The organism is Thermoanaerobacterium butyriciformans (assembly GCF_017874545.1).
Taxonomy (GTDB): domain Bacteria; phylum Bacillota; class Thermoanaerobacteria; order Thermoanaerobacterales; family Thermoanaerobacteraceae; genus Thermoanaerobacterium; species Thermoanaerobacterium butyriciformans.
Window position 1 is genome coordinate 1 of the sequence record NZ_JAGGLT010000019.1, and the last position, 57,671, is coordinate 57,671.

The following is a 57,671-nucleotide window of genomic DNA, read 5'->3' on the forward strand; positions in this document are numbered from 1 at the left end:
ACCACATCTCCTTGTTTTTCTAGATTTGAACATCCTGTAAGAGCCGAAATAAGTAGTATTGTCATTATCCATTTTTTTGATATCATAAATATCACCTTTTTATGGAATAAATATATGTGTATATATGCTAAATGTAATTTTCGATAAAACGCATTAAAATTGCTGCTACTTCAGCTCTGGTAATATAATCAAGCGGATTTAATTTACCTGATCCATTGCCTTTAATAATGCCAATAGACACGGCCCACTGTAGAGATGGTTTAGCCCAGTCAGAAATTATACTTGCATCTACAAATTCACTTAAATCATCTGATTTATTGACATCTATCCCTTTCCACTTTGCAAAATTGAACATCATTGCAGCAAATTGTTCTCTTGTAATTGGATCATTAGGACCGAATTTGCCATTGCCATATCCGACTGCAATACTATTTTTGTTTGCCCATGATATAGCATCTGACATCTCTGTCCCATTAATTACATCTGTAAAATTCACTGATGCACTTGTTTTGTGGCAACCAGCAAGTCTATAAAGTGCAGTTACAATCTCAGAACGCGCAGCTGTATTTGTTGGTTTAAATGTAGATTCCGTTACTCTATCTAAAAGCCCTCCATGTGTCGCAAATTCTACTGCTTCAAAATACCAACTGGAGTACGGTACATCTGTAAACTCACCTGAAGGTTCACTTTTCTGTATTTTTAAATATTGACTACCTGTCAATTTTTGAATTTCATCAGCTTTAGCCCACGTATTGCAATCACTGCTGGTAAAAGCATTCATACCATTATTAAGTTTAACACTGCCTAAAACAGCTTTCCCAGCACCTGCTCCAGCACCACCTGATGCTATTAAATAACCACCTTCACTAAAAACATTACCAGTTATAGCGGCTCTACCTCCTGTATAGCCACCGCCTCCTATTATATCGCCAAATCCATCAGTCATTGATAAGTCACCGTTAATTCCTACTCCACTAGACCCTCTATAAGCACTCCCACCGCTTGAGATAATCATTCCTCCATCTACCATTACATTGCTAGCTACACCTGCACCAGCATTGCCGTATAACACACTGCCTCCGACAGAATTGACTACACCGCTTTCTATCACAGCTAAACCTCCGCCACCTATGCCATCGCCAGCAGTCATATTATTATCGCTTCCCAGCTTTGAACCACCACCAATTATATTTATAATGTGTGATGAACTATCAGCATTAACACCAATTATAACTTTTGCGCCTGCCAAAACATTTAATCCAGAATATCCTATACCACCTTTAAGTTTGTTTATTCCTGATAACATTAAATTTGCAACCGCATCAGGATCAACAGTAAACGCAGAATTTTCTGCTGAATCAAATAGATCAATGTTGAGATTTTTCAGTACAACATATATAGTTCCACTTTTAATATCAACTGAATTTTTTGTTGTAGATCCTGTCAAAATATATTTCCCCGTATATGGAATCTCTTTGCTGCTATTTTGTGAATAACCTGTAGAAGTTATAACAATGTTTCCTTTGCTGATGTCTAAAGTAACAAAATTTTCACTTGCTGATGATATATTTGATAGCTGTGACAATAGCATTACAATTACCACAATTAAAGATACAATTCTACAAAATATAGATTTATTTATATGAATAATTTCTATCATCAAATCCGCTCCTTTTTGATTAAGAGTAGAATTTTTTAGATTAAACTATTTTAATATAATATAAGTAATAGAATAAAAAATCTCCATTGCCTTGACTTATGGAATATTATATCTCATTGTAATGTCCTCTGAATACCATTTACTATAAGAATTTACTGTAATTGTATTAAGCTGTTTTGTTGTTGGTGCCTGAATATAAGCATCATTAGTTTGAGAAGTTCCCCATTGATAGTATCCTGTTGTACTATAAATATACGAGTTTGTAAATATGGCATTTTTGAAATAACTACCAGTATTCGTATTTAAAGTACCGGTATTTATTTGAGCCATGGTAATTTCACGATAAATATTTATATTTGAATATGTGCTGTTTATTGGATTGTTATTAAAAGTAATTGTTTTTGTTCCAAGTACTTGACTGAAATTATCCCCATTATATATTGTTATTGTTACAGTATCATTTGTAGAAGTTGTAGTTACCACTACATCAAAATATAATTTAGTTATATTTGAAGGTATAGAATTTCCATTCCACCAGGACATATCATATTTCTGTGTTGAACTATTCCAAACACCTGTATTTGTACAAGGTACCCATGCACTTATATTTGGTGAATAAACTACGCCATAGTCTCCAACAATAGATGATGGATTAGTATTTACTGAAAAAAACATATATGCTCGATCATTGGTGCTCATCGAATCTATTGTTGGAAGTGTCACAAACGCTGTTGCTTCTCTATAGCCGGCTTCACTTTTTATTAACCAATATGTACCAGATTGATCTTTTGAATTAGTAATAGAACGATATGATCCAGTATATGACAGCGGTTGTACCATTGTTGAGTTATTAAATTTTATATTATTTGACACATTATAATACTTTTCATTGTTCTCTGCCACATCTTTTATGGTTTTATTTGCATATAAATTTAGGAAAACACCGTAATTTGTTTCAATCAATCCATCATCTCTTATTTTACCACTATTGTTCATTTTAGCTGGAGAATTTTCATTCAACAAAGAAAGTTGTCCTTCAACAAGTTGTTGGATTTGATTATCAGTAAAATTATTAGCATATGCCTGAAATAAAATACCCTTTAGGATACTCGGTGAAAGTTTTTTAATTTTTTCTCTACTTACACCTTTTTCTTCTAGAACTGATTCATAATCATTATTTATTTCTCTTAAAAAACTCTCCGTATAAGATTTACTGGTTTTAATGCCAGCATCACCAGCAAAACTATATTCTAAACCCATGTACGAAATTAAAACAATTAATAAAACGTAAGAGAATATTTTCTTTTTCAAAATTTTCCCTCCTTAATATTTTGTGGGATATTTAATGGTCTCTTCCATCACCTCCATTTTCTATATTTCCCCTTCTACTTATATAAAAGCTAAATTTTTCTAAAAATATTCCACATCATAAAAATTATTTTTACCATTTTTGCATATTATACTCTTAACCTCCCATGCCTCACCTCTATTATAAAATTTAAAATTATAAATTTTATTAATTATTCCTTAATTTTCTATTACAATCTTGTAACATAAAAAAAGCAACTGCCTTAATCGGCAATTGCGAATCATTTGATCACATTGCAAAAAGCTCTTTTACTTCTTCTTCACTCAACTTAGTTATAAAGGTCTCACCTGGGTTTATGACAGAATTTATGATCTCTTTTTTCTTCTCTTGCAGCTTTACAATTTTTTCTTCAATTGTACCCTGCGTTATAAGCTTTATGACTTGTACTGTATTAACCTGTCCAATCCTGTGAGCTCTGTCTGTTGCTTGATCTTCTATCGCTGGATTCCACCACGGGTCAAAGTGTATGACAGTATCTGCACCTACCAGGTTTAGTCCTGTTCCACCTGCTTTTAATGAAATCAAAAAGACATCCGAGTCGCCTTTGTTGAAGGCTTTGACTAATTCCCCTCTCTCTTTCGTTTTTGTATCTCCATCTAAATACAAGTATGAAATTTTTTCTCTCTTTAAATTGTCTTCTATAAGCTTAAGCGCTGTCGTAAATTGAGAAAAAATCAACGCCCTGTGTCCACTTTCTTTCAATTCTTGAATCAGTTCCATCAAAAGCTCCATCTTGCCACTGGTACCTTTGTAATTTTCTACAAACATTGATGGATGGCAGCATATCTGCCTTAACCTCGTTAAAGCAGTTATTATCTTTATCTGGCTTCTTTCGAAGCCTTTACTCCGTATCTCCTCTGCTATTTCAGTCTTTGCATTCTCCAGATACGCCATATAAAGCTCTTTTTGCTCTTTCGTAAGTTCAGCAAATGACGTGGTTTCTATCTTATTTGGTAACTCCTTCAAAACATCCTTTTTTAACCTTCGCAATATAAATGGTCTTATATGCTTGCTTAAGTCATTAAGCGCCTCTTCATTTTTGTATCTTACAATTGGCTTCTCATACTTCTCCACAAATTTTCTGTGAGACAAAAGGTATCCGGGCATTAAGAAGTCAAATATAGACCACAATTCAGTCAAAGAATTTTCTATGGGCGTACCAGTAAGCGCAAAATATCCTTTGGCTTTTATCCTTTTGACAGATTCTGCATTTTGGGACTTTGGATTTTTTATATGCTGCGCTTCATCCAAAATACAATAGCTAAATTCAATATTTTCATAGCTTTCTATATCCCTTCTGATCAAAGGATATGAAGTTATGACTACGTCAGATTCCTCTATGCTTTTAATAAGACTTCCTCTTTCACTTTTGCTGCCAGATACCACCAAAGTCTTAAGACTCGGTGCGAACCTTTGTATTTCACTTTCCCAATTGTAGATAAGAGTCGTAGGGCAGATGACTATTGCCGGTTCCTTATACTTTTCTTTTTCATCCAGCAAAAATGCTATAGTCTGTATCGTCTTTCCTAATCCCATGTCATCTGCCAGTATTCCACCAAAACCATACGATGACAATGTTTTAAGCCATTTAAACCCGACTTCTTGATATTTTCTCAGGACACCATTTAACTTCTTAGGCACTTCAAATTCAGTATCCATTGGATTTTTTATGGCTTTGACTAAACTATCTAACTTTTCATCCTTATCAATCTTTAATCTATCACTTTCAAGTTTTTCATCAATATAAAGGGCTTTGTATTTTGGAATCTTTACGATTTCTTTCTTTAAATCTTTGCTGCTTAAATTCAATGAATCGATGAAATTTGCTATTTTCACCAGTTCATCATCAATAGGCAAAAAAGATCCATCAGGCAGCTTGAAAAATTTCTTCTTCATTTTTATCGAATCAAATATCTTTGGAATGAGATCTCTATCTATATCGTCAATAGAAAAGCTAAATTCCAATAAATCATCGTCTTGAATCCTAATGCTGCTGCTATACGATCTTTTGTAGAATTTCATCCTTTTAAATGATTCAGAATAGTACACATCAGCATTTCTTTGAAGCACTGGCAAATAATTTGACACAAAGTTAAATATAGAGTCTTCATCGTCTAAGTATACCGATTTATCTTTTACCTTAAATTCACACTTTTCAAAGATATCCAATATGCGTTTTTCTGCAGCTTCGTCCCGAATTAAAATGCAGTCACGATTTATCTTCGTCTTTTCTTCATCGTACAGATTTATGTTATACTGGCCATAAGTAAAATTTATATCAGCAGTTATTCTTTCTCCTTTTTTATCAAGGTAAATCTTCGTAACAAGTGGTTCGTTATAAAATTCTGATTTTACATCGTCATCGATCACGACGTTCCCTGCTTTATCCATATTCGGAAGTATTACTTCTGCAAACTTCTGCTTATCCTTCTCAGTAAATACAACGCTATTTGTATTATTAGTAATGTACACATTGTAAAATGGCGCTAAAGCAAAACGCTGCTTATCAGAAACCTTGTATATTTTCCCATCATACACAAAAAAATTACCTCTGCTGTCTAACGCCTTTACTTTTTCAATTCCATCAATGGTAAGCCTAAGGTTTTTGTCGTTATTTCCTTTCTCAAGTTTAAAGCTGATAGGAAGATCATCAAAAACTACATCCACATCGTAATAGGTTTTCCCATCCAAAACTAAATTAAAGTGACTGTTCTTCATCACTTCGATAAATTTCTCCAAATTCGATGGCGTAAGCCTTAAATACTTTCCGGAAACAATCGAATCAACTCTGTAGTATGAATTTTCAGTATTGATTTTGTCAATCTCGTATATCTCCCTCAAAAACCTTATAAGCTTCATATCTTCTTCTTTAAAGGTATTTACGCTTGGATCAAACGAAAAACCTTTGCCAAATTCAACGACCATTCCTTCATCAATATCGTCAAAAAACTTCTTTATGCTTTTAACTACGTACAATTTGTCAATGCCCATTCTAAGGCTTAAAGATGTATTAAATTGATAAGATTCTAATGTAACCTCTATGTTGACAGGCTGCTTTAATTCGTCAGGTATGTATTCTCTTTTTTCAAATTCTTCGAACAAATCATAAGCAACCTTATTTTTTAGACTATCCTCTATCTCAGCTTGATTATTCTTTATATACATTAAAACTGCCGCAATATGTTTGCAATCGCCATCAAACCTTGCCTTTGCAGGGCATGTACAGCTTGTGTACAACTCACCATGATACTTTTGTATCATCACCCTATACAAAGATGTGCCCATCACAAAAGCTTGAAATACAGTGCCAGTTTTGTTGTAAGTAAAATTGTGTATTCTACCTGATAAATAGTACTCAAGACCTTTTCTATAGACACTATCATTTTCACACCTGTTTTTAATCTCAGCATCAGTTATCTGAATCATAACTACCATCCCAATCAATATAACTTTTGTTATAACAATTATAGACAAATAAATGTTTAAAACGACACTATATATAATTACAAATATATATTAAACTAAAATGTGATTTTTTACAATACATTACAATACTTTTAGTAAATAATAAGCAATACTATGTTATTTAATATAATGAGGTTTACCTATAAAGTCAACATATTTTTTGAAAATTTTTTAAATTCCTGTTGATACCCGAATATTATTTATGTTAATATATTACAGAGGATACTATGGATAACCACCATGTACGGCATGAAACACCCGAAAAACTTAAAGTAAAAATAAATGCTGTTTATAAATGAAAGGAATGAGAATTATCTATGAGAAATATGATTTTGACGAAAAGAATTATTGTATATTTGGTTTTTGAATTCATATTATCAATTATTGTTATTCCTATATTGATATTTTATGGACCATTCGCAAATATAAGAAATACTTTAGTTACATCTGCAATGACAACTTTTAGTCATAAATATATAGTTACATTATTCTTGCCTCAAAGTAAAATAGATGAAATCATGAAAAATTCTAATAATATCGCTACAGGAAGTAGCAATAAAAATATATTAAATTTTGCAAATTCTCATGATAACACAATTGAAGTATACGACATATCAAGCAATAGATTTAAAGGCAAAGTAATATTAATACACGATCCAACAAGGATACAAGTTGGTATATCAAGCAAATTGCCTAAAGAAGGTGAAACGGTAAGTACAATCGCTAAAGAAAATAATGCTGTCGTTGCAATTAATGCAGGCGGTTTTATCGGATACGTAAATGGAGCATGGACAGGCAGTGGTGGAATACCAGGCGGCATTATTATTCATAACGGGAAAATTTTATATGATAATGCATATAGTACAGATGGTAAAATAGATCTTATAGGATTTACCGATGATGGTAAATTACTTGTTGGTAAATACACCTTAGATGAAATAAAAAATGCTGGAATAAAAGAAGGAGTTAGTTTTAGACCTGCACTTATTATTAATGGAGAACCTATGATTAAAAAAGGCGATGGTGGATGGGGTTCAACATCAAGAACGGCTATAGGTCAAAGAAAAGATGGTACAGTAATATTCTTAGTAATTGATGGAACGTTTATCAGAGGTTTAACTGGTGCAACTTTAAAAGATGTTCAGAATATAATGCTAGATTATGGAGCAGTTAATGCCGCAAACCTTGATGGTGGTTCTTCAACAACACTCTATTATAAGGGAAAAGTAATAAATAATCCAATAAATCCACTTGGTGAAAGAATGGTTCCAACAATCTTTTATGCCAAGTAAGTAATTATTATGGTTAAAATAATTTTACGAAAAACAAAAGTTATAAACATCTGATACAATATGTAAGAGAGATGATTTACGCATTGCTAAACTTAACTATTACTTAGCTAAACAAGTGGTAATTGAATAGTTTAAACATTTTTTGTGTATAAAAAGTCCTGATTAGACCATGGATTTAATAAAACTTTAGCAATGCGGCCCACAAAAATAACTTTCAGTGATAAAATAAACTTATGATCTGTTAACAACAAATTAAAAATTACTAATGGTTATTAGCGTTAATAATTCTATTTATTAGTTTATCACATAATAAATAGAATTATTAATACCATATAATATTTACTCAAAAACATAGAAAAAAGTTTTACAGAGTAAATGATTGGAAACAAGAGCGACTTTTAGAGAATTATGTAATTGGAAAAGAGTAAATCATGACCATCCGTAAAACAGATGGTCATGATTCTAACAGATTTAAGATTAATCACTATGGAATATAGGTATGGGGATTAATTCCATCTTGAATAGCATATATAGCTGTCCATGTTTGAGTACCAGCGATACCATCTATAGACATTGTAGAACAACCATATTTATTTTTAACATATTGTTGAAATATCTTAACAGCTTGTGCAGTTTCTGGACCATATATTCCATCTACAGATATACTAATATTTGCTCCTCTAATTGCGTTTAAGTCGCTTTGTAATGCCGAAACTGCGCCAGGACCATTTGGATCAGCACTGTCAGTACAACCTTCTTCAAGAAATTCTGCATAGCCTAATGGTGTAGAAATTATTGTATATGGAGCTATATAACTTGCTTCAAAAGTACCGCTTGTAGTAAAAACAGTTTTAGAATTAAGCATTTTTGGGGCTGATGTTTGTGCAAAAGTTATTTGAGAAGCAAAAGCTTGAGATGTCAAAAGTATTACAAAGAGACACGCTACAACCGATAATACTTTTTTAAACATATTAATATCCTCCTTTGCTGACTCCAAACGGTCGTTTTTTGTCAATTTTAAAATATACCATGGTAAATGTTATAGCAAATTGATTTATTTGACATTATTATAGGTCTTAATCTAAGATTTGTGAAGTTTCTAAATTCGGAATATTTTTTGTTAGATTTTATTAAAATGGTTCCGGATTTCGGTACATCAAAATTTTAACATTTACAAAAATTTTATAATATATTCCCATCAATATCTATAATTCCGATTTTTATAGCAGCTCTAACTATTTCTAAATCATTATCTACCTTAAATAAATTGCTAAGTTTATTTAAATGTTTTCTCAACGTTCGATCTGATATGCCTATATCTGATGTTACTAATTTTCTTACCCCATTACGTACTAAAGATGATAAAATTAACTTGTCCACATCATCAAGTTTAGAACTTATTATTGGTAGATTTTTATTTCTATATGATAAATATTCTTCAATATAGATAGCTATATTTTTAAGAATAGCACTTTGGTCTTTAATGCTTGGAACATTAATCCGCGACACATCAAGATATGCGACTACTTCTCCACAATAATAATCAATTATTGGTATAGCAGTGCAATACCAATCTTTGAACAATTTACAATAGTGATCTTTACCGCATAATTCAATCTGATTTTTATATTTCATAGCCATACTAATCGCATTTGTGCCACAATCCTCAAGCCTTAAGCTACTACCTTCTGCAAAATGCAATGTGTTGAAATAATTATTAAGTTTATCATCGCAGATAAGTTTGATTATATAGCCGTTTTTATCACATAGAATAAAAAAGTATCCTTCCAAAAGAAGACATTTATACCTTAGACTTTTATCTACGAGACTATTAAGCAATGACAATAAAAAACTGTTTTCTTTTTTTATGTTTATTAGCTTTTCATCACTAATTGCTTTATTAAAAATTTTCTTATTTGGATTAACATTTATAAGTAATGATTCCCCATGTGATTCAGCAATTTCTTTTTTAATGGTCAATATATTACTCATAAATACCAACACCTTCATTAAAACTTTATTATTTATCCAATAACATTTCTTAATATATTTTCTACAAAAATATAGAAATTCCTTTTAATTTTAAAATTTTATAAAACTTTGAAAAACAAAAATAAAATGCACCCAAGATTTAGACAAAAGGTCTAATATCAAGGATGCATTTTTTATTGATAGAATTGAATAAGAAATATTACCTGAATATTTTGCGTATATAGTTAAATATCCCCGAACCCACAACATGTGTCAATTTTACAAAGATTATTATAAAACTTAAAATCAAAACACTTCCTACAATAACAGTTAACATAACAGCACCTCATATATTTTTTATTTAAATCAATTTTATATTTCACAATAAAACTTTTCAACTGTGTGCTAATAAATCCCATAATAAATCTAAATCTTTCATAAAATGATGGTCTTAAAAATTTCAATCTTGGCTTTGTAAAACTTTAGATTAATTTTCTTAATACTATATCGCTTTTATCCTATTACTTAAATCTATGAAGTGCTTTATCTCTTCATTTAGTAACATAATTGCAACTTTTTTAGTAGAGTCAAACTTAGCATCTTTGACTATTTCATCGTAAAATATTATGGAATCTTTTTCCGCTCTTATTGCTAATTCTATGGCATCTTCATATGTGTTTATTTTTTTCAGCACTTCATTTACTGAATCTTTTGATGGAAATACAGATGTATTATAAAGCATCGTCAAATATATAGATGCTTCTATATCAAAGTATGAACTGTCGTCTCCTTTCTTCTCATCCAAAAGTCTTCTATACAATTCTTCAAAACGGGTTTTATGCACCAGCTCTTCTTTTGCCATCTCGATGAAAAATTCCTTTATTTCTTTATTATCAGAAAACTTTTCTGAAGCCAAAGTGTAAAATTCATAGCCTCTATCTTCGATATCAATAGCAAGCTGTACAACTTCAAGATCATTTAAGTATTTCTTCTCTATATCATTTACCATAATAACACCTCTTCGAAAATTATTATTTCCTACAAATAATTTTACCATTACAAAATTTTCTAGTCAATCAATTTTTAAAACCTTAATAATTTGCTTTAAAAAAAACAAAATAAATTAAGGTGGTGTTATGTGGTATATTGTTTTTTCAATTTTTACAACTACTTTAACAATTTTTTTAATCGATAAAAGAAAAATAAATGCATTGATACCTGCATATTTTCTTTCATCAACTGTAGGCTATACATTAGATATGATTTTTGATGTTACACTTAAATACTACTATTACGTCGAGGCACCTATTCCAAATGGAGTTTTGTCATTTCTAATGGAAACATTAATAGGTCCGCCTTTTGGAATGATTTTTATACAATATCTTCCAAAGAATAGAAAAAGTTATATTTTATATCTGATCGTTTGGACTTTATTGTTAACCGTTATTGAAGCAATATTCCATATAAAAGGTCTTTTGATTTATAATAAATGGAATTATCTTTTTTCGATTATCACATACGTTTTTACATTGACGGCTTTAACTGTGCAGAATAAATATTTATCCTAAAGAATCGGCAACATTAATCCATATATATGGGTGATATATGAAAAAAATACACCCATTGTAGAACCTATTATGACATCTGAAGGATAATGCAAGCCCATGTATATCCTGGATATGCTTACCATAATAGCTAAGCTTATAAAAACAATGGTTAATCCAGGAAAAGAAAATGAGAATGAAACTGCCAATGAAAAAATAGCTGTTGCATGGCCTGATGGAAAAGAATAATCTCTAAGCAAGCATTTAAATGTATTTGCCTCCGGCAAAACTAAATATGGTCTTGGCCTTGTACACAACCTTTTTAAAATCTGGACAAACATATGGCTTCCTGTCAATGTCGTCAATGCTTGAAGCGCAGAAATTTTTACATTATTTTTCCCAAACACAATAAGCAAAAGGCATGATAACACCGTAAAATACGGCCCTCCAATATGAGTTATTTTAGGCATTATTCTATCAAGCGTCTTGCATTTTATTCTTTCATTTAGAATATAAAACACATTCCTATCTTCCGCAATAATCAATTTCTTAACTCCCAGCACTGAATGAAACCTCCTTACACCTTTATAGCATCCTTTTTTATATTGTTTATAACAATATTACATACTTTATCTGCAGAATGATATATACCAATCTCGCCCATTCGCTCTTTCATTTCATTTATCTTTTTACTATCGCCTAATAAATCTATTACTTTCTTATCCAGCCTTTCTATATCCTTGATTCTTAAGGCAATTCTTTTTTTTAGCAGATATTCAAGGTTACGCTCTTCTTGCCCTGGAATAGGATCAAAAATAATCATAGGCAATTTTTTAGTTATAGCTTCTGTGACAGTCAGACCACCACTTTTTGTTACAAGCACATCTGCCGCATCCATAAATTCATGTACATTATCTACATGTCCATAAATAAACACATTATCTTCAGCAATTTCTTCAATTTTGGCCTTTAAATTTTTATTTAATCCACATATTACAGCAATTTGTAGATCTTTATGGTTTTGTATGACATTAACAGCTTTTTTAATATTTCCAAGTCCAAGTCCACCACCCATAATCAGCACAAGCGGTTTGTCTAAAGAAAACCCTAATTTTTGCCTCATATCAAATTTATCTTTCTTGACGTAAAACTCCTCATCAATAGGTATTCCTGTAACATAAATTTTATCGTCACATATACCCATACTTTTCATCTGAGTCTTCATTTCACTTGAACCCACAAAATAACCGTCTATCTGATGATGTATCCAATATGCATGGACATCATAATCAGTCAATATGGCATATATAGGTATATTAAGATCCCTTTTTACATGAGATAAAATAGAACAAGAAAATGGATGTGTGCATATTACTGCATCAGGTTTTAAATTTAATACATAATCTTTGATAAAAGTATAAACCGATATGCCTATCAGTTTATTTATACGCCTCTCTATTTTATCCCTTTCCATTTCGTAAAGATATCCCCATAATTCAGGTGTTAATTTTAATGTCTTTAGGTAAATTCGAGTCGTCAAATACGAAATGCTAGGGAACTTCTCTCCAAGTGGATTTTCCACAAACACCTCAACATTATCTCTTTTTTCAAATGATTTTTTCAATGCTATTGCAGTCCTTTTATGTCCAGTACCTATATCTTCATAAAGTATTAAAATCTTCATTTTATCCATTTTTAAGACCCTCGCAATCACTATATTGATTATCTCATCAAAATATTAAATTTGGATTAAAGTTTGATTAAAAATACGTTAAAATAGTCTATCAATATAGTTTATTTTCATTTGCTATCTAATATTATACCATCAAAATTGATTTGTTGTACAAAAATTATTAAACCCTCTTCCGCCAAGAAGAGGGTCTTAAATACATATTTTCTACGCTAAAGCTCTCTTTTTCACAATATCAATTGCGTTTCTCACTTGTGGAATAATAGATACCACAAAGCATATTAAGACTTCCACACCTACTAATATCCCATTTACAAGAAGCGAATATACTACGGGATTCATGCCTTTTGGTGCATAGCTAGCAAAGAAAAAGACACCTGATAGAAAATGCGAAAAAAACCTACCAAAACCGCCAACTAAGACCCCAAGGCTTAAATTTTTCTTGAAAAATCCTGCAAGCCCTAAGGCACCAAATGCCAGAGGATAATCTAAAAGAAGCTGTATCCAATGCACAACATAAGGATCTTGTATAAGCTGAAGCATTCCATAAGCCATTCCTACTAAAATACCAGGCCCTGCTCCATAGTAGTATGCAAAAACAAACAAAGGAAGCATACTGGCTGGCGTTATAGAACCACCTTGAGGCCAATGGTAAAACCTTATATACGACAAGACAAACGATATGGCTATTGCTAAACCACCATATACCAGCATTTTGACATTAAACTTGACACTATTTCTTAAAATGTAAAACAAAAACACAGCAAATAAAATCGCAATTATGATGGAAAGTGTGGCAGGCTTTATTTTTGTGAAATCTGAAAAAATGCTTACAATGTAGGACATAAAAATAACCTCCTTTTGAGGCTATGTACCGCTTAAAACAAAAAAACCGCACACTGATGCGGTCTTTTGCCGCATTCCCTTCGTAGGTATTAACCTAATCAGGTTCTAGGGGTTTGGCATCTGCCATCTCAGCTAAAAGCACCCCCAGCGGACATAGTCTGTTTATTAATTTATATTTATTATCATTATAATAAAATTATTTTTTAAATGCAATACCTTCGTGCTTAAGCAAAAATGCTTTTATATTAAGTCCACCGCCAAAACCTTTCAATGTCATATCAGAGCCAATGACCCTATGACACGGTATGATAATCGGAATAGGATTTTTATTGAGGGCATTTCCTACAGCCCTTGATGCATTCGGCTTGCCTATTCTTTTTGCAATTTCACCATATGTAGCATAAAAACCATACGGTATCTTCATAAGCTCTCGCCAAACTAATTTTTGAAAATCAGTCCCTTCTAAGTCTAACTTTACGCTAAATTCTTTCAAGTGTCCCTTAAAGTACAATCTAAGCTGTTCTTTGCAATCTGCAATAAACAAATTTGTACCTCTTAAACATTGTGAATGTTCTTCATTAGGAAAATCTATCCTTATTATACCATTTTCACCTGCATATATCATCAGCCTTCCAAAGGGTGTATCTAGATAATCACACAACACTTTATCACATCCTGGGCTTTTAAATAATATGCTATCTAATCTTTATTTCTTCATCGGTGTCTTCATCTACATAGTCATCATCAAAATCATCAACTAATTCAGTTTCTGATTTACTCAAAGCTGCTATTTTTGCTAAGCTTTTTTCTATTGAATCAATCTTTTTCATCTTTTTCATTGTATAAACTATGTAAAATACCAAAAAAATGACTGATACAATCGGTGTTGCTAATGCTACAAAGTACTGCAGAAATAGCATAAATCCGCTTTGAACCATCCTTGACACTCCCTTCTAAATAAGATATTCACTATTTATTATTTCACAAGTAAACAATCAAAACAAGTATTATGAAAAATATTATAAGTTGCTTTTTTATTCAACAAATTCTAAAATAAAATCAAGAAAGGGTGTAATAAGATGAATTGGCTAGGTATTGTATTAGTAATTGCCGGTATCGTTTATTTGATGTATTCCATATTAAATAAAGATAAAGTTACTTATTATACGAGAAAAGCAAAAATAAGGCTTTTAAAATCAGATGAATTCTTAAAGTTGCAGCTTAAGTTTTCAATACTTAATTCCATATACCTTATAATCTTTGGGATACTTATAATGGTGCTTAATTTAAATAGTATATTTATCGTGGCATCAGGTGTTATATTTTACTTCATAAACTTTTTACTATTTTTAGAAGCCAAGAAAAAGGGATACGTTGACTACTAAAAGTAAAGCCATATTGGTGAAACTTAGGTTTCATCAATATGGCCTATTTTTTAAACAGCCTCTTTAAAGTATCTTCTTACATCTTTTAAATATTCAATTATCGTCAAGTGCTGAGGGCATTTCGTCTCGCACTCTCCACACTCTATGCAAGAGCTTGCTTTTCCTTCATTTAAATTATTATAATTTCTAAGTGCTTCATTGTAGTTGTTGTACATGTGGGCTTCATTGTAAATTGCAAAATTCTTCGGTATATTTACGCCATTTGGACACGGCATACAGTAGTTGCAAGCAGTACAACCAACAGGTGAAAGCTTCTTATAAGTTTCTCTGACTTTATCAACAAGTTTTACCTCGTCTTCGGTTAAGCCATTGGCTTTTGACCTTGAGGCACTCTCTATATTTTGTTTCACTTGCTCCATCGTACTCATTCCACTTAATACAAGAGAAACTTCTGGATGATTCCACACCCACTGCAAAGCCCATTCTGCAGGTGTCCTTTTTACGCTGGCACTATTCCAAATCTCTTTGATAGCCTCTGGCGGATCTCCTGCAAGCTTACCTCCTCTTATTGGTTCCATTACAATTACAGCTAACCCTTTCGATGCAGCATACTTAAGCCCTTTTGTACCTGCTTGATTATTTATGTCCATATAGTTGTACTGAATCTGGCAAAAATCCCATTTATCATAATCATCAATTATGCTTTTAAAAACGTTGTATTCATCATGAAATGAAAAACCAATGAATTTGACTTTACCTTCCTTTTTAACTTTTTCCATCCAGCTAAATACATCAAGCCTCTTGTATTTTTCCCACCTTTCTTTATCCAATGCGTGGAGAAGGTAAAAATCTATGTATTCAACATCAAGCTTTTTTAACTGCTCATTTAGGTACTTATCCATATCTTCTTTTTCATTAACCAGCCATGACGGAAGTTTTGTAGCTAAATACGTCTTTTCTCTGTAACCATCTTTTAAGGCTTTGCCTACCACAATTTCACTTTGCCCTTCATGATATGGATATGCAGTATCAACGTAATTAACGCCATTATCTATAGCATATCTTATCATTTTTATCGCTTCAGCTTCATCTATTTTGCTATAGTCACCATCTACGATAGGAAGTCTCATAGCTCCAAAGCCAAGTGCTGATACTTTTACTCCAGTCTTACCAAAATCCCTGTATTGCATATCAACCCCTCCATATCATCAAAATTTAAATTTCTTATTTGATTATAGCATCAATAGATAAAATAACAAAATTTAAGCCTCAATACATATTCAATTATACAAAGCTAATACATTGTTACATCAAAAAACAGTAAAAGAGCAATAAAACTATTGCTCTTTTCACTTGCTATTTATCCTCAATATCATCGTCATCGTGAAGTTGTAGCGGCATAGTAGCTACAACTATGTGCTTGTGCTTTAGCAGTTCTTTTTCTATATAAACCCTCGTCTTATTATGAAGTATATTGTGCCACCTTTTTCTAACTATAAACTGTGGTAAAATTACCGTAATCATGTCACCTTTCTTGTAGTTGTACTCTTCTGATTCTATAAATTTAAGAAGTGGTTCTACTATCCTTCTAAATGGTGAATATTTGACAATCAACGGTATATCAGTATTTAATAGTGCATACCTTTTTTTAATTTTCTCGCCGCTTTCTTCATCAATTGAAACATTAAACGCTATTACATAATCTGAAATAGTCCTAGCATATCTAAGTGCTCGTATACTAGCTTTATTTATACTTTCAATAGGCACAATTACTCTATTGCGGTAATGATTCTCAGATATTTTTATGCTTTGCAAATCTTCTGGGCTAACTCGAAGCTGTTTTGCAATTGCCCTATAATGTTTGTTTATCTTAAGCATCATAAATACAAGAATAGGTATGACTACAATTACGATCCAAGCACCTTCTCTAAACTTTGATATACCTATTATTATTACAACTATAGCAGTCACAATAGCGCCTGTACCATTTATAAATGCCTTTATAAGCCAGTTTTTGCCTCTGGTTGTTATCCACTTTTTCGCCATTCCAGTTTGTGAAAGGGTAAAAGATATAAAAACACCAATGGCGTACAAACCTATTAAAGATGTTACATTAGCTTTAAAAGTCACAATTAATACCGTTGCTAAAACTGAAAGCAATATTATACCATTTGAGTAGCTAAGCCTATCACCTCTTTTATTAAGCTGCCTCGGCATGTGTCCTTCTTTTGCCATTATTGCAAGCAAAAGAGGAAATCCTGAATAAGCAGTATTCGATGCCATTACCAATATAATAAAGGTTGTAGCAGTAATATAATAAAACATAAAACCTCTACCAAATATATAATCAGCCAATTGGATGATAACAGCCTTCTCACCTGGTACAATGTGATACATGCTTATGAGAACTGATATACCTCCAAATGAAATCAAAACTATCGAAGCTAACAAAATAAGAACAGTTTTGGCCTTTTTTACAGAAGGGTCTTTGAAATTTGGAACAGCGTTGCTTACAGCTTCTATACCTGTTACTGCTGCACATCCATTTGAAAAAGCCCTTAAAAGCAAAAATAGTGTTACTGGCTCAACAGTTTTTAAAGGTGTTGTAGGAGGCACATATCCTCCTTTTATCTTTACAATACCCCCTATTAGCATTGCAATTATTCCAAAAACAAAAGCATACGATGGAATGCCAAAAATTCTGGATGATTCACGTATACCTCTCAAATTTCCTATCATTAAAATTAATATGATTAAAATACAAATAAGTATTGAATAAGGTTTTAAAAATAAAAATGCAGATGTTATTTGATCAACACCTGATGATACACTGACTGCTACTGTCAAAATATAATCAACAGAAAGTGCAGCACCAGCCACCACCCCAGCAATCTTGCCTAAATTGTCAGATGCAACAACATAAGCACCACCACCATTTGGATAATTCTCAATAGTCTGTAAATAAGAGAATACCAGTATCAGTAGTAAACTGATAATAGCAGCTGAAATATACAATAAATTTTTGTATGCCAGTATACCTATAGCTGGTAATAAAACTAACAATATTTCTTCACCCGCATAGGCTACGGATGAAATTGCATCGCTGGACAGTATAGGAAGTCCCCATATCACATCGTATTTTTCACTTTTAATAGCCTTATTTGTCAGTGGTCTACCTATTAAAGCCCTCTTTAGCCTATTAAACATTGTAACGCCTCCGCTTATTAATAATAATATTAGATTATATATCATTATCTATTATTTATCAATATCAAATAATCTATATATTTTCCTGGTTTCTATTGTCTTTCTTCTCTATATTTATCCATAACTTGAGAAAATATCTCCGCATTTGTCGGAGGAGTATATGATATGGCATTTGCACCAGCCTCTATAGTCTCCATAATAGTATCATCTGTCGGTCCTCCAGTTGCAATTATAGGAATATTAGGACATATATCCCTAACTTTTTTCACAATTAGAGGTGTCTTCTTCGCACCTGAAATATTTAATATCGTTGCACCAGCATCTACACGTCCTTTTATATCTTCAGTTTCTGATACGATCGTCACAACGATTGGTATATCAATCGTAGCTCTTATTCTTTTTATTATATCATTTGCAGTAGGTGCGTTTACAACAACGCCCATAGCACCTTGAAATTCTGCATCGAGTGCCAAATTCACAACCCTTTTGCCTTGTGTCAGTCCTCCACCGACACCACTAAAGACGGGAATATCCGATGCCATTATTATGGCATGCGTAATCACAGGCTGCGGTGTAAAAGGATAAACAGCCAATATAGCATTCGCATTAGTATTTCTTATTATAGCAATATCAGTAGTAAATAGCAGTGATTTTATCACTTTACCATGAATCTTTATGCCTGAAACATTTTGTATAACCTCCGGAACTCTGATCATTTTCTGCCTTAATGGAGATACAATTTCAGGTATTGATAAATTATCCAATATATCACCCTCCAAATATAAATTAGCTTTTTAAATGCATTATGTAGTATACCACAACATTAAAGCTAATTAAACTAATTTTTTTAATAAGTTATTTATAATTATATCACTATATTTGGAATTTTTTGTAGTGTATAGAGAATTCTTTTTGTAAATATTGTTATATTTATGAGTACATAAAGTCATCATTTTGCATGACTTTAGTCATAATTTCATTAAAAAACAAGAGACGGCTCAATAAGAACCGTCTCTATAATAATTATATTTCAAAAGGCCCGTAATGATCTTCACTTTAGCCTATATAAATCTTTGCACACCTGTATTAAATCAATACTTATGACTTAATACAAGCATCTCAAAACCTATATAGACCTGTGCTCGACTATTATAAATACCTTAGAAACCTAATATAATCTCTCGACTATACTAGACCTCCAGTCTAAGTACAACATTAAGCTATACATTTGACCTGCGGAACTTATAATAGTCTTAGCTCGACTATAATACATCTCTTTTAACCTTATATTAATCCACGCGACTAATATAAAGCCTTACAAGACATATTATAATCTGCCCGCCGACTGATATCGGACCACTAGATCCGATATCAGTCTTTGGCCGACCATTTAAGAACTTTCGTCCTTAAATGATCTTGGCTCAACCATTACGAACCTTACGTTATTATGTTATCCCGATTTTGCTTTATTATACTTTTAAAATATTAGGAAATTACAGGAAGTTTTGAATTTGATTTTATTTATAATTTAATGCAATAACTTCTGATTTGCCTTCCAAATCGTCTTTTTTGATTTCAATCTCATTTGATTGAATCTTTTGTCCACCTGTCATCTTTAAAAAGTTATCAACAGTTTCAATAGGTAAATTAACATTGCTGGTCCTATAGTGCATTGCAATAGTCAATTTTGGCTTAAGCTGTTCTATTACTTTGACCGCCTGCCTATCATCAATTGTGTAGTACCCGCCAACCGGTATCATCAATACATCAATATCACCTATCTCTTTTAGCATATCATCCGTCAGTATATGTCCAAGATCGCCTGCATGGCATACTCTAATGTTATCAGCATTTATCACGAATACGATGTTCTTGCCTCTTTTAGCGCCATGCTCATCATCATGAAATGTACTAATACCTTTTATGTTGACACCATTTACGTCATGTTCCCCTGGTGTATTTACAATTTTAAAATTTCCCTTTATAGCTTTAAAATAATTGTGGTCAAAATGCGAATGCGATGATGTGACAATGTCTGCATCTGTTTCAGGCAGCGGATATCCTACAGTTTGGTCAAATGGATCTGTGACTATCCTTATACCGCTATCTAACGTTATTTTAAAACACGAATGTCCAAAATATCTTATTTTCATATTAACACCTCCTATTCCATATTATAACACATTAATCTATTTGTATTAAAATCATTGGCTCTTTCCATAGCATTCGCATAAATTCCCTCAGGGTAGCCTAACCTCCATAAAAAATTTAGGCGGATACTCCGCCCCTACATTTTCTCTGGTGCTGTTATTTTTAACATGTCTAATACGTTCTTTATTACTATCCTTGTTGCATCTATTAAGACGATTCTAGCTTTCATCAATTCTTCATCAACGCCTCTTACTCTACAGCTATTGTAAAATGTGTGGAATAAAGATGCAACATCTAATATATATCTTGTAATTCTGTGTGGCGCCATTGTCTTTGCTGCTATTGTTATTTCTTCCGGCAGATAAGCCAGCTTTTTAATTAAATCAATCTCTGCTTCTTCATTTAGCAATCTTAAGTCAACATCTTTTAAATCTTCTGTGTTTATTCCATCATCTTTTAACTGCCTTAATATGGAACATATTCTGGCATGAGCATATTGAACGTAAAAAACTGGATTTTCATTTGATTGCTCTACTGCCAAGTCCATGTCAAAGTCCACAGCACTATCGGCTGAACGCATGTTAAAGAAGAATCTGGCGGCATCTTTGCCAACCTCATCTATCAAATCCCTCAGTGTCACCATTTTTCCTGTCCTCTTGGACATTTTTACTACTTCTTTGCCTTTCATAAGCCTTACAAGCTGCATCAAAAGCACATCAAGCTTATTGGGATCTATGCCTAAAGCCTTCATAGCACCTTTCATCGGCGCTACATGTCCATGATGGTCAGCACCCCATATATCAATAACCCAGTCAAATCCACGCTTTACAAATTTATTTTTGTGATATGCTATATCAGATGCCAGATATGTAGGATATCCATTTGCTCTGACTAAAACATCGTCTTTTTCAGCTCCAAAAAGCGTCTCTTTAAACCAAAGGGCTTCGTCCTTTTCATACGTATATCCTTTTTCTTTTAGCTCATTTATTACTGATTCTACTTCGCCGCTTTCATGAAGTGTATTTTCAGAGAACCACACGTCATATTCTATGCCATAAGCCTCTAAGTCATCTTTTAACTTTTCTATGTTCTTTTTAAGGCCATATTGAACTAGTGCTTTTCTCCTATCTTCTGGATCTGCATCTTTGTACTTATCGCCATATAATTCCAAAAACTCCTTGGCTCTTTCAATTATGTCGTCTCCGTGGTAACCTCCTTCAGGCACTTCTACATCTTGACCTAACAATTGTAAATACCTAGCTTCTAATGACAATCCAAATTTCTCTATCTGATTTCCTGCATCATTTATATAAAACTCTCTCGTCACGTCGTATCCTGCATAGTCAAGTATTGATGATAGTGCATCCCCTAATGCACCGCCTCTTGCATTTCCCATGTGCATAGGTCCTGTCGGATTTGCAGAGACAAATTCCACTTGCACTTTTTTACCATTTCCAATATTGACTCTACCGTAATCTATACCCTTCTTTTTAATAAGCATCAATGCTTCAACATTATAGTCATCATTTAGGTAGAAGTTCATAAATCCAGGACCGGCTATTTCTACTTTTTCAATCATTGTCCCTTCAAGCTTAAGCCCATCTTTAATTATCTCAGCAATTTTTCTAGGCGACATCTTTGCCGATTTTGCCATAACCATAGCTGTATTTATAGACAAATCACCGAATTGTTTTTCTTTAGGTTCTTCTATCTCTATAGAAGGTATATCTTCTATATTTAAAAGGCCGTTTTTTTTCGCTTCCTCTATAGAGTTTATTACCATTTTAGTTATTTCAGTTTTTACCTTTTGTACGATATTATCCAATTAATTAACCTCCCGCACTGTTAAATGTATTTCATTATCGCTTACTACCTTTTCATCTAAATCAACTGCATATCTAAGCTTTAGTTCTCCACCATTTTCTGTAAAACATACATTTATTTCGTCAGACTTAACTCCCAGCATTATATTTCCATATGGAGTCATGTAGCTGGACTCATGCCTTATATCCTTTTCAAATATCATCTTTGATTGATTCTCTCCAAACCTCATCAAGACAACTGAATCTTCCCCTACTTTCAATGTAGTCGTAGTTTTATCTAAACCGGAAAGTTCAGACTCCTCATACTTTATATAGTAGTATTCGCCTTTTTTCAAAAATTCTCCCTCTGTTATAAGCTCTATCGTATCAGTTTCATTTTGTACATTCCTTTGAGTTCCTTTGACTGTAATTAAAGCTTTTTTCAAGCTAAACTCCCCTTTACCAGTTTGTACATTTCTCTTTATGCGCAGATAAAGCCAATTGTATCAGTTCATCAATCAATTTGCTATATGGTTTCCCTGATGCTTCCCAAAGTTTCGGATACATGCTGATTTTTGTGAATCCTGGTATAGTATTAAGTTCATTTAGGTAAACTTTACCTGTATTTTTGTCCATCAAAAAGTCAACTCTAGCCATACCTCTTGCGTCCAACGCAATATATGCTTTGATGGCTAATTCCCTTATCTCTTCCATCTTAACATCCGGTATAGGTGCTGGAATGAAAAGTTTTGATGCTTCATCGAAATACTTTGCATCGTAATCGTAAAATTCATGAGCAGGAACAATCTCACCGGCAACAGATGCCTCAGGATTGTCATTGCCTAAAACTGAACACTCAATCTCTCTTGCATCAATACCTTCTTCTACAATAATCTTTCTATCATACTTTGCAGCAAATTTCAAGGCATCAAATAACTCGCCTTCATTGTGAACCTTTGTTATACCTACACTTGAACCCATATTAGCAGGTTTTACAAAGCACGGATATCCAATCTCTTTTGATGTTTTTTTGCGTATAACTTCGTAATTATCTGAATCATTTAACTCTTTTCTATACACGACTGTAAATTTTGGCGTTGGTATTCCAGCCTCTAAAAAAATTCTCTTTGAAAAAACTTTGTCCATACACAAAGATGATGACAATACATTTGGACCTACATAAGGCATCTCAAGAAGCTCTAAGAGGCCTTGAACTGTTCCATCTTCTCCATTAGGCCCGTGAAGTACAGGAAAAACAACATCAATTGGATAAAATTCGTATCCATTTTCTTTAAATACAAGTATGCCTTTGTATTTAGTAGAAGGTCCTATCAATGCAGGCACAGCATCTTTTTCCCACTGGCCTGTAGCTATTTTCTCAATATCTCCATTGTACAAATACCATTCACCTTTTTTAGTTATGCCTACCATATACACATCATACTTATCTCTATCAATGTTATTTATTATAGAAGTGGCTGAAACCCTTGATACTTCGTGCTCTCCTGATTGTCCCCCAAATAAAACAGCTACTTTTAGCTTCTCCATAAAAGAATTCATTCCTTTCAAATGGTATACATATAATTATGAAATATGCATTAATTATATTCTAACCTTTTAAAAGGCTGGATTCAAGCTTATTTTAAATTAAAAGGCCAGAGAAGATAGTTATCTTCCCCGGCCTTTCTGGGCTTTAAATGAGGAGACTTAGAAGTTATTGTTCTGTACCATGCTCTCCTCGGCTTTCTTGATAGCAAGTTTTACAAGATTGCCGCAGTCACGAGATGATACACTTCCCCAACCTTCAGTCTTTACTATATCGTAAACGCCTAGCTCTTTTGCCAATTCCTCTTTCAGATTATCTGACATGAGGCTATTACGACGTCTACTCATTTCAATTCCTCCTTTTGGGCCCATTTATATTTTCCCTATTAAACACTTTTTTTATTCTAACAGTCGTTAATATACATTTTACATTGTTAAATTGCCTTGGCTAGTCTTTATGACTTTTAAGATTTTTTCTTCTGTACCATTTTCAGCATTTATGTATACGTAAAATGTGTCGCCGCTGTACGTCCCTTTAAACTCATAAGCTAAAACTTCTTTTCCACCATCTAGTGGTACTATGCACAATCTACTGCTATCAACCTTCAAATTTTTGCTGACTTTGCTTTGCGCTTCAGATTCGGTAAGTTTTGGTTTTCCTATTTTCCTGTTTACATGCGACATATAGTATGATGTGGCATCAAAACCTACTATGTCTCCATTATCTAAAGCTACTTTTACTTTGACAATGTCAGGATAGATTCTTACGTTATTCTGTACAGGAGTAAAATTAAATTGAACAGTTCCGTTGGCTTTTATGGAGTAAGTGTTTTCCATATTGCTAAAGCCATGAGCTGATAAGAACTTAGTTGCATAATTTAAAGCCTGTGTTTCCGATATGTTTACTTTAGTAACCGCCCTTTGATCCATAAACCAAATTACATGACCACCCTTCTTACTTACATTAACGTAAATCGAAGGAGCGTTTTGAGTCGGCCTTAATTCTACTCCATAAGCATCTATCTTTCCATTGTTAGGACTGTATTTAACTGCAGATGATACAGGTCTTCCTAAAAACCTTTTGGCTATTGACACAGCGTTGTTGTATGACACATTGCTGCCTGTCAGTCCTTTTGGCATCAGTTTTGCCTGGCTTTCAGAGAAAGGCCCATCGTATATGAGAGTTGGATAGTTAGACATTTGCTGATTTACAGTATTCATATTTACATTTAATATTTTGTTGTCTATCTGGCTCATCTTTTGAGTTCCTTTTTTATTTAAGTTGTCTAAATCATACCCACCTTGTATTTTGCTTCTTAAATCCTGCAAACTTTTGCCAAGGTATACTGCATAGTTGTGCAGTTCTGACATTGTCTTTAGATCTTTATCAGTCAATTTCTTTCCGTCTGCCACATTCTTTGAAAGGCTGTAAGAATAATCTCCTATTTGGGATAAAAACTTCGATGTATTGTCCAATTCTGGCTGTCCTATCGGAAGCTGGTTTAAGTTTTCTTGTGCCTCAAAAGCCTGCCTCCATACATCGCTTAAAATGGGTATTGTCGTATTTTCCTGCGATGATACCATCAACTTCCCTGTTGATGTTTCAATATTTTCTATGCTGTTTACAAGCTGATAAAATGATCTATCGTATTGAGCCTGCAAATACCTGTGATATGTTACTTTCTGCATGTATTGGTTATATCCCCATGCTCCTATCACCAAAAGCAAAAAAAGCATCACAACTGTCGATATCCTTTTCATTTTCATCACCTACCTTGCAAATATATGACTGCCAATCTGTGTTATGATCGGTCTATTAAATATCCAGTAATTCTGAACTTTTGATGCATTGTAGTAGTATAATGCTCCACCTGTAGGATCCCATCCTGCAATTGCATCTTGAGCGGCTCTGATGCTGTCCTGAGATGGAGGAAGCCACATTTGTCCATCATCAACCGCAGAAAACGCACCAGGTTGAAAAATCACACCCGCTATTGTGTGCGGGAATATGGGAGATCTTACCCTGTTCATAACAACTGCTCCTACAGCTACTTTCCCAACAAATGGCTCACCTCTTGCTTCTCCGTTTATAAGCATTGCCAAAAGATATACATCGTCATTTGTAGTCGTAGATGTTGCCGGAGTGTATGTATTTGATATTGAAGTGTATTTGCTAATGTTAAATCCCAATGCTACTTTCGTTTGATCGTCGACAATTCCAGTCACATTGAGCCCATTATTTGCCTGAAATTTTCTTACAGCCAGCCATGTTCTAACTCCAAAAAATCCATCTACAGGTCCATCGTAATATCCCCAATCTTTAAGTCTAGACTGAACCCTTGACACATCAGATCCAGAATTGCCCCAATATAAATTTGACATTGTTTTGATAGACATGTTTAACGTACTTAACTCAACGCAAAAAGTAGTAAATAGTATTAGTATCAGCAGTATCACCTTTATCCTGGATATGGAATAGTTTTTCATCTTTTGCCTCCTCTACAATTTAGTATTTGTAGATATTTTTTGTAGAGAATCAAACTTTATACACGTGTCCCAAAACTTTTATGTAATCTATGTTTGGATCTTCTCTCTAATCATTTTAATGCCATACGAATATCATCAAAATACTTCTCAAGCACTTCTACAATTTTAAATTTCACCTGTGGTTTATTTGTCTCTATCATGGAAAGCTCGTCTTCTGACAAATACTTACTTAGCTCTCTCTTCGTTTCATCACTTGAAAGGCCATGTGTAATATCTACAAAACACAAAGGCGGAAACATCACACACCACCAGTTTTTCCCTTCACCTTTTCCTATTACTATTCTTAGTGCATTGTAATTTCCTGCCGGAAGCATTATTGTGTCATAATACTTTGTCGGAAAATCAAAACGCCCGTACATCACCTTCACACCATAATCTTTGCCGTTGGCGTAAACAGTATCTTGCGCTATCTTCTGTATATATGGTATGTTCTTCTTGATTATGTCTTCTGACTCTTTTAAGTTTGTCACTCCAATGAATTTGTCGTTCATACTTTTGATTACTGCATCTCTTACTTTAAGTTTTAAATTTTGGTCATCTACTGAATCGCTATTTGCTATAACGTGAAACCTAATAAGCTTATTTGATATGTCTTCCTTCATGGCGTATGTATTATCGTTTCTGCTAATTGCAAAAAGAAATACTATAAAAAGTGCCAAAATAATTGCTATAAATCGCTTCATTATTGTATATCCCCCATTTTTTTAATTTGACATACCAGATAAACGGCATGCCTTCAATCTCAATTATTGACAGGTGGAGGATAAAATATACAAAGTTTATTTAAATAAACCAATCCTCCTTATATGGGTGGATACAACAGGCTCTACAACTACATCTGGAAATTTTTTCTCCCATTCAGGCCCTACTTTACTCCACAATGCTGGTTTGTACTTTTGTATATAGTCACCGATACCTATCATATCAACTTTTAAATCTTTCTGAAATTTCTTCAATGAATCATTAATCATTTTCTCTATCACTTTGTCGGCTTTTTTCTCCATTGTGCCTAATACATTTGTTTCAAACATCTCTCCGTGCTTTTGAAAGCTGTATTCTGTCACTTCTCCTTCTACATCATACTTTATCTTGTAAATTATCTTCCCATTTTGTTCAATAACCTGTCTTTTCATGACCGTATTTGTAATATTAAAAGGAACTTTTACTTCTTTTCCGTCAGTAGTAGGCATGTTAAACGTAATGTCACCACCTTTTACAAACCCCATTAGCCACATGTACCCCATGTTTTCCCCATCTGAAAGCCATCCTGCCAGTTTGTAATTTTTTATAATGGCAGAACCAGCAATTTTTAGTTCATCTTTTCCTGACGAAATAACAGGAATAATAGCATTTCCATTTGTGTCATGAAGGGATTTAGTTATCTTATTGTAATCTAAATTAGGGAATATTGACGTTCTATTATACTGCTTAAATATATCATCTATATACACACCGATATCTGGATCAAATTTATAATTTTTAAGCAGTATATCTTGTGCCTTACCATCTGCGACTAAAAGCCTCAATTTCCTGCTTAATTCATAGCTTCTATCAAGAGTGTCTAATACTTCAAGAAATTTATTCCTATCGCTTACCACATCCTTGCCAAGTATAACTGCTTTCGTATGTCCGAGAAAAAGCCTCTTATCAAGTCTCGTGCTTATATGGCGAGATGCAGAAAAAACCGTATCGCCAACCTCTGATATGGAGAAATTAGGTTGCCCACCGCCACCACCTCCACCACCGGCAGCGCTGGTTACCTGCTTTACATTAGGAAATTGAAAAGTTACAATGTAATTCTTAGCTTGATTAGATGTATCAATCCCTATCGCCATTACAAATGCTCTATCTTCTATCTCTACCTTATCCCAGCACCCCGTCAAAAGTGATAATATCAACAAAAGCAGCACATAAACCTTAATTTTTTTCACTGTTTTTCATCCCCTTATCTCTCAATTTCATAGCTAAAAACATTAAAATCGGAAGAATAACAACAAAAAACAATGTTAAAATCGATGCATATGAAGCATATTTGTATACTTCAACTATGGAGTCTGGGATAAGCGCCATAAAGTAGATAATAGGTATAAGGGGTATAACTAAATATGTATGTTCCCTAGCCTTAATAAGTTTAGAAAGAGTCAATGTGGCAGCATAATGAAAAGCTGATATTGATGTAAATACTGCAAATGTCCAAATACCCATTATCAAGCTTTCAAGATTCTCAATAAAAAAGCCTGGGAAATTTATAGATTTTATAACTGTAAGCAAAGGCCAAAGCTGCACACTTGTCTCTTTGTATCCAAATATACCTATTGTATAAAATGTAACGTATATATAAAAAAATATAATAGAGAAAAAGGAAATGTTTATACTTTTTTTAAATTTAGTTCCCATTTGAATATATGGAAATATAACATATAGTATTTCAAACCCGATAAAACTATAAGTTGTTGACAATATTCCTTTCAATAAATTTAAAAAAGAAATCCTCAAAATTGGCAAAAAATTGCTTAAATCTAAATCAGTAATAGTTGGAAGAAAAATAATCATCATAGGTATGACCATTATAGGAAAAAGAATCTCTGATAACCTAGCAATAGGTTCTATGCCATAACGTACGATGTAACCAGAGGTGAAAAGCATTGTTATCATTATCACTTCAACTGGCGTACTATTTAAAAGATATGATTTTGTAACCTCTGCAAAAATTCTTAGATTCAAACTGCAAAAAATTAAAAAATATGCAACAAGAAAGATACTTAATATAACAGATACAGGCTTTGTCATAAGTTTTGCAGAGTACTCTACAAAAGTTTCCGTTGGAAATTTAGATGCTATATAACCAATAAATCTTGCTAATATTAACGCTAGGATTCCTCCCAACAGTATCACTATAAGCGCATTTGGACCAGCCGCTTTTGCAACATCAGCAGATAAACTTAATATACCTGCCCCCAGCATAGTTGTAAAAAGCAGTATTGTAGTTTGATTTTCTGATATCTTGTCATTATTTTTTATCATTACCATTCCTCCGGTCTATCTCCATGCTTTCGATCTCCTCAGGTCTTAAATCTTTCATGCGTTTCTTGTCTTGTGTATCCAAAATTGCTGGTCTTTTCTTAAACATCATAAGTGGCGCTCTGATCAAGGTATCTGCTAAATCACTTAAATTTACTTCAACAAACGGTGATAAATACGGAAGACCAAAACTTTTTAGAACTACCAAGTGTGTAAGCATTAGTATTAAACAAAGCATTATACCGTACAGTCCTAATACGGCAGCAAAAAGCATAAAGGCAAACCTTAAAAGCCTAAAAGCAATAGCAGCACTGTAACTTGGTATCGAGAATGATGATACTGCCGTGACTGCAACTACTATAACCATCAGTGGACTTACGATTCCCGCCATTACAGCAGCTTGACCAATGATCAAACCACCTACAATACCTATCGTCTGACCTATTGGAACAGGAAGCCTTATGCCAGCTTCTCTTAAAAGTTCAAAAGTTGCCTCCATTATCAACGCTTCCATAAAGGCAGGAAACGGAACACCTTGCCTTGTTGAAGCTATATAAAGGGCTAATTTTGTTGGTATCATACCAGGATGATATGATGTAAACGCAATGTATATAGATGGTCCAACAAGAGCAATGACAGCCGCTGTAAACCTCAGTATCCTCAAAAGTGATGAAATCATCCATCTTTCAAAATAATCTTCAGGCGACTGAAAAAGCGTCGCCAGAGTAGTCGGTATGATAAGGGCAAATGGAGAATTATCTATAAGTATAGCTATTCTGCCTTCTAATACAGATGCTGCAACTTTATCTGGCCTTTCTGTATTTAACATCTGGGGAAATGGCGAATGCCAATCTTCTTCTATAAGTTGCTCAATATAACCACTCTCTAATACACCGTCAATGTCTATCTGTTCTAGTCTCTCTTTAATCTCCGACAATAAATCTTTATTGACAATGTCATCTATGTACAATAAAGCAACATCTGTCTTTGAACGCTTGCCTATTTGCATCTGCTTTATTTTAAGCTCAGGATCTCTTATCCACCTTCTAACAAGGGCTGTATTAACTCTTAAAGTTTCAGTAAAACCTTCTCTTGCACCCCTCACTACCATTTCTGTCTCTGGTGGTGCTACAGATCTCATCTGCCATCCTCTGCTGGATATAATCACAACTTTAGGGTGTCCATCTAAAAAAAGAGCTGTATCACCTGACAATATGGATGTTATGCACTTGTCAAGATCATCTATCTCTTTTATATCACCACCAGTTATGGCGGCTTTTTTTATCACTTCATATATGTTCTTTTTAATTTCCTCTATAGATGGTTTTGCCTGCCTGGAATCAAGCATGAGTGAATGCATTACGTGTTCATTTATGATGCTTTTATCTACGAGTCCATCTACAAAAACAAGTTCCAATTTATGTTGAAACTCTTCTCCAACCCAGATTTCCCTGTAAATTATATCATCAGAATCTTTTAACATATCTTTTATGTATTTTATGTTTTCTTCAATATTCTCCTTGACTTTCGGGCTTACTACATCTTTGTCTTCATCGTTACCATTTTTATTGCTTTTATTATTTTTAAATAGCTTATTAAAAAGTCCCAACAAAAGCACCTCTTTTCATCAAATCGGTAATAGTTTCATGATTATATACATTATTACATCTACCAAAAGATAAGCTATACCTATGTTTCTGCATATCTTTGAATCCTCTTCAAGGCCTTTCTTTCTTAAGTCTTTAGGCTCAAATACCGACTCATAAAATCCCGCGATGAAAAGCGTCGCAAATAAATATCCATTAAAGACCTGTTTTATAAAATGAACTAAATTCACCATTTCAATATCACCTTTTTTAATTATTTCACAATAAAAAAATTATATGCAAAAAAAAATAGGCCTCTGCCTATTTTTACGCTATATATTTATTCGCCATTTCCACGTCCTCATCCTTATCTACGTCGTTCCCTATTTCAGGGTATTTTGATATTACAGCTTTTGCATTAATATTAAAAAGCTCCGAAACTTTTCTTTCCAACTGACTTATTGTAACCCGTCCAAAAGCAAACAAGATTAAAATCTTGAATCCCAAAAGCTGACCCAGTTTCCATGGTTTTTTCCTAAACGCTATAAACTGTTTTGCTGCTTCAATACATGCATCGATTATCTTAGGATTTAAGTAAAATATATTTCCACCTGTGAAAGTACCTTCTTTTATTTTAGCGTATGTCCTTTTAGCATCCGGAAACTTCCTCTCATTATCCTCTCTTTTCACAATTGGATAGCATAAGTCTGCATTATATGATTCCGATTGTTCAATAAAATCAATTACCGCCTCTTTCGTCAGCATAGGAATATCACATGTCAGTATCAAAACACGCCTGTCATTTTTAAAAGGCTCAATTCCTTTAACAACATTTTCTATAATGGAGCTGCCTTGTTCTATTAATATATCAATCCCATCTATGCATTTTAATTTTTCTTTATCGCCTATTACTGCAATTTTTTCTACCTTGCCTGAACCCCTCAGTGCATCAATAACGTATGATATCATGTATCTACCTTTTATTTTAATAAGTGCTTTTTCAGGAAGCTTTTCATCACCAGTACTGCCTGCAAGTATTAAAGCATTCATAATCTATTTCACTCTCCATTGCTAAAATGCTTCATATCTTTTACCAAATCATTTTGGAAATTCTGAATGTGCTTTTCCGCCCACTTTTGAGCATTTTCAGCATTTCGCATTTCTAATGATTCAAGTATTTTCTTGTGTTCCTGATACAATTTTTTAGATTTCCTATAATCGTTGATATATTTTACCCTAAATCTGTGAACATGCTCCTGTAGATTATTCATTATCTGCACCAATTTTTCATTTCTTGATGCATTAAAAATGCAATCATGAAATTCTTGATCGTATTTAATCAATTTCTCTGTGTTGTTTTCCGCAATTCCTTCATAGAATTTATCAAGTATTTCCTTTAGCTTATTAAGCTCATCATCTGTAATCCTCTCAGCAGCTAATGATGCTGCCAGTCCTTCTAAAGACTGTCTAACCTCAAAAGCATTGAGAAGATCCTTTGTGCTTAAATCCGACACATAGGCACCTTTTCTCGGAACCATTACAACAAGGCCATCCAGTTCAAGTTTTCTTATGGCTTCTCTAACAGGTGTCCTGCTAACACCAAGCTTTTCTGCTAGCTGTACTTCCATAAGCCTTTCACCGGGTTTAAACTCACCTGTTATAATAGCATTCTTCATATAGTCAAAAACAATATCCCTCAGTGGTTTATAATTTTCCAATGGTAGATAATTATTCATACAGTTCAATCCCCTTATCAATAGTATTAGCAATATATACAAAGAAGCCCTCATTCAAAAATGCGTTGTACGCCATATTTAAAAAATCCAAATTATCAAAGATTCCAAATACCGTCGGACCGCTGCCACTCATCAGTGTGCCTGAAGCTCCTCTTTCCATCATCTTTTTTTTGATTTCACCGATAATTGGATAATTCTTGATAGTAACCCGCTCTAAATCATTTCCTAAACTTCTGCAGATACAAGCTATACTGTTTGAATTTATAGCATCGATCATCTTTATTGTATAATTATTTTCTACAAAATCAAGTTTGTCATATTCAGTATATACGTCTTTTGTTGATACAAACAACGGAGGTTTCACAATAAGCAACTTTAGCTGCGGTGTCTTTATGTCTAATAATACATCTCCGATGCCGCTTGCCACCTTAGTTCCACCATCAATACAAAAGGGAACATCAGCTCCTAATGACGTAGCTAATTGTTTCAGCATAGACAAATCTATATTAAGATTCCAAAGCTTGTTCAATGCTACTAATGTCGCTGCTGCATTAGAGCTTCCACCTGCAAGCCCTGCAGCAACAGGTATATTTTTATTGAGCCGTATCAATGCACCATATCCACCAAATTCTTTTTTCAATAGATTTGCCGCCTTTACTACAAGATTGCTTCCATCTGATGGTATATACTTATTATCGCATTCAAAAACTATATCATCGTTTATTTCAAACTCTAATTTATCATATAAATCTATTGATTGCAAAACCATGTTTACAATATGGTATCCATCATCTCTTTTACCTTTGACGTCAAGCGACAAGTTTATCTTAGCATAAGATTTTGCCATTAGTTTGTCCATAATATATTCACTTCCAAAAAAAATTCACACTATAATATATATTATACATTATACACGAAAATCCTTCTATATATGTTTAGTTTTAAAAATAAAATAAAAGTTGGAATAAATATTAAATTCCAACTTTACCTGAATTTTTATATTTTATTTGGTATTATAAGCTTTGAACCTGCCAAAACTTTTTCTTCTTTCAGATCATTTACCTTAATAATATCTTCCTTAGCAGTCCTATACCGTTTTGCTATATCCCAAAGCTCATCATCTTTTTGAACCATGTATATGGTAATGCTGTGCCTGTTTTCCTCGCTTCTAGCTTCATCAATCTCCTTTACGTCTGCTAAAATATCATATCTGCTTATTTTAAATGCATCCACAGTAGCATCGACGACAAATTTCAGCTCTGCTTCTTTCATAGCCATTATGTCATACGATATGTGAGTTATCTTTAAATCAATAAAAAGCTCACCATCATCGATAGGCGCATCTAAAAACGTCTTAAACTGTGCCTCACCTTTAAATGACATCGGATTGCCGTTATCACCTATATACATTATGTTATAATCTATTATACCTTCCAAAAGCACTTTCCCATCTTTCAAAATATAGTCAGAAAGCACAGGATATGCCACAACATCAATGATTTTTCTTACATTATTTTTAAATTCGACATTTTCTTTGAATATAGCTTGTGATTTAAAACGTTCCTGTTGGCTAATTGCCTCAATCGATTCAATTACAGGCTCAACATTTCTCGTTATCCCATAAATATCGACAGGAATTTCAGTCTCATCCTTCTCTACTACCAGAGCTTCCGTCTTTAAAACTAATTCTATATCGATGATTCTGTTATCACCGTTCTCATCAGACGATATTTCTATATTTTTTTCTATTATTCTTTCATAAGTATTGGCCCTCATGTAACTTAATGCCCCAGGTACTTCTATAAAATTAGCATAGTTAAGGTCACATTCTTCATATCCGTACTCGTCTTTTGAATCGCCTTCATATACTACGTATACATGAACACTCCCTTGTATAACTACACGATTATCTGTTATTTTAGGTTCTTCAGGCTTTATAACCACATCAGTTTTTAAAATCCTAGATATATTAGGTTCACCATCGGAAATCTTTACCTGTTCTTTCAGAAAAGTCTCTGCGCTGTTTTGCCCAACAATATTTGATAGCTTAATAGTTTTTTTAAGATATTCTATGTCCTCTTCACCTTGAATCCCAACTATCGCTTCCTTCTTTTCCTTATCAAATGCTCTTCCAGATATGTTCACTATTACCTTTACATTCATTTTTCGACTGTTAATCAGAGAATAATCAACGTGTTCCACTCTAGCGTTGACAAGTGATATGCATTTGGATTTTGAACCGTTAATTTCAAGAAAATGTGTAAAATCAATAGACTTATTAATCCTCATTAGTTTCTTATCTTTATCTGCTGCATAAATGATGTTAAGCCTCAGTTCACCGTCAACTTGAATCTTTTCATCGCTTTCTATAACTTCGTTTATTACAGCATCACCTACAACTGCAACTACATTTATGGCATCAGGCATATCTTCTGGTACTATTACGTCACTTTCTATAAGTGCCTGACTATCCTCGCCACCTACAAATCTGTCATAACTTATGGAGTTTGTCACTGCCCCCTGCAACATACTTTTACCTCCTCAATATTAAATTTACGGTACTTTATTGCTTAATCCCTTAGAGTAATTTTTATAGATATCTAATATAATAATATAAAAGGAGGTCTTAAAATATGCCAAAAAAACAAAAACCGATAAAAATCGGTCTTTGTTACATGCAACGTATTTCTTTTTCACCTTTCATCAATGTAAGCTCAACTGTATCCGTTAAAATGTCAGAATAACTATATGAGACCCTGCGGGTTGCTCCCTGTCCATCTATCACAATAATAAAAATGCTTGGATATGTCTTTTCTAAAAATCCTTCCCGGATTATTGTCTTCTTTCTTCCACCATTGGTTTTTAGCCGGACTCTTGCGCCAACATGGTCATCCAGCTTCTTTTTTATCTCATGTAGGGCTAATCTATCGGCCAATTTTATCACTCCTTACACAATTCTGAAAATATTATAACACATTTTTCATTTAATGTCAAATAAAATATATTATTATACCAGCGAAAAAGTAGTTTGTCAACAAAGTGATTCATGTTTAAAATTGCAAATAAATGCGCAAAATAGAGAAATAAGCGGTATATATTGAAAAAAATTAATAGCGAGTCAGTTGACTCGCTAAAATTTAGCCTTTGGGACTCCATACCTGAATTTCCCCATTGTCTGCAGCCCACCGATGCCTGGTGCACCTGTTATCGTATTTTCAATTAGATCCTCAATTTTCACTATTTCATTTATATGAGAATAAGCCACTTTCTCACAAACCAAAACAGGATCGAGGCAATGTATCAATACTCTCTCTGGTGAGCTTGCATAGTTGGCTCCAGATGATATTAATGCTTCATAATTTGACTGGCAGGCACCTGCAAAAATGACCAAATCATCTAATGATGGTTCATAATTTCTAGCATTTTTGACAGCCTCTACAAAGTATTTTGAATTTCTATAATTGTTTATATCAGAATAATTTCTGCTGTTTTTTACGCCATCATGTCCTGTTAACACCAATATATCTGGTCTGTATTTACTTAAAAGACTTACTACTTTGTCCGGTTGTTCTTTTTCATCTACAATTTCTCCATGTGCTTCTATACTTGCCCTTTTGTAAGCATCTAAACATATATTTAAATATCCTTCATCACTATCAATATGAAGAACGGTACCTGGTTTGCCATAAGGCTCATTTCGGTTTGACCGCATCATTTTAGGCCTTTTTAAATCTTTTGATTGAGCGATTTTTTTTATAAGATAATTTGCTTTCCTCTGATACGGCTCGTCGTATTCGTTTATTCTCGTTAAGGAAGCCGGCATAAGATCATCTTCGGGCGCATCAGCAACTATCCGCATATTAAGTCCATGTAGTAGATAATGCTTTGTGCCTCTATTTTCTATGACATCTATAACTTTAAACAGCAAATCAAAACCGTGTGATTTCCTTACTACTATGTCATTAACCTTAAAAGACATAAAGATCCCCCCACAACATTATAGTCATACTTCATATACTATAATATGCAGGGTTCTATATACTTGTTATATACTATTCTTCCATTTGTTTTCCTAAAAAAGTTGCTGCCGTTTCTGCAATTTTAGCTTCAACTTCAGTTAATACAACACCACTTTCTCTTGTGAAGATTATGACAGTACCAATCGTATCTCCCCGTGAAATAATAGGTACAATAACCTGTGATACTGGCATAAATTCTTGTCCTTCGGCGATAGCAATAGAGCCTTTATCTTTGCCTTCACCGAGAATAACTGTTCTCTTTTCTTCCATATATTTTTCTAGCTCCGAACTTATAGGTTTATCTATCAATTCTTTTTTAGGCATTCCTGCAACAGCTATAACATTGTCACCATCTGTTATGCATACAGGCTGTTTTGTTGATTGATATATGCTGTCTGCATATTCTTGTGCAAAATCTCCAAGTTCACTTATAGGAGAATACTTCTTTAATATTATTTCACCTTCTCTGTCAGTGAAAATCTCTAACGGATCACCTTCTCTAATCCTCAATGTTCTTCTTATTTCCTTTGGAATGACAACTCTTCCAAGGTCGTCTATTCTTCTAACAATTCCAGTCGCTTTCAAATTATGTACCTCCATTTCCTGAAATTTTAAGTTCAAGATTAGTATTTATGTATTACCATAATTTTATACATAAAAAAGACACTTAGAAGTGTCTTTTTTAGTGAACAAGAATTAAAAAAAAATTTATAAAAATATCTGGGAACCATTCGATAGCGTACTTTAAGATTTCATTTCAATATCCATTTCAAGCACTTCCTCCGTGTTTCTGTTGTTTCTTATTTGTTTTATGAGATATTAAGACACAAAAAGGAATACAGTGTCAAAACTATATTCCTTTTTTTATGCAGAATTTTTATTAGAAAATGTTGACAAAATATAGTAGATAATGTATAATCAACAAAAAATGGCGGAGGGGTACTAAAGGTAAAGAAGGGGTTAAAAATGATATTTAAACTTTTTTCTATTATTATTCAAATAATAAATGTCATAAGTTTAATTTTTATTATCTATCTATTATATAAAATTTTCTTATATTTTTCTAAAAAGGATTAAACACATTAAAATTTTCTTGTTCGTTTTATGCAATAAACTATAAAAAGGAATACAGCAGAAAAACTGTATTCCTTTTTATAGTTATTTTTTATTTTGTAGCTACTTTTCTATTGCTAAAGAATGGCTCATACACATTCTTTTTCGCACCAATCATCTGTAACTGTACTGTAGTTATGATTTTCCCATTTCAAATCTTGATAGTAAGAAATTTACAACCTTCCCAAAACCTTTCTACGCTTATCTCTGGCATGCACCAAAGGGGAATGTTAAACAGTAACTTTTATGTTTTGCGGAAACTTCTCAATCTTTGCTGCCTTTTTTAGAGCTTCTGATTTTTGATTAAATATATCCTGCTTTTTATTGTTTTCTAAATATGTTATTATGCTACTTTTTACATCGTTAAAAGATTTTATAGATTTACCCTCTGACTTTATTATATGATATCCATACTGCGTCTTTACAGGCTTCGATATTTCTCCGGGATTTAAGGCAAATGCTGCATCTTCAAATTCCTGCACCATAGTGCCTCTAGGAAACTCCCCTAATTCACCGCCATTGTCCTTTGTAGATGTATCTATTGAATACTGCTTTGCAAGCTCTGCAAAATTGGCACCATTTTTAAGCTTGTCATATATCTCATTGGCAGTTTTCTCGTCAGAAACCAATATATGGCTGGCCTTCACAACTTCAAACTGGCTTTTATTATCGTTGTAATATTTTTCTGCTTCACTATCAGTTACTTTTACATCTTTCGTCCAGCTATCAATCAGTTTATTTACAAGAACATTATCTTTGGCTGTCTCTTTCGTCACATTGCTATTTGTGACCTTTTCTGAATTGTATTCATCAGTTATTTCTTTGTCTGTTGCAGTAATCTTTTCTTTCTCAGCTTCTTTTATCAAAAGTTTCTCCAAGATGAGATTATCTAAAACAGAATTTTTTACAACATCAATAAACTTCTGCTCATTATAGTTTTGATTCCAGATATCCTTTGTATACTGTGGATCACTTTCTATCTGTGTCTTTACCTGGTTAAACGAATCCTGATATTCTTTTAATGTTATAACTTGATCATCAACTTTTGCGACAATATTTTTATTTACACCACAAGAGGTCAAAGTAGTAAGTGCCAATGTTAACGCCAAAACAGCGCCTAATCTCTTAAACTTCAAAGTATTCATCCTTTCATCTTAACAAATTTATATACTCATTATATATCAGTTTTAGTTAATCTGCAAACATTTAATTTTGTTAACAAGATTAATCAATTCCTTCAACACGTTTTCCTTTTTATTGTACTTGTAGGTTATATATGGTGGAACCTGCCCTGAAAACATAATCCTTCCTCTGAACTCATTCACTAACGTATCTACAATTCCAGAATTTATAGATTTAGAATCTTTAAACTTCAATATTATTGATGTACCCCTTTCTGAAATCTCCAATATGTTTGCATCCCTTGCTAGTGCTTTCAAATAAGCCACATCGATAAGAGCTTCTACGGCTTTTGGATACTCTTTAAATCTGTCTATAAGTTCGTCTTTTATATCTTCTACGTCCTTTTCATTTTCGATTGAAGAAATCTTTTTGTACATTTCAAGCCTTTGATTTTCATCTTCAATGTATTCTTTGTCTATATACGCACTTACTTTAATGTCAATGGTAGTATTTGGCTTCTCATCTTCAACTTCGCCTTTTAAACCTTTTATGGCTTCATCCAAAAGCCTTAGATACATGTCATATCCTATTGCATCTATATGTCCATGTTGTTCAGCCCCCAAAAGATTTCCTGCACCTCTTATTTCAAGATCCCTCATGGCAATTTTAAATCCCGAGCCAAACTCCGTAAACTCTTTTATAGCTTCCAATCTTTTTTCTGCAACTTCAGTAATAACTTTATCTTTTCTATAAGTAAAATAAGCATACGCCAATCTATTGGATCTGCCTACTCTGCCTCTTAACTGATACAGTTGCGATAGGCCCATCCTGTCGGAATCGTAGACTATAATTGTATTGACATTTGGTATATCAAGGCCTGTTTCAATTATTGTTGTACATACCAATATGTCGTAATCACCATTTAAAAATCCAATCATTATATTCTCCAGCCTGCCTTCCTCCATCTGACCATGTGCTACAGCTACCCGTGCGTTAGGAACCAGTTCTTTTATGATAGAAGCCATTCTTTCAATACCTTCTATCCTGTTATAGACAAAATAAACTTGTCCTCCTCGTCCTAGTTCTCTCAAAATGGCATCTCTTATGAGATCTTCATTAAATTCAACAACGTACGTTTGGACAGGGTACCTGTCTTCTGGAGGATTTTCTATTACGCTCATATCTCTTATACCGATTAGGGACATATGCAACGTCCTGGGAATTGGTGTTGCTGACAGAGACAACACATCAATATTCTCCTTTAACTTTTTAATTTTCTCCTTATGTTTGACACCAAATCTCTGTTCTTCATCGATAATTAAAAGACCTAAGTCTTTAAACTTTACATCATTTTGCAAAATCTTATGAGTCCCAACAAGTATGTCAATAGTTCCCTCCGCCAGTGACTTTATAATTTGTGATTGCTCCTTATAGCTTCTAAACCGTGACAACATTTCTATCTTTACCGGAAAATCCTTAAATCTTTGTACAAAATTATTATAGTGCTGTTCAGCCAATATAGTTGTCGGGCATAAAAAAGCCACCTGCTTTCCATCAGCTACAGCTTTAAAAGCAGCCCTTAATGCAACTTCTGTCTTGCCATATCCCACATCACCACAAAGCAATCTGTCCATTGGCTTATCGCTTTCCATGTCTTTTTTTATTTCTTCTATACATCTTAGTTGGTCTTCTGTCTCTTCGTATGGAAACCTCTCTTCAAAATCCTTCTGCCATGGTGTATCTTTTGAAAAAGCATATCCCTTCATTGTTTGCCTTTTGGCGTAAAGTTTAATCAGATCCTTAGCCAGATCTTCCACGGCCTTTTTGGCTTTTTTCTTAAGCTTGGACCATTCATTTCCGCCTAACTTATTAAGCTTTGGCGGTTTGTCCTCAGGACCTATATACTTTTGTATCAAATCCAGTTGATCCACTGGTATAAATAGCTTGTCATCGCCCGCATATTTTATCTTAAGATAATCCTTCGTAACACCATCAAAAGTTATTTCTTCTATTCCTTCATACTTTCCTATACCGTAATTGACATGCACTACGTATGATCCAACTGTAAGTTCTGTAAAATTCTTTATGCGGTTTCCATTTTTTACTTTAAAAGATTTTCTTGGTTTTCTAGACTGACCGAAAATCTCAACGTCGCTTATTAATGCAAATTTTGCATCTACGTATTCAAATCCCTTGCTGACAGTCCCTGGGTATATCAAAATGCCTCCATCGGGAATATTGTATTCTTCATCATCAACTATAGGTACATCTAATCCATAACTTATCAGTGAATCTCTCAACATCCTTCCTCTTTCTAAATTGCTTGAAAGCATTACAACTTTGTACCCTGACTTTCTGTAGAATTTTAAATCGTCTACCAGCAGTTCAATCTTACCATGAAAAGGATGCATCGATCTCGATACAAAATTAACAATACTTCTCACTTCAATATTCGCGTCAGATTTTACTATAGTATTCATCAAAATCAGCGATTTGCCTGAAAGCTTCTTCAATATATCATCATAACTAAATAAAAGATTCGACTGCTCTGGCAAAACCTCACCAGATAAAAGCAACGATTTGAAATTCTCGTTAAACTCAGTCAAAATATTTGATGCTCTTTCTTTCACTCTTACATTTTCATCTAATATGACAAATGCATCGTCAAAATAATCAACAATGGAGTAAAGTCTATCATAGAAAAAGCTTATTAATTCTCCTATATTTGGCACACTTTTGGTCTCACTGATATTTTCCATGATTTCATCAAATTTCTTCTTAATCTTTTCCGCTCTTCCGCTGTGAGTTTCTTTTATCTTTGAAACATACGAATTCACATTTCTGCTGAGATTTTCCATGCCATTTTTGATGTTTTCGTCTTCCAGTATAAACTCTCTAGCAGGAAATAACTCTACTTCGCTTAGATTATTCAATGATCTCTGAGTAAAAACATCAAAACTCCTAATAGAATCAATTACATCATCAAAAAGTTCTATCCTAAAACCTTCATCTTCCATCGGTGAGAAAAAATCTATTATGCCACCTCGTATGCTGAACTGTCCTTTTCCTTCCACCATAGGTACTCTTTCGTAGCCCATCGTTACCAAAGATGATGATAATTCATCTAAATCGATAATATCTCCAACTTTATATTTACGTCTATATCTTGAAAAAATATCTTTAGAGACAACTTTATTCATTACCCCATCTATTGAAGTGACAAAGGCAGATGGTTTATCGTCAATAATTTTTTTCACAGCAATAAGCCTTTTCCCGATAAGGTCAAGGCTTGACGCATCAACTTTATAGAAAAGGGCATCTCTGGATGGCATCAAATAAGCATCACCATTTAAAAAAGAGCTTAAGTCTTCATAGATAGTCCTTGCTTTTACATCATCATACGTTATAAACAGTACCTTCTTATTCAGCTTCTTTATAATATAATGGGCAATATGAGCTTTTTGAGAATCTGTTAGTCCATATATTAATAAAGGCATCCTATCTTTTTCAATGGCCTCATCAACTTCCGCAATCTCTTTTAAATTTTCTATGGGCTTTACAAACAATACAATCACCTCAACATAATCCTATTCCAATACCCATGAATGACAGATGTAATAATAATTGATGCATATATGTTTACATATATCAATATATAATATGCAATAGCTCCAAATATAAGATGTGTAATAATGCTTAAAACCGACGCCCTAAAGTTTACTTCTTTAGGTGATGCAATAAAATCGTTCAACGATTCCACAATGCCAAATATGAAATGGGTACCAACTATGCTGCCAAAAATATACCCTATGATAGTTTTTGACGATTCTTCAATAATCGGTACACCGTATACAACTGCCTTATCTCCATATAAATCTACGACAAATTTATTTAAAAAATATGATAAAAAAACGCTTATCAATCCGCCTATAATAAACATTTGCTGTCGCCATTGAACAAATTCATGGCATGTTCAACTCCATTCTCTATAATATCAATGATGGCATCTGCCGCTTTATCGATAGAATTGTCTACAACCAGTTTATCGCTTTTATCGAATCTGCCTAGGACATGCTCTATCATATCACCTTTTGGTTTTCCTATTCCTACCCGGACTCTTGGAAAGTCCTCACTATTTAATAAGTATATAATCGATTTCATGCCATTATGTCCACCTGAGCTTCCCTTTTTCCTTATCCTTATTTTACCCACATCCAAATCTTTATCATCATAGACCACAATCAAATTAGAAAGAGGCAACTTGTAAAAATTTACTATATCATAAACAGCCTCACCGCTTGAGTTCATATACGTCTGAGGCTTCTGTAATATCACCTTTTCCTCTTTATAAATACCTTCACCTATTAATGATTTGAATCTCAGTTTTTTAACATCTATATTTAATTTTGCAGAAAGATTATCTATCACATCAAACCCCATATTGTGTCTAGTCCCTTCATACTCTCTTCCGGGGTTTCCAAGTCCTACAATAATGTACATACAAAAAACCTCCAGTCCATACTATTTTTTATTATATCATAAAACATTTTAAAAAAAAGTTGTAGATTTATGCAAAAAAAGTTCCTTACCAGCGGGAGGAGACTGGTAAAGAACCATTTTAGCGTTATTCATACAATCATTGTGCGTTTGAACTGCTCATTAACTTAACTTTTGCAGTTAACGTCTTGCCATTTCTCCAGAATGTAACAGTGATTGTATCACCGACTTTATGCTTGTTTATTATGCTCTGCAGTGAATCAAACGTATCAACTTTCGTACCATCAACTGCTGTTATTACATCACCTGCTTGCAGTCCTGCTTCATCAGCACCGCTGCCTTGTTGTACTTGTGCTATATAAAGACCTACAGGTATATTATACTGTGCTGCATCCTGAGATGTAACTTCCTGTACGCTAACACCCATAATTGGTCTTTCAACATATCCATGTTTTATAAGTTCATCAATTATAGGTTTCGCTTCATTTATTGGAATCGCAAATCCCATTCCTTCAACAGGTGTACTTTGACTCTGGAACATACCAAATGGATCTTGTGTATTAGAGCCACCTGTTGATGTCAACTTTACACTTGTTATACCAATTACTTCACCATTACTATTGACTAAAGGTCCACCGCTATTACCAGGATTTATAGCCGCATCTGTCTGTATTAGATTAACTGGTCCGTAATCGCTTTGAAGATTTCTATTAAGACCGCTTATTATACCGGCTGTTACTGTTCCAGCAAAACTTTCACCGAGAGGATTTCCTATAGCAACAGCAAGTTCTCCAACTTCAAGTTTTGATGAATCACCTAATTTTGCAGGTATCAAATTTGTAGCATTTATCTTTAATACTGCAAGATCTGTTTTTGCATCTTTACCTATCAATTGTGCAGGAAATTTTCTTCCGTCAGATAAATTTACTGTTATTTTGGAAGCGCCATCTACGACGTGGTTGTTAGTTACTATATATCCTTGTGAATCAATGATTATGCCCGAACCGCTTCCTTCAGGTATAAGTGCGCTTCTATAGCCATTGGAATACGACACGCTTGTATCAATACCAACTACAGAAGGGCTTACAATTTTTGCAATGTTAGTAATCAAGTTAAAATTATTGTTGTCAGATGACAGCGGCAAATACCTGTTTATAACTTGAGTCTGCTGACCTATATTAGTGTATTTCATAATTCCTGCAACTGCGCCGCCTCCAATAAGTGCTGCAATAAGAGCAACAGCTACAAATGATACTAACATCCTCCTTCTGAATCTCTTAACCATCTTGCCTAAACTCTTTTTGTTGCTTCTAAATTCAACTCTTGGCATCTCGTGATTGATTTCACTGTTTTGCTGATTATATGTTGCTGGAATCTCCTGAGTATCATTCATACTATCGCTTTTTATATTTTCGGCATTCATACTGTTACTGTCAATTTTGAAATTATCTATTTCATTTTCGTCTATGTTTTTGTTTTGTTCATTTTCAAAATCCATATCGATCATCCTCCTTATCATCTCTCATGATTACATTATAGATTAGAATTTTTAATAAACTGTGAACATATTGTAAATAATTTTTAATAATTTCATGTTAATAGGAAAAATAAATGCAGCCCGAGGGGTGGCTCGAGCTGCTATAATAAGGGAGGTCAAGGAGAGGCTTTTCTCTCTCTCAAGTATTATTATATCTTTAATTTATGAATAAATTATGAACAAATTGTAAAAAATTTATTCTATTGCTTAACTTTTTTCAACTTCAGTGTAAAAGTAAAAGTAGTACCTTCTTCATCACTGCTGGTAACCCAAATATCTTCATTATGGAGATTTATAATACTTCTTACAATATACAACCCCAGTCCAACTCCAGGACTTCCACTTCTAGATTTATCAACTTTATAAAATCTATCCCATATATGATCTATTTCGCCTTTCGGTATCGTCTTCCCTTTGTTGTGGACTTTTACATAAATTTTTTCTTTTGACTTTTCGGTAGATATATGTATATAACCACCTGGATTTGAAAATTTGATTGCATTATCTATCAAATTGGTAAGCACCTGCTCTATCTTATCTTTGTCGGCTTCTACAATATCTTTGTCGCTTTCAAAATCAACCTTAACCATCAAATCCTTTTCGTTTATTCGAGATTCCATCTTGATAATAGTCAATCTGATAAGCTCGTTGATATCAAACTCGACTAGATTCAGGGGAAAAGCTCCCGACTCCATTTTTGTTATATCCAAAAGTTCAGATATAAGCCTAGACATGCGCCGCGTTTCTTTTTGAGCGATTTCTAAATAAAATTTTGATTTTTCCATTGGTATCGTGCCGTCAACAACGCCATCTATATAACCCTGAATTGTAGATAAAGGAGATCGGAGCTCATGTGAAACGTTAGCAACAAATTCCCTCCTTGCATTATCCATTCTTCCTAATTCGCTGGACATAGCATTAAATGATTTTGCTAAATCTCCTATCTCATCGTCATCTACGACATTTATCTTGGTTGAGAAATCACCTTTAGCCATTTTTTCTGTAGCAATGCTCATTTCTTTTAGTGGATTAGATATTCTCTTAGACGTGTAAGAAATTAGTATGAATGCAATAAATATAGATATTGATATAGCTAAAAGCATTATGAAAAAAATATCCATAAGGGTCTTTTGCATCTCTACAATTGGTGAATGCATGAATATCGCACCTTGTATTTTACCACCTAATACAAGAGGAAGCCCAACAGTAAGAACAGGCTGTGTAAACCTTCCACCGAAGTAACCTCTTCTTACAATCGTCTCGCCTTTTAATATATTTCTGATATCATCTCTGCTTAATGTTACACCTGTCCAGTTCTTCTCAAAATCCCTCGATTGTATATATATATGTCCATCTGTGCTTACAACCCAGATTGAAGCATTTATAAGCCTATCAACAACATTTAAATTCTGATTTAATCTGTCAATATCAATGTCCCCTATCAAGTAATCATTTAAAATAGTGTTTATCTGCTTTCCTTCCTCAACCATTATTTTCTCTTTATCTCGAAAATAATAATTCTCAAACATAATATAAAAAAGTACAGACAGTATTGCCATCGTCAACACTATAATCATTATATTGGTAAAAAGCAGCCTTCTAAAAAGCCTATTCCTGCTCAAATCATTTCACCTCGAATTTATATCCAACACCCCATACAGTCGTTAATTTCCAATTAGGACCATCCCCTATTTTCTCTCTTAATCGCTTAATATGAACATCTACAGTTCTGCTGTCTCCCATATACTCATATCCCCAAACATTTTCCAGCAATTGATCTCTTGTGAAAACTTTATTTGGATGCGTACACAAAAAGTAAAAAAGCTCCAACTCTTTTGGCGTAAGATCAACATTCTCTCCTTTATATTTTACTTTGTACTCGCTTAGGCTTATGGAAAGGTCAGGATACGTCACACTGTCTCCATCATTCTCCTCATGTTCATACCTTCTTAAAACAGCCTTTACACGAGCAACTAATTCTTTCCCATCAAATGGTTTTACGATGTAATCATCAGCACCTATCTCAAGACCTAATACTTTATCAAATGTATCACCCTTTGCTGTAAGCATGATAATAGGAACATCTGTAAATTTTCTCACTTCTTTGCACAAAGTCATTCCATCAATGCCTGGAAGCATCAAGTCAAGTATAATAAGCAATGGGAGTTCCTCTTTGATTTTATTCAGTGCTGTCATACCGTCACCTATTCTTACTGTATCAAAGCCTTCTTTTTCAAGATATAAAGAAATTATCTCACATATATTTCTGTCATCATCAACTATATAAATTTTTCTGTTTTCACCCATATAGACACCCCTTATTAAATCTTAAAACTATTATACAAAATAGATTATGAAACCGCAATGACGGAAGGCATTTAGGTTACAAAAAAAGGCACATTCGTGCCTATACAAACAATTTACTAACAGACATACCTTCATATATGCGCATTATGGCTTCTGCCAACAATGGAGCCACAGTTCTTATTTTGATTTTGCTTATCTTTTTTTCTTCTGGTAGCGGAATCGTATCTGTTATTACCAATTCCTTGATAGGAGAATCAATTAACCTCTCTATCGCAGGGCCAGATAAAACACCATGTGTAGCACATGCATAAACCTCTTTTGCTCCATTATCAATGAGAGCCTGTGCACCTTGTTGCAATGTCCCAGCAGTATCAATTAGATCATCTACCAGTATCGCTATTTTTCCTCTGACATCACCTATCAGATTCATTATCTCTGCCACATTTGCCTTTGGCCTTCTTTTGTCTATTATAGCAATTGGAGCATTAAGCTTTTCTGCAAAATTTCTAGCCCTTACAACACTTCCATGGTCTGGTGATACTACAACAACGTCGCCACCAAGATCCTTTTCCATAAAATACTTTGCCAGTATTGGACCACCAAGAAGATGATCAACAGGTATATTAAAATAGCCTTGAATCTGCGCTGCATGAAGATCCATCGTAAGAACTCTATCAGCACCAGCAACTGTTATAAGATCAGCCACTAACTTAGCTGTTATCGGATCTCTAGGCTTTGACTTTCTATCCTGCCTAGCATACCCATAATAAGGAATAACTGCAGTGATTTCACCTGCCGATGCTCTTTTAAACGCATCTATCATTATAAGCAGCTCCATCAAGTTATCATTAACAGGCGAACATGTGGACTGAACCACAAATACATTTGCACCTCTTATGCTTTCCTTAATTCTAACGCTTATCTCACCATCACTAAAAGTCCCAACTTCCGAATCGCCTAATGTAAGGCCTAAATTTTCAGCAATCTCTTTTGCCAATACAGGATTTGAATTGCCACTAAAAATCTTTATAGCTCCTCCGTGTCTTACCACTCCTATAGTCCTCCTTTTTTTCTTCTTTCTTCTACCCAGCCTTCTTTATTTGTCTGGCGGCACCTTGCTATCGCAAGTGCACCATCTGGTACCTCATCGGTTATAGTCGATCCTGCAGCTATAAATGCATTATTGTTAACTTTGACAGGCGACACAAGATTTACATTGCATCCTACAAATACGTCATCACCTATAATCGTCTTATGTTTTTTCTTGCCGTCGTAATTTACAACTATAGAACCACATCCCATGTTTACACGCTTTCCAACCTCTGCATCACCTATATAAGTCAAATGCGGCACTTTCGTTCCTTCACCTATAACGGATTTTTTTATCTCGATGAAGTTGCCAAGTTTTGCATTATCGTGTATGACGCTTTCAGGTCTTATCTGAGCAAACGGTCCAAGTTTTATATTGTTATAAAGTTTTGATTCAGTAATCATAGAAAATATTATTCTGCATCCATTTCCTATCTCTGAATCAATAATGTATGAATTAGGACCGATTTCACAATCCTCACCAATGAAAGTCTTACCTTCTATGCGTGTACCAGGGTAAATTATTGTGTCCATGCCTATTACTACGTCAGGACCGATGTAGGTATTATCAGCATCAATTATAGTTACACCGTCTAACATAAGTCTTTTATTAATCCTTCTTCTCATCGCCTTTTCTGCCTCTTGAAGCTGCACTCTTGTATTAACTCCCATTATTTCTTCATTTGGAGCTGAATATGCACCTACTTTTCCGCCAAGTCTTATTACAATTTCTATGGCATCCGTCAGATAATACTCCCCTTGTGCATTGTTATTGTTTATATATTGAAGCGATTTCTTTAAATAGTCAGAATCAAAAATGTACATGCCGGAATTTATCTCATGGATGCCTTTTATCGCATCATCTGCATCTTTGTCTTCGACTATTTTTAAAACATTCCCATTTACATCCCTTACAATTCTTCCATACCCATCCGGAACATCAAAAAATGAAGACAATACAGTAATAGAATTTTGCTCTTTTAAATGAAAGTCATAGAATTTTTTCAATGTCTCTGACGTTATGAGTGGTGTATCACCAGTTAAAATCATAATATTACCTGTATCTGGCAACAAATCCTTCGACACCATGACAGCATGTCCTGTACCAAGCTGTTTTTCCTGATATGCATATTTTACACCGTCACCTAAGGCGCTTTTAACTTCTTCAGCACCATGTCCCAAAACAATAACTACATCTTTTGACCCAGCTTCTTTGGCACTTCTTACAACCCACTCCACCATAGGTCTTTCGCAAACTTTATGAAGGACTTTTGGATGTTTTGATTTCATCCTCTTTCCAAGTCCCGCAGCAAGTATAAGCGTATAAAAATTATCCATTGCGACACCTTCTACTATTTTCATTTATATTTTCTACACATTCCTATACTATTTTAACTATAATTTAAACAAAGTTCAACAAAAAAATAAAAAGGAGAAATCTCCTTTTTATTCCTGACCCTGTGGCTTGTCCTGCTCTTTCGCTTTCTCATACTCGCTAAGTATCGCAGTCTGTATCTTTGCTCTAGTCTCTGAATTTATTGGATGTGCAATATCTTTAAACTCTCCTTCGGGTGTCTTGCGGCTAGGCATAGCTATAAACAAACCATTCTGTCCCTCAATAACCTTTATATCATGAACAACAAATTCATTATCGAAGGTTACAGAAACCACAGCTCTCATCTTGCCTTCCTCATTTATCTTTCTCACCCTAACGTCTGTAATTTCCATAAGCTCACCACCTTCCTGCAAAATAAGCCAATAATATATGATATTTAGAAAGTACTTAAGAAAAATTTCTTACCTTAATATTATTCGCCATTAAATCAAAATTTCCTCCATCAAAATTTAAAATTTAGAAAAATTATGATAAAAAATTTCATTTTATGTCGTCTTAACTATTATTTCCATTTTTATGCATATTATACATAATCCAATCACTTATTTCCATCTTTATAATTTCTTTATCTTCATTCATCTCAACCAACGTAAATATAGAAAAATAATTCTTTACAACTTTAACTTCTGGCTCTTTTGTTGCAATCATTACACCCGCCCCCAATACTTCCGCATCAAACTCATTCATAAGCTCAATCATGCCTTTTATAGTACCTCCGGCTTTCATGAAATCATCTATTAAAACTACTTTTGAATTTCTCTCTAAGGATCTCCTAGAAAGGGACATGGCTTTTATCTGCTTTTGCGAACCTGATACATAGTTTATCGAAACTGACGATCCCTCAGTAACTCTATTGTCCTGTCTTATAATAACTAAAGGCACATTTAAAGCTCTTGCACACATCATAGCAATAGGTATACCTTTTGTCTCCACCGTCACAACAGCATCAACATCTTTTTCTTGGAATGGATACGAAAGAATTTCACCTATCTTATTTGCATATTGTGGCGAATATATAATATCAGCAGTATACAAAAAACCTCCCGGAATTATCCTCTTAGGGTCTTCAAGCTTTCTGCATATATCTATCATAAATTCATGAAATTTATCTATATTATTTATAGGAATATACTTAATTCCTCCGCCAGCTCCTGCAACTGTTTTTATATCACCTAAGCCGAACTTTTCTAATATACTTTTAAGTATATCTATATCTTCTGATGCAGTTGATTTTGCTACATTAAATAAGTCCATAAAATAATTTAAATTAAATAATTTATTGGGGTTTTCGGTCAGTATCTTAAGTATCACACTGATTCTTTCGTACCTTTTGTATGCATTCATCGAAAAACCTCCAAAGACAAACTTTTACTTAACATTATATTTTAAAGTTCACAAATTTGCAATATGTGTTATAATCTTTTTGTATAGTATTTTGTCTTTATAAAGTGACTGTTTTTTGGTAATAATAATAACAAAATTTGAAAGAGGTGTAATAAAAGTGGAAGTTAATATTGAAAATTTCAATAGAGTACATTTTATAGGCATTGGTGGAATTAGCATGAGCGGTCTTGCTCATATAATGCTAAATGCCGGCCACATCGTTACTGGTTCCGATATAAAAGATTCCTACATAATTCAAAAGTTGAAAAATGAAGGCGCAATCATAAATATCCCCCATAACGCTTCAAATGTGGATGGTGCTGATCTAGTTGTATACACAGCAGCAGTAAAAGAAGATAATCCCGAAATGATTAGAGCAAAGGAGCTTAACATCCCAACAATAGATAGGGCAACACTTCTTGGCGAGATAATGAAAAAATACAAATACGGTGTCGGTGTAGCTGGAAGCCACGGAAAAACCACCACAACATCATTGATTTCTGTATTGCTTGAAGAGATGAATTACGATCCTACAGTTTTAGTCGGCGGTGAAGTGGACATAATCGGTGGAAATGTCAGAGTAGGAAAATCAGATTATTTTGTGACTGAAGCATGTGAATATACAGACAGCTTTTTAAAATTTTATCCTTATATTGCTGTCATTTTAAATGTGGATTCAGATCATCTCGATTACTTTAAAAACATCGACAACATAAAGCAGTCATTTACACAGTTTGCAAACCTTGTGCCAAAAGATGGATATGTAGTAGCATGCGGTGATGATCCAAATACAATGAGCGTACTTAAAAATGTTGACCGGAATATTATAACATTTGGAATTGACAGCAACTGTACATGGAATGCAAAAAACATAAAATTTGATGAAAAGGGATTCCCTTCATTTGATGTGTATTACAATGGTACATTCATTCAAAATTTTGAGCTATCCATCGTAGGAAAGCACAACATATACAATGCATTAGCAACATTGGCTGTTTGTCATCTTTTGGGAGTAGATATAAAAAGTACTCCTTCGATAATCAAAAAATTTAAAGGTACACATAGAAGATTTGAATTCAAAGGCACTTTAGATGGTGCTATCATAATCGACGACTACGCACACCACCCAACAGAAATCAAAGCTACGCTGTCGTCTGCATTAAACTACCCTCACAACAGAATAATATGCGTATTTCAGCCACATACTTACTCACGTACTTATTCATTGCTGCAAGACTTTGCTACCTCATTTGACAATGCTGATATAACAATAATAACAGATATATATGCTGCAAGAGAAAAAGATATAGGTATTGTCAATGCTAAAGATTTGGCTAAGCTTATCAGGGATAGAGGAAATGAAACATATTACATCAAGGAATTTACCGATATCGTAGATTACTTGAGAAGTATAATTAAAAGTGGCGATCTGGTGATAACAATAGGAGCAGGTGATGTATACGAAGTAGGCAATATGCTTTTAAATTTTAATAAAAAAGCCGCAATTGGAGCATAAAAATAGGCCAAATGGCCTATTTATCTTTTTATGCAGGATTTTCTCTCAATCAACTTAACAGGTACAATTATGTGGTCTGCCATATAATCCTTGTTTTTAAGGATTTTAAGCAAAAGCTCCGCTGATTTCACTCCTAATTCAAACGTCGAAATATCTATTGTAGTCAACGGCGGATTAGCATAAGCAGAAAGCGGTATATTGTTAAACCCAATAAGAGATACATCCTGTGGTACCCTTAATCCATAATCTATGGCCGCTCTTATAACACCAAACGACATTATGTCATCTGTCACAACAACTGCCGTCGGCTTTTTTTGCTTCAAAATCCTCATCATTGCATTGTATCCACCATCTTCAGAAAACTCATCTTGAGCAACCAATTCTTTTACAAACGGTATATTATTCTCTTCCAGCGCTAATTTATAACCATCAAGTCTGTCTAAGCTTACTACGAATTCTAGCGAGCCGCTTATAAATGCTATCTCTTTATGACCGTGTTTTATAAGGTAATTTGTAGCAAGTCTTGATGCTCCAATATTGTCATTATCTACCCAACATACACCTTTAGAGTCTAAAGGCTTTCCTATTACAGTAAAAGGAAACTTTTCTTCTCTAAGCCAAGGTATAAGCTCATCTGTAGTCCTTGAACAGAGAAGAACAATCCCATCCACCTTTCTACCTTTAACCATATTTATGACAGCTTGCTTTTCTTCCTCTTCATTACCTGATGTCGATATAAGCAAATCGTATTTTTCATTGTGGGCAACGACGCTTATGCCTCTCATAACCTCTGGAAAAAAAGGGTTAGAAAATGCGTCTTCTGCAGAGCGAGGCATTATAAGCCCTATAGTATAAGTCATCTTACTGGCTAAACTCCTAGCAATAGCATTTGGATAATATCCCGGCTCTTCCATCGCTTTAAAGACCCTTTCCTTTGTCTCTTTGCTGATTCTGGGATTATCCGCAATAACCCTTGATACAGTCGAAGGTGCAACATGTGCTCTTTGCGCTACATCTTTTATTGTTACATTCATTTAAACACCACCTTAGTGAAACCGATTGCAACCAATTATATTTTATACCATTTTAAAATTGTTGTCAACTTATGAAAGCCTCAAAATGTAAATGCACTAGAAAATAAATTTAACAACCTTCATATAATATGAAGAACCTGATATTCCCAATAGCTCTAAAATTATCATAGCCAAAAAAATTAACAAAGATATTAAGATAGGCCATTGAAGTAGTATCCTTAAATCATCGCTTAATGTTGTAGTGCTGTGAATAATGTATGGATTTGTAGTCTTAATAAGCTTTTTAAGAAGTATATATAGAAACATTCCCGCAATTAGTGCTATAAATGCATATACAACGACAGATACAAATGGTATATTCATTTTTACCAGCGTTCCCGGCTTTGGACTTATTTCTTTTGATACATTATACGACACGTATTGTATTACTAATACAAGTGTATTATTTGTAAAATGTCCTAACACCGAAGCGTATATAGAATCAGTCCTGTGTACAAGAAATCCCAACAGACATCCTAAAAAGACAACACTTAAAAAATTCTGCACATTCAGGTGCAATACAGCAAACATTAAGCCTGATATTACTACAGCTTTTATAGACCCTCTCATTTCATAACTTCTTAATATAAGTCCTCTTGTAAGTATTTCTTCGCACAAAGCAGCGCTACCCGATACGATTAATATCTGCTTTATCAGCCCTCCAATATTACTTGCAGCACTTATTGGGGGAATCGGTATCTTGCCAAACTTGCTTAAAAAGTAATTTGTCAAAATGCTAAAAAAACTGGATACAAACATACCGCATATCATTATCAATATTATCAAAAATATATGCTTCGATTCGAGCTTATTAAATCTCAATACATATTTCAAATCGTATTTTTTAAAAAGCAAAAAAAGTACAACAGGCAGCAAAACGATACCAAACTCTGTTATGATAAGTCCTACGTACAATGATTTTCTTTGAACGTATGAACCTACAAAAACGAATAAAACTAATATTAGCAAATAGATCTTATTAGCATCTTTTTCAGACGGCCTCATACCAAAACTCCTTTTCATTTTGTCTACAATAGATTTTACCATACATATATTGAAAATGTAAGAATAAAAAAATCTATTTTTCACAAAATATTTTTGTAAAAATTATTGGAGGTGTCATTTATGAGCTTAATAAAATGGCGCGGCAGCGACATGTGGCCAGATTTTAATTTTGATTTTAATCTACCTGGATTGTCAAATATATTTGCACGCCCCAGAATAGATATTACAGAATCCGAAACTGAAATTACAGCGACAGCCGAATTGCCTGGTGTTGACAAAAAAGACATAGAAATAAGCGTTCACGACGATATACTTGAGATAAAGGGGCAGACTTCAAAAGAATCCGAAAGAAAGAATCAAAGCTACTATTTAAACGAAAGGTATTATGGTTCATTTGAAAGAAGAATAGGACTTCCCGCTGAAGTAGACTCAGAAAGGACAACTGCAAAATTTGAAAACGGCATATTGACCATCGTAATGCCAAAATTGCATCCAGATAAGCCAAAGGGTAGAAAAATAGATATACAATAAAAAATAAAGCCAGACACAGGACACCTGTGTTTGGCTATAATATTTTTTGTGGCAAAGAAAATATCTCAAACGCTGTTTGTTGTAAATAGCTTTTATAAAATTTTTAAACGAAATACCGATTGTATTGTATTTCATAATATTGTATAATCAATCTAAAGAACAACACTTGGAGGCATATCATGAAATTAGATCTAGATGATAAAATAATAGATTCAATTAAATTTATAGGTGAAAAATATAATGATATTGATAAAATAGTAATATATGGTTCAAGAGCAAGAGGAGATAATAGAAAGACCAGTGATATAGATATTGCCGTATATTGCAAAGATAACTACAATAAAGGCGCAATTTATTGCGATTTAGATGATATAAATACTCTATTGAAACTTGATATAGTCTTTATAAATGATAATACTGACAAAAAGTTATTAGATAATATTAACCGGGATGGTGTTATTGTATATGAAAAGCAATAATAAACTTGAAAATTTTATAAAAGCATTAGATAGATTAAAAGAAGGCTTGTTGCAATATGACGAGGAAGACGAACTTCAAAGGGATGGAATAATTCAAAGGTATGAATTTACTTTTGAACTTGCTTGGAAAACTTTAAAAGAAATCTTTGAAGATGAAGGCTTATTTGGATTAAATTCACCAAAAACCGTATTAAGAGAAGCATATTCTTCAGGGTTAATTGATGATGAAAAAATATGGCTTAATATGCTTGTAGACAGAAATGCCACATCACACATATATAGCCAAAGTAATGCAATAGAAATATGTAAAAGAATAAAAGAAATATATGTTGACAAATTAGAAGAGTTAAAAGATAAAATACTTGAGAGATTAAATCAAATATAAATATTTTGGATTCTACCGATTTGACAACATTATAAACTTCAAACCAACTTTTTGGAAGACTTCGAAATTCAGCACATTTTTGATGAAGCAGGCGCCAATATCACCCTTTTTTATCTCCTGATCCTTTATTAAACATGCTAAATGGTAATTCAGCTACCAGCCCAGAAGATATCCCTAAATAAAGTGAAGCCTGTTCTGGATAAAAGTAATCCAATACGCAAACCCTTCATCTCGCTTTTGAATTGTAATAATCTTTTAAATAATTCATTATATTATCACTTAATTTAACACTTATGAAAGTTATATTGTTACTTGAAGTTTTATCATATTTGGGGAACAGTGCATAGCCATTGTAAATATTAATATTTGTTATAATATATCCTTCTTTCAGCTTATTTTCATCCATCACATTTTTTATGAAGTAGGTGCCGATTTTCGGAACATCACCCTATAATATATTGCCACGTGTGTTTATAATTCTTGTGCTTATGGCTGTCATTACTATTTTTATGTCATTGTCTTATTCAAATATATTACATAACTTATTTAGATGGTTTTTGGCCTTGCAAATTTTTCCTCTCGTAATATATAACAAAATTACAATTAAATTTGTTACAGCTTTCTATAAATTTTTTTATTTTTTCTATAAAAATAGCTCCTTTAAGAGTTATTAATGTATAACTACACGTCTAACACAGCACAACGATGTTGTTATTTATAAAATTTTTTATCTGAATCTCTTATAGAGGTTTAGTTGATAAAATACGTGCTGAGCACCCCGTAGACATTAAGATTGTCAATATCAAAACTATCATTATTCTGAAATATTTATACATACTTAACCTCCATGAACACATGCAACATACAAAATTGTTTTGTAATTAATAACTTAGCATCGCTTTTTTCGAAAATGCTGGCACTACCTTTTAGTAAAAGCAAATAAAATTCCTAAAGCAGCAAATAAAATTAAATACATGGGCTTTAGAAAAATAAAATGAATGGACAAGATTCCGATTATATTCAAAAATATAAATATAGCATATAATATGAAGGCAATTATGATAGGATAATTAAGCATTTTCAATATTCTTTCAGATAAGTTAATTTTAAGTAAATAAATAAGTAGTATAGTAATAAAAGACGCCGTAAAAAAATAAAAAAATGGAATTGAAATATATTGATACACTATATCGAAAAATTGATTTATCGGTTTATAATATAATGTTTTCTCATAATATCTCATGTATACTAAACTCAGCAAAGCTATTAGAGCAAAAACTCCTTCATGTGACACTCTTCTTTGCATACTTTAAACCCTCCTTTTAATTATTTAAATACATTTATCGCAGGCAATATTTATGGAATAAAATGAAACTACGAGGAGTAAATTATCCATAATATA

Annotated in this window: 54 protein-coding genes and 1 riboswitch; of the genes, 7 read left to right on the top strand and 47 right to left on the bottom strand. The window is 33.5% G+C overall.

Annotation, left to right across the window (positions count from 1 at the left end):
* Nucleotides 1-127: 127 nt before the first annotated feature.
* From J2Z80_RS08945 to J2Z80_RS08955, 3 genes are all read right to left on the bottom strand, one after another.
* Nucleotides 128-1,660, bottom strand: coding sequence for an S-layer homology domain-containing protein (locus J2Z80_RS08945; protein ID WP_209454083.1), 1,533 nt, complete (start codon nucleotides 1,658-1,660; stop codon nucleotides 128-130).
* Nucleotides 1,661-1,756: 96 nt separating this feature from the next.
* Nucleotides 1,757-2,971, bottom strand: coding sequence for a hypothetical protein (locus J2Z80_RS08950; protein ID WP_209454084.1), 1,215 nt, complete (start codon nucleotides 2,969-2,971; stop codon nucleotides 1,757-1,759).
* A gap of 286 nt (nucleotides 2,972-3,257) precedes the next feature.
* The gene (locus J2Z80_RS08955; RefSeq protein ID WP_245301246.1) at nucleotides 3,258-6,503 is read right to left on the bottom strand and encodes a DEAD/DEAH box helicase; all 3,246 of its coding nucleotides are present in this window, start codon (nucleotides 6,501-6,503) and stop codon (nucleotides 3,258-3,260) included.
* Nucleotides 6,504-6,811: 308 nt separating this feature from the next.
* Here J2Z80_RS08955 and J2Z80_RS08960 point away from each other — a divergent pair, with 308 nt between their 5' ends.
* The gene (locus J2Z80_RS08960; protein WP_209454085.1) at nucleotides 6,812-7,786 is read left to right on the top strand and encodes a phosphodiester glycosidase family protein; all 975 of its coding nucleotides are present in this window, start codon (nucleotides 6,812-6,814) and stop codon (nucleotides 7,784-7,786) included.
* Nucleotides 7,787-8,270: 484 nt separating this feature from the next.
* Here the strand turns inward: J2Z80_RS08960 and J2Z80_RS08965 are convergent, their stop codons facing one another.
* The 3 genes from J2Z80_RS08965 to J2Z80_RS08975 all read right to left on the bottom strand — a co-directional run bounded on the left by J2Z80_RS08965 (nucleotide 8,271) and on the right by J2Z80_RS08975 (nucleotide 10,766).
* Nucleotides 8,271-8,756 (bottom strand): peptidoglycan-binding domain-containing protein, encoded by a 486-nt coding sequence (locus J2Z80_RS08965; protein ID WP_209454086.1) that lies wholly within the window; start codon nucleotides 8,754-8,756, stop codon nucleotides 8,271-8,273.
* 212 nt (nucleotides 8,757-8,968) lie between these two features.
* Nucleotides 8,969-9,778 carry an AsnC family protein gene (locus J2Z80_RS08970; protein ID WP_209454087.1) on the bottom strand — a complete coding sequence of 270 codons (810 nt, stop codon included), beginning with the start codon at nucleotides 9,776-9,778 and terminating at the stop codon, nucleotides 8,969-8,971.
* 481 nt (nucleotides 9,779-10,259) lie between these two features.
* Nucleotides 10,260-10,766, bottom strand: a complete 507-nt coding sequence (locus tag J2Z80_RS08975; protein ID WP_209454088.1) for a ferritin-like domain-containing protein — start codon at nucleotides 10,764-10,766, stop codon at nucleotides 10,260-10,262.
* 127 nt (nucleotides 10,767-10,893) lie between these two features.
* On the opposite strand from J2Z80_RS08975, the gene J2Z80_RS08980 reads away from it, so the two are divergent.
* Nucleotides 10,894-11,325, top strand: a complete 432-nt coding sequence (locus tag J2Z80_RS08980; RefSeq protein ID WP_209454089.1) for a CBO0543 family protein — start codon at nucleotides 10,894-10,896, stop codon at nucleotides 11,323-11,325.
* Here the strand turns inward: J2Z80_RS08980 and J2Z80_RS08985 are convergent.
* The 5 genes from J2Z80_RS08985 to J2Z80_RS09005 form a co-directional block, all read right to left on the bottom strand.
* On the bottom strand, nucleotides 11,322-11,864 hold the full coding sequence (locus tag J2Z80_RS08985; protein ID WP_432422713.1) for a phosphatase PAP2 family protein: 543 nt from the start codon (nucleotides 11,862-11,864) through the stop codon (nucleotides 11,322-11,324). The two genes, J2Z80_RS08980 and J2Z80_RS08985, sit on opposite strands and share 4 nt — an antisense overlap.
* 14 nt (nucleotides 11,865-11,878) lie before the next feature.
* The gene (locus tag J2Z80_RS08990; RefSeq protein ID WP_209454090.1) at nucleotides 11,879-12,994 is read right to left on the bottom strand and encodes an MGDG synthase family glycosyltransferase; all 1,116 of its coding nucleotides are present in this window, start codon (nucleotides 12,992-12,994) and stop codon (nucleotides 11,879-11,881) included.
* Nucleotides 12,995-13,198: 204 nt separating this feature from the next.
* Nucleotides 13,199-13,837 carry an energy-coupled thiamine transporter ThiT gene (gene thiT / locus J2Z80_RS08995; RefSeq protein ID WP_209454091.1) on the bottom strand — a complete coding sequence of 213 codons (639 nt, stop codon included), beginning with the start codon at nucleotides 13,835-13,837 and terminating at the stop codon, nucleotides 13,199-13,201.
* Nucleotides 13,838-13,894: 57 nt separating this feature from the next.
* Nucleotides 13,895-13,993: riboswitch (TPP riboswitch) on the bottom strand.
* Nucleotides 13,994-14,033: 40 nt separating this feature from the next.
* Nucleotides 14,034-14,501, bottom strand: a complete 468-nt coding sequence (locus tag J2Z80_RS09000; RefSeq protein WP_349292591.1) for a methylated-DNA--[protein]-cysteine S-methyltransferase — start codon at nucleotides 14,499-14,501, stop codon at nucleotides 14,034-14,036.
* Nucleotides 14,502-14,532: 31 nt separating this feature from the next.
* On the bottom strand, nucleotides 14,533-14,775 hold the full coding sequence (locus J2Z80_RS09005; protein ID WP_209454092.1) for a hypothetical protein: 243 nt from the start codon (nucleotides 14,773-14,775) through the stop codon (nucleotides 14,533-14,535).
* A 141-nt stretch (nucleotides 14,776-14,916) separates the two neighbouring features.
* Between J2Z80_RS09005 and J2Z80_RS09010 the strand changes: the two genes are divergently transcribed.
* Nucleotides 14,917-15,222 carry a hypothetical protein gene (locus tag J2Z80_RS09010; protein WP_209454093.1) on the top strand — a complete coding sequence of 102 codons (306 nt, stop codon included), beginning with the start codon at nucleotides 14,917-14,919 and terminating at the stop codon, nucleotides 15,220-15,222.
* 50 nt (nucleotides 15,223-15,272) lie between these two features.
* Here J2Z80_RS09010 and J2Z80_RS09015 read toward each other — a convergent pair whose 3' ends face one another.
* From J2Z80_RS09015 to purR, 33 genes are all read right to left on the bottom strand, one after another.
* Nucleotides 15,273-16,412 carry an aldo/keto reductase gene (locus tag J2Z80_RS09015; protein WP_209454094.1) on the bottom strand — a complete coding sequence of 380 codons (1,140 nt, stop codon included), beginning with the start codon at nucleotides 16,410-16,412 and terminating at the stop codon, nucleotides 15,273-15,275.
* A gap of 166 nt (nucleotides 16,413-16,578) precedes the next feature.
* The gene (locus J2Z80_RS09020; protein ID WP_209454095.1) at nucleotides 16,579-18,429 is read right to left on the bottom strand and encodes an APC family permease; all 1,851 of its coding nucleotides are present in this window, start codon (nucleotides 18,427-18,429) and stop codon (nucleotides 16,579-16,581) included.
* Nucleotides 18,430-18,521: 92 nt separating this feature from the next.
* On the bottom strand, nucleotides 18,522-19,145 hold the full coding sequence (locus tag J2Z80_RS09025) for a hydrolase (protein WP_245301250.1): 624 nt from the start codon (nucleotides 19,143-19,145) through the stop codon (nucleotides 18,522-18,524).
* An 801-nt stretch (nucleotides 19,146-19,946) separates the two neighbouring features.
* On the bottom strand, nucleotides 19,947-20,582 hold the full coding sequence (locus J2Z80_RS09030) for an MBL fold metallo-hydrolase (protein ID WP_209454096.1): 636 nt from the start codon (nucleotides 20,580-20,582) through the stop codon (nucleotides 19,947-19,949).
* 134 nt (nucleotides 20,583-20,716) lie between these two features.
* On the bottom strand, nucleotides 20,717-22,405 hold the full coding sequence (argS, locus tag J2Z80_RS09035) for an arginine--tRNA ligase (protein ID WP_209454097.1): 1,689 nt from the start codon (nucleotides 22,403-22,405) through the stop codon (nucleotides 20,717-20,719).
* The gene (locus J2Z80_RS09040) at nucleotides 22,406-22,828 is read right to left on the bottom strand and encodes a YwiB family protein (protein ID WP_209454098.1); all 423 of its coding nucleotides are present in this window, start codon (nucleotides 22,826-22,828) and stop codon (nucleotides 22,406-22,408) included.
* A gap of 13 nt (nucleotides 22,829-22,841) precedes the next feature.
* Nucleotides 22,842-23,930, bottom strand: a complete 1,089-nt coding sequence (locus J2Z80_RS09045) for a D-alanine--D-alanine ligase family protein (RefSeq protein WP_209454099.1) — start codon at nucleotides 23,928-23,930, stop codon at nucleotides 22,842-22,844.
* 159 nt (nucleotides 23,931-24,089) lie between these two features.
* Entirely contained in the window at nucleotides 24,090-24,275 is a 186-nt protein-coding gene (locus J2Z80_RS09050) for a small, acid-soluble spore protein, alpha/beta type (protein WP_013786991.1), read from the bottom strand.
* A gap of 78 nt (nucleotides 24,276-24,353) precedes the next feature.
* Complete coding sequence (ypeB, locus tag J2Z80_RS09055) at nucleotides 24,354-25,688, bottom strand: germination protein YpeB (protein ID WP_209454100.1); 1,335 nt, start codon at nucleotides 25,686-25,688, stop codon at nucleotides 24,354-24,356.
* A 9-nt stretch (nucleotides 25,689-25,697) separates the two neighbouring features.
* The gene (gene sleB / locus J2Z80_RS09060) at nucleotides 25,698-26,414 is read right to left on the bottom strand and encodes a spore cortex-lytic enzyme (protein WP_209454101.1); all 717 of its coding nucleotides are present in this window, start codon (nucleotides 26,412-26,414) and stop codon (nucleotides 25,698-25,700) included.
* A gap of 110 nt (nucleotides 26,415-26,524) precedes the next feature.
* Nucleotides 26,525-27,157 (bottom strand): stage II sporulation protein R, encoded by a 633-nt coding sequence (gene spoIIR / locus J2Z80_RS09065; RefSeq protein ID WP_209454102.1) that lies wholly within the window; start codon nucleotides 27,155-27,157, stop codon nucleotides 26,525-26,527.
* A 96-nt stretch (nucleotides 27,158-27,253) separates the two neighbouring features.
* On the bottom strand, nucleotides 27,254-28,405 hold the full coding sequence (locus J2Z80_RS09070) for a Ger(x)C family spore germination protein (RefSeq protein WP_209454103.1): 1,152 nt from the start codon (nucleotides 28,403-28,405) through the stop codon (nucleotides 27,254-27,256).
* Nucleotides 28,392-29,498 (bottom strand): GerAB/ArcD/ProY family transporter, encoded by a 1,107-nt coding sequence (locus J2Z80_RS09075; RefSeq protein ID WP_209454104.1) that lies wholly within the window; start codon nucleotides 29,496-29,498, stop codon nucleotides 28,392-28,394. The genes J2Z80_RS09070 and J2Z80_RS09075 overlap by 14 nt, the downstream gene beginning before the upstream one ends.
* Nucleotides 29,485-31,113 carry a spore germination protein gene (locus J2Z80_RS09080; protein ID WP_209454105.1) on the bottom strand — a complete coding sequence of 543 codons (1,629 nt, stop codon included), beginning with the start codon at nucleotides 31,111-31,113 and terminating at the stop codon, nucleotides 29,485-29,487. The genes J2Z80_RS09075 and J2Z80_RS09080 overlap by 14 nt, the downstream gene beginning before the upstream one ends.
* Before the next feature lie 9 nt (nucleotides 31,114-31,122).
* Nucleotides 31,123-31,335 (bottom strand): CLC_0170 family protein, encoded by a 213-nt coding sequence (locus J2Z80_RS09085; protein WP_209454106.1) that lies wholly within the window; start codon nucleotides 31,333-31,335, stop codon nucleotides 31,123-31,125.
* A gap of 73 nt (nucleotides 31,336-31,408) precedes the next feature.
* On the bottom strand, nucleotides 31,409-32,131 hold the full coding sequence (locus J2Z80_RS09090) for a nucleotidyltransferase family protein (RefSeq protein ID WP_150201455.1): 723 nt from the start codon (nucleotides 32,129-32,131) through the stop codon (nucleotides 31,409-31,411).
* A gap of 8 nt (nucleotides 32,132-32,139) precedes the next feature.
* Nucleotides 32,140-32,817, bottom strand: a complete 678-nt coding sequence (locus J2Z80_RS09095) for a GntR family transcriptional regulator (protein WP_209454107.1) — start codon at nucleotides 32,815-32,817, stop codon at nucleotides 32,140-32,142.
* Nucleotides 32,810-33,676, bottom strand: a complete 867-nt coding sequence (gene ispE, locus J2Z80_RS09100; protein ID WP_209454108.1) for a 4-(cytidine 5'-diphospho)-2-C-methyl-D-erythritol kinase — start codon at nucleotides 33,674-33,676, stop codon at nucleotides 32,810-32,812. The genes J2Z80_RS09095 and ispE overlap by 8 nt, the downstream gene beginning before the upstream one ends.
* Nucleotides 33,677-33,813: 137 nt before the next feature.
* Nucleotides 33,814-35,346, bottom strand: a complete 1,533-nt coding sequence (locus J2Z80_RS09105; protein WP_209454109.1) for a DUF3794 and LysM peptidoglycan-binding domain-containing protein — start codon at nucleotides 35,344-35,346, stop codon at nucleotides 33,814-33,816.
* 142 nt (nucleotides 35,347-35,488) lie between these two features.
* Nucleotides 35,489-35,752, bottom strand: a complete 264-nt coding sequence (locus J2Z80_RS09110) for a Veg family protein (RefSeq protein ID WP_013296759.1) — start codon at nucleotides 35,750-35,752, stop codon at nucleotides 35,489-35,491.
* Between the two features lie 195 nt (nucleotides 35,753-35,947).
* Nucleotides 35,948-36,796: a sporulation peptidase YabG gene (yabG, locus tag J2Z80_RS09115; RefSeq protein WP_209454110.1), complete on the bottom strand. Its 849-nt coding sequence runs from the start codon at nucleotides 36,794-36,796 to the stop codon at nucleotides 35,948-35,950.
* 73 nt (nucleotides 36,797-36,869) lie between these two features.
* Nucleotides 36,870-37,421, bottom strand: a complete 552-nt coding sequence (spoVT, locus tag J2Z80_RS09120) for a stage V sporulation protein T (RefSeq protein ID WP_209454111.1) — start codon at nucleotides 37,419-37,421, stop codon at nucleotides 36,870-36,872.
* Between the two features lie 758 nt (nucleotides 37,422-38,179).
* Nucleotides 38,180-39,085: a peptidylprolyl isomerase gene (locus tag J2Z80_RS09125; protein ID WP_209454112.1), complete on the bottom strand. Its 906-nt coding sequence runs from the start codon at nucleotides 39,083-39,085 to the stop codon at nucleotides 38,180-38,182.
* A 51-nt stretch (nucleotides 39,086-39,136) separates the two neighbouring features.
* Nucleotides 39,137-42,637, bottom strand: coding sequence for a transcription-repair coupling factor (mfd, locus tag J2Z80_RS09130; protein ID WP_209454136.1), 3,501 nt, complete (start codon nucleotides 42,635-42,637; stop codon nucleotides 39,137-39,139).
* A gap of 5 nt (nucleotides 42,638-42,642) precedes the next feature.
* Complete coding sequence (locus J2Z80_RS09135; RefSeq protein WP_209454113.1) at nucleotides 42,643-43,011, bottom strand: hypothetical protein; 369 nt, start codon at nucleotides 43,009-43,011, stop codon at nucleotides 42,643-42,645.
* Nucleotides 42,999-43,571 (bottom strand): aminoacyl-tRNA hydrolase, encoded by a 573-nt coding sequence (gene pth, locus J2Z80_RS09140; protein WP_209454114.1) that lies wholly within the window; start codon nucleotides 43,569-43,571, stop codon nucleotides 42,999-43,001. The genes J2Z80_RS09135 and pth overlap by 13 nt, the downstream gene beginning before the upstream one ends.
* A gap of 136 nt (nucleotides 43,572-43,707) precedes the next feature.
* Nucleotides 43,708-45,066 carry a S1C family serine protease gene (locus J2Z80_RS09145; RefSeq protein ID WP_209454115.1) on the bottom strand — a complete coding sequence of 453 codons (1,359 nt, stop codon included), beginning with the start codon at nucleotides 45,064-45,066 and terminating at the stop codon, nucleotides 43,708-43,710.
* A 239-nt stretch (nucleotides 45,067-45,305) separates the two neighbouring features.
* A complete protein-coding gene (locus J2Z80_RS09150; protein WP_209454116.1) occupies nucleotides 45,306-46,727 on the bottom strand; it encodes a sensor histidine kinase in 1,422 nt (473 codons plus the stop codon).
* Between the two features lies 1 nt (nucleotide 46,728).
* Nucleotides 46,729-47,412 carry a response regulator transcription factor gene (locus tag J2Z80_RS09155; RefSeq protein WP_209454117.1) on the bottom strand — a complete coding sequence of 228 codons (684 nt, stop codon included), beginning with the start codon at nucleotides 47,410-47,412 and terminating at the stop codon, nucleotides 46,729-46,731.
* 100 nt (nucleotides 47,413-47,512) lie between these two features.
* Entirely contained in the window at nucleotides 47,513-48,463 is a 951-nt protein-coding gene (locus tag J2Z80_RS09160) for a ribose-phosphate diphosphokinase (protein ID WP_209454118.1), read from the bottom strand.
* Between the two features lie 2 nt (nucleotides 48,464-48,465).
* Complete coding sequence (gene glmU / locus J2Z80_RS09165) at nucleotides 48,466-49,839, bottom strand: bifunctional UDP-N-acetylglucosamine diphosphorylase/glucosamine-1-phosphate N-acetyltransferase GlmU (protein WP_209454137.1); 1,374 nt, start codon at nucleotides 49,837-49,839, stop codon at nucleotides 48,466-48,468.
* 108 nt (nucleotides 49,840-49,947) lie between these two features.
* Nucleotides 49,948-50,229 carry a septation regulator SpoVG gene (gene spoVG, locus J2Z80_RS09170; RefSeq protein WP_013296747.1) on the bottom strand — a complete coding sequence of 94 codons (282 nt, stop codon included), beginning with the start codon at nucleotides 50,227-50,229 and terminating at the stop codon, nucleotides 49,948-49,950.
* Nucleotides 50,230-50,392: 163 nt separating this feature from the next.
* Nucleotides 50,393-51,241: a pur operon repressor gene (gene purR, locus J2Z80_RS09175; RefSeq protein ID WP_209454119.1), complete on the bottom strand. Its 849-nt coding sequence runs from the start codon at nucleotides 51,239-51,241 to the stop codon at nucleotides 50,393-50,395.
* Nucleotides 51,242-51,398: 157 nt separating this feature from the next.
* Here purR and murC point away from each other — a divergent pair, with 157 nt between their 5' ends.
* Nucleotides 51,399-52,796, top strand: a complete 1,398-nt coding sequence (gene murC / locus J2Z80_RS09180; RefSeq protein ID WP_209454120.1) for a UDP-N-acetylmuramate--L-alanine ligase — start codon at nucleotides 51,399-51,401, stop codon at nucleotides 52,794-52,796.
* Nucleotides 52,797-52,816: 20 nt separating this feature from the next.
* Here murC and J2Z80_RS09185 read toward each other — a convergent pair whose 3' ends face one another.
* Both J2Z80_RS09185 and J2Z80_RS09190 read right to left on the bottom strand, forming a co-directional pair.
* Entirely contained in the window at nucleotides 52,817-53,830 is a 1,014-nt protein-coding gene (locus tag J2Z80_RS09185) for a LacI family DNA-binding transcriptional regulator (RefSeq protein WP_209454121.1), read from the bottom strand.
* A gap of 96 nt (nucleotides 53,831-53,926) precedes the next feature.
* Nucleotides 53,927-54,874, bottom strand: a complete 948-nt coding sequence (locus J2Z80_RS09190; protein ID WP_209454122.1) for a CPBP family intramembrane glutamic endopeptidase — start codon at nucleotides 54,872-54,874, stop codon at nucleotides 53,927-53,929.
* A 120-nt stretch (nucleotides 54,875-54,994) separates the two neighbouring features.
* Here J2Z80_RS09190 and J2Z80_RS09195 point away from each other — a divergent pair, with 120 nt between their 5' ends.
* From J2Z80_RS09195 to J2Z80_RS09205, 3 genes are all read left to right on the top strand, one after another.
* A complete protein-coding gene (locus J2Z80_RS09195; RefSeq protein WP_209454123.1) occupies nucleotides 54,995-55,405 on the top strand; it encodes an Hsp20/alpha crystallin family protein in 411 nt (136 codons plus the stop codon).
* A 179-nt stretch (nucleotides 55,406-55,584) separates the two neighbouring features.
* Complete coding sequence (locus J2Z80_RS09200) at nucleotides 55,585-55,884, top strand: nucleotidyltransferase domain-containing protein (RefSeq protein ID WP_209454124.1); 300 nt, start codon at nucleotides 55,585-55,587, stop codon at nucleotides 55,882-55,884.
* Nucleotides 55,871-56,269 (top strand): nucleotidyltransferase substrate binding protein, encoded by a 399-nt coding sequence (locus J2Z80_RS09205; RefSeq protein ID WP_209454125.1) that lies wholly within the window; start codon nucleotides 55,871-55,873, stop codon nucleotides 56,267-56,269. Before J2Z80_RS09200 ends, J2Z80_RS09205 begins: the two co-directional genes overlap by 14 nt.
* 226 nt (nucleotides 56,270-56,495) lie before the next feature.
* Here the strand turns inward: J2Z80_RS09205 and J2Z80_RS09210 are convergent, their stop codons facing one another.
* Complete coding sequence (locus J2Z80_RS09210) at nucleotides 56,496-56,675, bottom strand: hypothetical protein (RefSeq protein WP_209454126.1); 180 nt, start codon at nucleotides 56,673-56,675, stop codon at nucleotides 56,496-56,498.
* Nucleotides 56,676-57,671: the final 996 nt, after the last annotated feature.

Bases quoted from the DNA above. Each gene is read 5' to 3' on its own strand.
- J2Z80_RS08945 (WP_209454083.1), bottom strand. From the start codon at position 1,660: ATGATAGAAATTATTCATATAAATAAATCTATATTTTGTAGAATTGTA.
- J2Z80_RS08960 (WP_209454085.1), top strand. From the start codon at position 6,812: ATGAGAAATATGATTTTGACGAAAAGAATTATTGTATATTTGGTTTTT.
- J2Z80_RS08965 (WP_209454086.1), bottom strand. From the start codon at position 8,756: ATGTTTAAAAAAGTATTATCGGTTGTAGCGTGTCTCTTTGTAATACTT.
- J2Z80_RS08970 (WP_209454087.1), bottom strand. From the start codon at position 9,778: ATGAGTAATATATTGACCATTAAAAAAGAAATTGCTGAATCACATGGG.
- J2Z80_RS08975 (WP_209454088.1), bottom strand. From the start codon at position 10,766: ATGGTAAATGATATAGAGAAGAAATACTTAAATGATCTTGAAGTTGTA.
- J2Z80_RS08980 (WP_209454089.1), top strand. From the start codon at position 10,894: ATGTGGTATATTGTTTTTTCAATTTTTACAACTACTTTAACAATTTTT.
- J2Z80_RS08990 (WP_209454090.1), bottom strand. From the start codon at position 12,994: ATGGATAAAATGAAGATTTTAATACTTTATGAAGATATAGGTACTGGA.
- thiT (WP_209454091.1), bottom strand. From the start codon at position 13,837: ATGTCCTACATTGTAAGCATTTTTTCAGATTTCACAAAAATAAAGCCT.
- J2Z80_RS09005 (WP_209454092.1), bottom strand. From the start codon at position 14,775: ATGGTTCAAAGCGGATTTATGCTATTTCTGCAGTACTTTGTAGCATTA.
- J2Z80_RS09010 (WP_209454093.1), top strand. From the start codon at position 14,917: ATGAATTGGCTAGGTATTGTATTAGTAATTGCCGGTATCGTTTATTTG.
- J2Z80_RS09015 (WP_209454094.1), bottom strand. From the start codon at position 16,412: ATGCAATACAGGGATTTTGGTAAGACTGGAGTAAAAGTATCAGCACTT.
- J2Z80_RS09020 (WP_209454095.1), bottom strand. From the start codon at position 18,429: ATGTTTAATAGGCTAAAGAGGGCTTTAATAGGTAGACCACTGACAAAT.
- J2Z80_RS09025 (WP_245301250.1), bottom strand. From the start codon at position 19,145: ATGATCAGAGTTCCGGAGGTTATACAAAATGTTTCAGGCATAAAGATT.
- J2Z80_RS09030 (WP_209454096.1), bottom strand. From the start codon at position 20,582: ATGAAAATAAGATATTTTGGACATTCGTGTTTTAAAATAACGTTAGAT.
- J2Z80_RS09045 (WP_209454099.1), bottom strand. From the start codon at position 23,930: ATGGAGAAGCTAAAAGTAGCTGTTTTATTTGGGGGACAATCAGGAGAG.
- J2Z80_RS09050 (WP_013786991.1), bottom strand. From the start codon at position 24,275: ATGAGTAGACGTCGTAATAGCCTCATGTCAGATAATCTGAAAGAGGAA.
- ypeB (WP_209454100.1), bottom strand. From the start codon at position 25,688: ATGAAAAGGATATCGACAGTTGTGATGCTTTTTTTGCTTTTGGTGATA.
- sleB (WP_209454101.1), bottom strand. From the start codon at position 26,414: ATGAAAAACTATTCCATATCCAGGATAAAGGTGATACTGCTGATACTA.
- spoIIR (WP_209454102.1), bottom strand. From the start codon at position 27,157: ATGAAGCGATTTATAGCAATTATTTTGGCACTTTTTATAGTATTTCTT.
- J2Z80_RS09075 (WP_209454104.1), bottom strand. From the start codon at position 29,498: ATGATAAAAAATAATGACAAGATATCAGAAAATCAAACTACAATACTG.
- J2Z80_RS09085 (WP_209454106.1), bottom strand. From the start codon at position 31,335: ATGGTGAATTTAGTTCATTTTATAAAACAGGTCTTTAATGGATATTTA.
- J2Z80_RS09090 (WP_150201455.1), bottom strand. From the start codon at position 32,131: ATGAATGCTTTAATACTTGCAGGCAGTACTGGTGATGAAAAGCTTCCT.
- J2Z80_RS09095 (WP_209454107.1), bottom strand. From the start codon at position 32,817: ATGAATAATTATCTACCATTGGAAAATTATAAACCACTGAGGGATATT.
- ispE (WP_209454108.1), bottom strand. From the start codon at position 33,676: ATGGACAAACTAATGGCAAAATCTTATGCTAAGATAAACTTGTCGCTT.
- J2Z80_RS09105 (WP_209454109.1), bottom strand. From the start codon at position 35,346: ATGTTGCAGGGGGCAGTGACAAACTCCATAAGTTATGACAGATTTGTA.
- yabG (WP_209454110.1), bottom strand. From the start codon at position 36,796: ATGTCTTTTAAGGTTAATGACATAGTAGTAAGGAAATCACACGGTTTT.
- J2Z80_RS09135 (WP_209454113.1), bottom strand. From the start codon at position 43,011: ATGTTTATTATAGGCGGATTGATAAGCGTTTTTTTATCATATTTTTTA.
- pth (WP_209454114.1), bottom strand. From the start codon at position 43,571: ATGTACATTATTGTAGGACTTGGAAACCCCGGAAGAGAGTATGAAGGG.
- J2Z80_RS09145 (WP_209454115.1), bottom strand. From the start codon at position 45,066: ATGGATTTTGAAAATGAACAAAACAAAAACATAGACGAAAATGAAATA.
- J2Z80_RS09155 (WP_209454117.1), bottom strand. From the start codon at position 47,412: ATGGGTGAAAACAGAAAAATTTATATAGTTGATGATGACAGAAATATA.
- glmU (WP_209454137.1), bottom strand. From the start codon at position 49,839: ATGGATAATTTTTATACGCTTATACTTGCTGCGGGACTTGGAAAGAGG.
- spoVG (WP_013296747.1), bottom strand. From the start codon at position 50,229: ATGGAAATTACAGACGTTAGGGTGAGAAAGATAAATGAGGAAGGCAAG.
- purR (WP_209454119.1), bottom strand. From the start codon at position 51,241: ATGAATGCATACAAAAGGTACGAAAGAATCAGTGTGATACTTAAGATA.
- J2Z80_RS09185 (WP_209454121.1), bottom strand. From the start codon at position 53,830: ATGAATGTAACAATAAAAGATGTAGCGCAAAGAGCACATGTTGCACCT.
- J2Z80_RS09190 (WP_209454122.1), bottom strand. From the start codon at position 54,874: ATGAGGCCGTCTGAAAAAGATGCTAATAAGATCTATTTGCTAATATTA.
- J2Z80_RS09195 (WP_209454123.1), top strand. From the start codon at position 54,995: ATGAGCTTAATAAAATGGCGCGGCAGCGACATGTGGCCAGATTTTAAT.
- J2Z80_RS09200 (WP_209454124.1), top strand. From the start codon at position 55,585: ATGAAATTAGATCTAGATGATAAAATAATAGATTCAATTAAATTTATA.
- J2Z80_RS09205 (WP_209454125.1), top strand. From the start codon at position 55,871: ATGAAAAGCAATAATAAACTTGAAAATTTTATAAAAGCATTAGATAGA.
- J2Z80_RS09210 (WP_209454126.1), bottom strand. From the start codon at position 56,675: ATGGATGAAAATAAGCTGAAAGAAGGATATATTATAACAAATATTAAT.